The 57,671-nt window shown below is 49.4% G+C and carries 54 protein-coding genes and 1 other annotated feature (1 of these 55 running past the window's edge); of the genes, 33 read left to right on the top strand and 21 right to left on the bottom strand.

Annotation, left to right across the window (positions count from 1 at the left end; translation table 11 throughout):
- Positions 1 to 633, bottom strand: the 5' portion of a protein-coding gene (locus AC506A_RS30000; protein WP_495464677.1) for a GntR family transcriptional regulator. Its footprint begins 159 nt before the window's first position; only the first 633 of its 792 coding nucleotides appear in the window; it begins with the start codon at positions 631 to 633; its stop codon lies off the left edge, out of view.
- A gap of 87 nt (positions 634 to 720) precedes the next feature.
- On the opposite strand from AC506A_RS30000, the gene AC506A_RS29995 reads away from it, so the two are divergent.
- The 5 genes from AC506A_RS29995 (at position 721) to AC506A_RS29975 (ending at position 5,049) form a co-directional block, all read left to right on the top strand.
- Positions 721 to 1,362 (top strand): GntR family transcriptional regulator, encoded by a 642-nt coding sequence (locus AC506A_RS29995; protein WP_495464676.1) that lies wholly within the window; start codon positions 721 to 723, stop codon positions 1,360 to 1,362.
- An 89-nt stretch (positions 1,363 to 1,451) separates the two neighbouring features.
- A complete protein-coding gene (locus AC506A_RS29990) occupies positions 1,452 to 2,600 on the top strand; it encodes a mandelate racemase/muconate lactonizing enzyme family protein (protein ID WP_091225446.1) in 1,149 nt (382 codons plus the stop codon).
- Positions 2,601 to 2,690: 90 nt separating this feature from the next.
- Entirely contained in the window at positions 2,691 to 3,458 is a 768-nt protein-coding gene (locus AC506A_RS29985; RefSeq protein ID WP_495464675.1) for an SDR family NAD(P)-dependent oxidoreductase, read from the top strand.
- A 15-nt stretch (positions 3,459 to 3,473) separates the two neighbouring features.
- Positions 3,474 to 4,409 (top strand): SMP-30/gluconolactonase/LRE family protein, encoded by a 936-nt coding sequence (locus AC506A_RS29980; protein ID WP_495464674.1) that lies wholly within the window; start codon positions 3,474 to 3,476, stop codon positions 4,407 to 4,409.
- A 124-nt stretch (positions 4,410 to 4,533) separates the two neighbouring features.
- On the top strand, positions 4,534 to 5,049 hold the full coding sequence (locus tag AC506A_RS29975; RefSeq protein WP_495464673.1) for a hypothetical protein: 516 nt from the start codon (positions 4,534 to 4,536) through the stop codon (positions 5,047 to 5,049).
- A 144-nt stretch (positions 5,050 to 5,193) separates the two neighbouring features.
- Here the strand turns inward: AC506A_RS29975 and tyrS are convergent, their stop codons facing one another.
- Complete coding sequence (gene tyrS, locus AC506A_RS29970) at positions 5,194 to 6,480, bottom strand: tyrosine--tRNA ligase (protein WP_495464672.1); 1,287 nt, start codon at positions 6,478 to 6,480, stop codon at positions 5,194 to 5,196.
- 55 nt (positions 6,481 to 6,535) lie between these two features.
- Positions 6,536 to 6,758 (bottom strand) — a binding site (T-box leader).
- A gap of 135 nt (positions 6,759 to 6,893) precedes the next feature.
- Here tyrS and AC506A_RS29965 point away from each other — a divergent pair.
- The 3 genes from AC506A_RS29965 (at position 6,894) to AC506A_RS29955 (ending at position 13,009) form a co-directional block, all read left to right on the top strand.
- Entirely contained in the window at positions 6,894 to 7,421 is a 528-nt protein-coding gene (locus tag AC506A_RS29965) for a hypothetical protein (protein WP_495464671.1), read from the top strand.
- A gap of 324 nt (positions 7,422 to 7,745) precedes the next feature.
- Positions 7,746 to 8,510, top strand: coding sequence for a hypothetical protein (locus AC506A_RS29960; protein ID WP_495464670.1), 765 nt, complete (start codon positions 7,746 to 7,748; stop codon positions 8,508 to 8,510).
- A 44-nt stretch (positions 8,511 to 8,554) separates the two neighbouring features.
- A complete protein-coding gene (locus tag AC506A_RS29955) occupies positions 8,555 to 13,009 on the top strand; it encodes an S-layer homology domain-containing protein (protein WP_495464669.1) in 4,455 nt (1,484 codons plus the stop codon).
- A gap of 571 nt (positions 13,010 to 13,580) precedes the next feature.
- Here the strand turns inward: AC506A_RS29955 and AC506A_RS29950 are convergent.
- Positions 13,581 to 14,945, bottom strand: a complete 1,365-nt coding sequence (locus AC506A_RS29950) for a dicarboxylate/amino acid:cation symporter (RefSeq protein ID WP_495464668.1) — start codon at positions 14,943 to 14,945, stop codon at positions 13,581 to 13,583.
- A 252-nt stretch (positions 14,946 to 15,197) separates the two neighbouring features.
- Here AC506A_RS29950 and AC506A_RS29945 point away from each other — a divergent pair, with 252 nt between their 5' ends.
- The 6 genes from AC506A_RS29945 (at position 15,198) to AC506A_RS29920 (ending at position 21,103) form a co-directional block, all read left to right on the top strand.
- Complete coding sequence (locus tag AC506A_RS29945) at positions 15,198 to 15,893, top strand: class I SAM-dependent methyltransferase (RefSeq protein WP_495464667.1); 696 nt, start codon at positions 15,198 to 15,200, stop codon at positions 15,891 to 15,893.
- A gap of 146 nt (positions 15,894 to 16,039) precedes the next feature.
- Positions 16,040 to 16,300, top strand: coding sequence for a hypothetical protein (locus tag AC506A_RS29940; RefSeq protein ID WP_495464666.1), 261 nt, complete (start codon positions 16,040 to 16,042; stop codon positions 16,298 to 16,300).
- A 140-nt stretch (positions 16,301 to 16,440) separates the two neighbouring features.
- On the top strand, positions 16,441 to 17,544 hold the full coding sequence (locus tag AC506A_RS29935; RefSeq protein ID WP_495464665.1) for an N-acetylmuramoyl-L-alanine amidase family protein: 1,104 nt from the start codon (positions 16,441 to 16,443) through the stop codon (positions 17,542 to 17,544).
- A 207-nt stretch (positions 17,545 to 17,751) separates the two neighbouring features.
- On the top strand, positions 17,752 to 18,057 hold the full coding sequence (locus AC506A_RS29930) for a hypothetical protein (protein ID WP_495464664.1): 306 nt from the start codon (positions 17,752 to 17,754) through the stop codon (positions 18,055 to 18,057).
- Between the two features lie 15 nt (positions 18,058 to 18,072).
- On the top strand, positions 18,073 to 18,654 hold the full coding sequence (locus AC506A_RS29925) for an eCIS core domain-containing protein (protein ID WP_495464663.1): 582 nt from the start codon (positions 18,073 to 18,075) through the stop codon (positions 18,652 to 18,654).
- Between the two features lie 295 nt (positions 18,655 to 18,949).
- Entirely contained in the window at positions 18,950 to 21,103 is a 2,154-nt protein-coding gene (locus AC506A_RS29920) for an acyltransferase family protein (RefSeq protein ID WP_495464662.1), read from the top strand.
- 58 nt (positions 21,104 to 21,161) lie between these two features.
- On the opposite strand, the gene AC506A_RS29915 is transcribed toward AC506A_RS29920, so the two are convergent.
- From AC506A_RS29915 to AC506A_RS29905, 3 genes are read right to left on the bottom strand one after another with little or no spacing between them, the layout of a single operon-like run.
- Complete coding sequence (locus AC506A_RS29915) at positions 21,162 to 22,016, bottom strand: ABC transporter ATP-binding protein (protein ID WP_495464661.1); 855 nt, start codon at positions 22,014 to 22,016, stop codon at positions 21,162 to 21,164.
- A gap of 14 nt (positions 22,017 to 22,030) precedes the next feature.
- The gene (locus tag AC506A_RS29910) at positions 22,031 to 23,074 is read right to left on the bottom strand and encodes a FecCD family ABC transporter permease (protein ID WP_495464660.1); all 1,044 of its coding nucleotides are present in this window, start codon (positions 23,072 to 23,074) and stop codon (positions 22,031 to 22,033) included.
- Between the two features lies 1 nt (position 23,075).
- Positions 23,076 to 24,080 carry a FecCD family ABC transporter permease gene (locus tag AC506A_RS29905; protein WP_495464659.1) on the bottom strand — a complete coding sequence of 335 codons (1,005 nt, stop codon included), beginning with the start codon at positions 24,078 to 24,080 and terminating at the stop codon, positions 23,076 to 23,078.
- Between the two features lie 197 nt (positions 24,081 to 24,277).
- On the opposite strand from AC506A_RS29905, the gene AC506A_RS29900 reads away from it, so the two are divergent.
- On the top strand, positions 24,278 to 25,279 hold the full coding sequence (locus AC506A_RS29900; protein ID WP_495464658.1) for an ABC transporter substrate-binding protein: 1,002 nt from the start codon (positions 24,278 to 24,280) through the stop codon (positions 25,277 to 25,279).
- Between the two features lie 66 nt (positions 25,280 to 25,345).
- On the opposite strand, the gene AC506A_RS29895 is transcribed toward AC506A_RS29900, so the two are convergent.
- Positions 25,346 to 25,897 (bottom strand): DUF2812 domain-containing protein, encoded by a 552-nt coding sequence (locus AC506A_RS29895; RefSeq protein ID WP_495464657.1) that lies wholly within the window; start codon positions 25,895 to 25,897, stop codon positions 25,346 to 25,348.
- Between the two features lie 6 nt (positions 25,898 to 25,903).
- Positions 25,904 to 26,236, bottom strand: a complete 333-nt coding sequence (locus tag AC506A_RS29890; RefSeq protein WP_495464656.1) for a PadR family transcriptional regulator — start codon at positions 26,234 to 26,236, stop codon at positions 25,904 to 25,906.
- A gap of 284 nt (positions 26,237 to 26,520) precedes the next feature.
- Between AC506A_RS29890 and AC506A_RS29885 the strand changes: the two genes are divergently transcribed.
- Complete coding sequence (locus tag AC506A_RS29885; RefSeq protein WP_495464655.1) at positions 26,521 to 28,254, top strand: M28 family peptidase; 1,734 nt, start codon at positions 26,521 to 26,523, stop codon at positions 28,252 to 28,254.
- A 350-nt stretch (positions 28,255 to 28,604) separates the two neighbouring features.
- Here AC506A_RS29885 and AC506A_RS29880 read toward each other — a convergent pair whose 3' ends face one another.
- A complete protein-coding gene (locus AC506A_RS29880) occupies positions 28,605 to 28,997 on the bottom strand; it encodes a winged helix-turn-helix transcriptional regulator (RefSeq protein ID WP_495464654.1) in 393 nt (130 codons plus the stop codon).
- Between the two features lie 157 nt (positions 28,998 to 29,154).
- Here AC506A_RS29880 and AC506A_RS29875 point away from each other — a divergent pair, with 157 nt between their 5' ends.
- Together AC506A_RS29875 and AC506A_RS29870 are read left to right on the top strand one after the other, a co-directional pair.
- Positions 29,155 to 30,396 (top strand): MFS transporter, encoded by a 1,242-nt coding sequence (locus tag AC506A_RS29875; protein ID WP_495464653.1) that lies wholly within the window; start codon positions 29,155 to 29,157, stop codon positions 30,394 to 30,396.
- Between the two features lie 24 nt (positions 30,397 to 30,420).
- Positions 30,421 to 31,266 (top strand): aldo/keto reductase, encoded by an 846-nt coding sequence (locus AC506A_RS29870; protein WP_495464652.1) that lies wholly within the window; start codon positions 30,421 to 30,423, stop codon positions 31,264 to 31,266.
- A 124-nt stretch (positions 31,267 to 31,390) separates the two neighbouring features.
- On the opposite strand, the gene AC506A_RS29865 is transcribed toward AC506A_RS29870, so the two are convergent.
- The 9 genes from AC506A_RS29865 to AC506A_RS29825 all read right to left on the bottom strand — a co-directional run bounded on the left by AC506A_RS29865 (position 31,391) and on the right by AC506A_RS29825 (position 41,657).
- A complete protein-coding gene (locus AC506A_RS29865) occupies positions 31,391 to 32,206 on the bottom strand; it encodes a serine/threonine protein kinase (protein ID WP_495464651.1) in 816 nt (271 codons plus the stop codon).
- A gap of 21 nt (positions 32,207 to 32,227) precedes the next feature.
- Entirely contained in the window at positions 32,228 to 32,431 is a 204-nt protein-coding gene (locus AC506A_RS29860; RefSeq protein WP_495464650.1) for a hypothetical protein, read from the bottom strand.
- A gap of 119 nt (positions 32,432 to 32,550) precedes the next feature.
- Positions 32,551 to 33,396, bottom strand: a complete 846-nt coding sequence (locus tag AC506A_RS29855; RefSeq protein ID WP_495464649.1) for a carbohydrate ABC transporter permease — start codon at positions 33,394 to 33,396, stop codon at positions 32,551 to 32,553.
- Between the two features lie 13 nt (positions 33,397 to 33,409).
- Complete coding sequence (locus AC506A_RS29850; RefSeq protein WP_495464648.1) at positions 33,410 to 34,312, bottom strand: carbohydrate ABC transporter permease; 903 nt, start codon at positions 34,310 to 34,312, stop codon at positions 33,410 to 33,412.
- Positions 34,313 to 34,400: 88 nt separating this feature from the next.
- Entirely contained in the window at positions 34,401 to 35,783 is a 1,383-nt protein-coding gene (locus AC506A_RS29845; RefSeq protein WP_495464647.1) for an ABC transporter substrate-binding protein, read from the bottom strand.
- Between the two features lie 154 nt (positions 35,784 to 35,937).
- Complete coding sequence (locus AC506A_RS29840) at positions 35,938 to 37,215, bottom strand: extracellular solute-binding protein (RefSeq protein ID WP_495464646.1); 1,278 nt, start codon at positions 37,213 to 37,215, stop codon at positions 35,938 to 35,940.
- Positions 37,216 to 37,242: 27 nt separating this feature from the next.
- The gene (locus AC506A_RS29835; RefSeq protein ID WP_495464645.1) at positions 37,243 to 38,229 is read right to left on the bottom strand and encodes a substrate-binding domain-containing protein; all 987 of its coding nucleotides are present in this window, start codon (positions 38,227 to 38,229) and stop codon (positions 37,243 to 37,245) included.
- Between the two features lie 12 nt (positions 38,230 to 38,241).
- Entirely contained in the window at positions 38,242 to 40,029 is a 1,788-nt protein-coding gene (locus AC506A_RS29830) for a cache domain-containing sensor histidine kinase (RefSeq protein ID WP_495464644.1), read from the bottom strand.
- Between the two features lie 2 nt (positions 40,030 to 40,031).
- Positions 40,032 to 41,657 carry a response regulator transcription factor gene (locus AC506A_RS29825; RefSeq protein ID WP_495464643.1) on the bottom strand — a complete coding sequence of 542 codons (1,626 nt, stop codon included), beginning with the start codon at positions 41,655 to 41,657 and terminating at the stop codon, positions 40,032 to 40,034.
- 225 nt (positions 41,658 to 41,882) lie between these two features.
- Between AC506A_RS29825 and AC506A_RS29820 the strand changes: the two genes are divergently transcribed.
- The 3 genes from AC506A_RS29820 to AC506A_RS29810 are packed head-to-tail and all read left to right on the top strand — an operon-like array spanning position 41,883 to position 43,297.
- Positions 41,883 to 42,329: a hypothetical protein gene (locus AC506A_RS29820; RefSeq protein WP_495464642.1), complete on the top strand. Its 447-nt coding sequence runs from the start codon at positions 41,883 to 41,885 to the stop codon at positions 42,327 to 42,329.
- Positions 42,330 to 42,332: 3 nt separating this feature from the next.
- The gene (locus AC506A_RS29815) at positions 42,333 to 42,545 is read left to right on the top strand and encodes a helix-turn-helix transcriptional regulator (RefSeq protein WP_495464641.1); all 213 of its coding nucleotides are present in this window, start codon (positions 42,333 to 42,335) and stop codon (positions 42,543 to 42,545) included.
- Positions 42,546 to 42,562: 17 nt separating this feature from the next.
- Positions 42,563 to 43,297: a DUF4386 domain-containing protein gene (locus AC506A_RS29810; protein WP_495464640.1), complete on the top strand. Its 735-nt coding sequence runs from the start codon at positions 42,563 to 42,565 to the stop codon at positions 43,295 to 43,297.
- A gap of 86 nt (positions 43,298 to 43,383) precedes the next feature.
- Here AC506A_RS29810 and AC506A_RS29805 read toward each other — a convergent pair whose 3' ends face one another.
- A complete protein-coding gene (locus tag AC506A_RS29805; protein ID WP_495464681.1) occupies positions 43,384 to 43,590 on the bottom strand; it encodes a hypothetical protein in 207 nt (68 codons plus the stop codon).
- A gap of 258 nt (positions 43,591 to 43,848) precedes the next feature.
- Here AC506A_RS29805 and AC506A_RS29800 point away from each other — a divergent pair, with 258 nt between their 5' ends.
- The 3 genes from AC506A_RS29800 to AC506A_RS29790 all read left to right on the top strand — a co-directional run bounded on the left by AC506A_RS29800 (position 43,849) and on the right by AC506A_RS29790 (position 45,657).
- Positions 43,849 to 44,253, top strand: coding sequence for a CBS domain-containing protein (locus tag AC506A_RS29800; RefSeq protein ID WP_495464639.1), 405 nt, complete (start codon positions 43,849 to 43,851; stop codon positions 44,251 to 44,253).
- A 130-nt stretch (positions 44,254 to 44,383) separates the two neighbouring features.
- Entirely contained in the window at positions 44,384 to 45,106 is a 723-nt protein-coding gene (locus AC506A_RS29795; RefSeq protein WP_495464638.1) for a siderophore-interacting protein, read from the top strand.
- Between the two features lie 38 nt (positions 45,107 to 45,144).
- A complete protein-coding gene (locus AC506A_RS29790; RefSeq protein WP_495464637.1) occupies positions 45,145 to 45,657 on the top strand; it encodes a MarR family transcriptional regulator in 513 nt (170 codons plus the stop codon).
- Between the two features lie 37 nt (positions 45,658 to 45,694).
- On the opposite strand, the gene AC506A_RS29785 is transcribed toward AC506A_RS29790, so the two are convergent.
- Positions 45,695 to 46,957 (bottom strand): MFS transporter, encoded by a 1,263-nt coding sequence (locus tag AC506A_RS29785; protein WP_495464636.1) that lies wholly within the window; start codon positions 46,955 to 46,957, stop codon positions 45,695 to 45,697.
- Positions 46,958 to 47,457: 500 nt separating this feature from the next.
- On the opposite strand from AC506A_RS29785, the gene AC506A_RS29780 reads away from it, so the two are divergent.
- From AC506A_RS29780 to deoC, 6 genes are all read left to right on the top strand, one after another.
- Positions 47,458 to 48,576: a BMP family lipoprotein gene (locus tag AC506A_RS29780; protein ID WP_495464635.1), complete on the top strand. Its 1,119-nt coding sequence runs from the start codon at positions 47,458 to 47,460 to the stop codon at positions 48,574 to 48,576.
- Positions 48,577 to 48,693: 117 nt separating this feature from the next.
- Positions 48,694 to 50,217, top strand: a complete 1,524-nt coding sequence (locus tag AC506A_RS29775) for an ABC transporter ATP-binding protein (RefSeq protein ID WP_495464634.1) — start codon at positions 48,694 to 48,696, stop codon at positions 50,215 to 50,217.
- Entirely contained in the window at positions 50,214 to 51,290 is a 1,077-nt protein-coding gene (locus tag AC506A_RS29770; protein WP_495464633.1) for an ABC transporter permease, read from the top strand. Before AC506A_RS29775 ends, AC506A_RS29770 begins: the two co-directional genes overlap by 4 nt.
- A gap of 3 nt (positions 51,291 to 51,293) precedes the next feature.
- Positions 51,294 to 52,250 carry an ABC transporter permease gene (locus AC506A_RS29765; protein WP_495464632.1) on the top strand — a complete coding sequence of 319 codons (957 nt, stop codon included), beginning with the start codon at positions 51,294 to 51,296 and terminating at the stop codon, positions 52,248 to 52,250.
- A gap of 42 nt (positions 52,251 to 52,292) precedes the next feature.
- Entirely contained in the window at positions 52,293 to 53,249 is a 957-nt protein-coding gene (gene deoR, locus AC506A_RS29760) for a DNA-binding transcriptional repressor DeoR (protein WP_495464631.1), read from the top strand.
- 24 nt (positions 53,250 to 53,273) lie between these two features.
- Positions 53,274 to 53,957 carry a deoxyribose-phosphate aldolase gene (gene deoC, locus AC506A_RS29755; protein ID WP_495464630.1) on the top strand — a complete coding sequence of 228 codons (684 nt, stop codon included), beginning with the start codon at positions 53,274 to 53,276 and terminating at the stop codon, positions 53,955 to 53,957.
- Positions 53,958 to 54,016: 59 nt separating this feature from the next.
- Here deoC and AC506A_RS29750 read toward each other — a convergent pair whose 3' ends face one another.
- The gene (locus AC506A_RS29750) at positions 54,017 to 54,535 is read right to left on the bottom strand and encodes a DinB family protein (protein ID WP_495464629.1); all 519 of its coding nucleotides are present in this window, start codon (positions 54,533 to 54,535) and stop codon (positions 54,017 to 54,019) included.
- A 101-nt stretch (positions 54,536 to 54,636) separates the two neighbouring features.
- On the opposite strand from AC506A_RS29750, the gene queF reads away from it, so the two are divergent.
- The 3 genes from queF to AC506A_RS29735 form a co-directional block, all read left to right on the top strand.
- Positions 54,637 to 55,140, top strand: coding sequence for a preQ(1) synthase (queF, locus tag AC506A_RS29745; protein ID WP_495464628.1), 504 nt, complete (start codon positions 54,637 to 54,639; stop codon positions 55,138 to 55,140).
- Positions 55,141 to 55,161: 21 nt separating this feature from the next.
- Positions 55,162 to 56,367 (top strand): MFS transporter, encoded by a 1,206-nt coding sequence (locus tag AC506A_RS29740; protein WP_495464627.1) that lies wholly within the window; start codon positions 55,162 to 55,164, stop codon positions 56,365 to 56,367.
- 210 nt (positions 56,368 to 56,577) lie between these two features.
- Positions 56,578 to 57,671, top strand: a 1,094-nt coding sequence (locus tag AC506A_RS29735; RefSeq protein ID WP_495464626.1) for an Ig-like domain-containing protein, incomplete at its 3' end; no start/stop codon positions are given.

Below are 57,671 nucleotides of genomic sequence, written 5' to 3'. Positions count from 1 at the left end.
TCGGGATGCGCTGTTTGCTAACGTTTGCTGCATCTCCTGATTGTGGCTTAGCGCGATGACACGGCTCACGAAATCATATTCGAACTGGCATAACGCGAGCTCGCCGCCAGCGCTAGGAGAGGGCACGCCGTCAGTGCCAGGAGAGGGCTGATCGCCGCCGCCAGGAGAAGGCACGCCGCCAGCGCTAGGAGAGGGCACGCCGCCAGCGCCAGAAGCGGGCATGCCGTTAGTGCGAGGAGCGGGTATGCCGCCAGTTCCAGGAGCGGGCTCATCGTCAGCAGCTAGCAGTGATTCCAGCTCGCCAATCAGTTGCCGGGACAATTCGTCCAGTGCATTTCCGTCACGGAGGCGAACTGTCGTCACGGCATACAGCAGCAGCGCAGTTAGCAGTTCAAGAAGATCGCCGACTCGCTGGGCGGATGAATCGAGTACCAGCACGCCGTGTTTGGGAATGATCCGCAGGAAGCCTTCGTTCTCGAGCTGCTGCAGTGCGGCGCGGACCGGCGTGCGGCTCATATCGAGCTGACGGCTGAGCTGTACCTCGGAGGTGACGGTTCCTTTGGCAAGCTCACCGCCTATAATTTGTTCGTAGATGATGTGATAGGCTTCATTGCGCAGCGATTGGCGTGGCATGCTGAGGTCCCTCCTATAATTCGTACAACCGAAAGCTATTAAAAAGTAGTATAACATAAGAGAGAGGAAGCGAAGGAGGGACGGCCGTTGGAGAAGCAGCAGACCGCGATGACGCTTCGTGATCAGGCTTTCGAAGCGATTAAGAAACGGATTGTTGAAGGGGAATGGCCGGGCGGCATGTTTTTGTCCGAGAAGATGCTTAGTGAGCTGCTCGGCATGAGCAAAACACCGATTCGCTCCGCGCTAGACCGGCTGGAGATGATGGGGCTCGTAAAGCTGTCCCCGAAGCAGGGGGTCATCGTGCAAGAGGTTTCACTTAAGAAGATTCTGGAGATCTATGAGCTGCGGCTGTCGCTGGAAACTTATGCGGTTCGGCGACTGACGGGGATGATGGATACGGCATTCTTCGTGGGTTTAGATGCGAATTTGGCGCAGCAGGCAGAAGCGATTGCAGAGGAGGACATTATCCGGTACGTGGAGCTTGATCGGCAATTCCATGCGCTGATTATCGCAGGGCTCGATAATGAGGAGTATACAGAAGTGATGTCGCGCATCCAGGATAAGTTCCTGCTTGTCGTGCGGACGACCTTTAATCGCAATAAGAAGCGGCTCGCAGGCAGTATAGAAGAGCATTGGCAAATTCGCCATGCACTGGCAGCTACTGATCCTGAGCTGACCGTCCAGCTATCGCAGCGGCATATCGAATATGTGAAGAAGATTATGCTTTGATGTATACAAGTTAGACATCTTGTCGCTCCCCAAACCGCTATGCTACGCTGGGCTCAATCAAGGACAACGAATTGGGAGGCATAGCGGCAATGAAAATAACGAATATCCGCACTTATATTCTCGGAAACCCGTGGAAGAACTGGCTCTTCGTATTAGTGGACACAGATGAGGGCGTCACGGGGTTAGGCGAAGGGACGCTGAACGGTTTTGCCAAAACCGTAGAAGCTGCCATTCATGAGCTGAAGCATCTCGTCATTGGACGCGATCCGTTCGATGTGGAAACGATCAGCCTGAAGCTGTTCCGCGACGTCTATTCTGACGGCGGACAGATTCAAGGGTCTGCTTTGGCCGCAATTGAAACCGCTTGCTGGGACATCATGGGCAAGGTAACGAATCAGCCGCTCTATAAACTGCTTGGCGGCAGCTGCCACGATAAGCTGCGCTGCTACGCAAACGGCTGGTACCGCGGACCGAATACGCCGGAGAATTTCTTCGAGAAAGCGAAGATTGTAGTCGATAAAGGTTACACTGCTTTGAAGTTCGATCCGTTTGGCGCAGCTTGGCGGACAGTCAGCAGGCAGGATTTCTCCGCTGCGATTGAGAATATTGCGGCTGTTCGGGAAGCGGTCGGCAAAGATGTCGATATTCTCATTGAAGGACATAACCGCTTCAGCGTAAGTACGGCCCTGCAATTTGCGGACGCGATGCTGAAATATGAGCCGACCTGGTTCGAAGCGCCTGTTCCACCGCAGCTGATCTCCAGCATGGTCGAAGTGGCGCGCCGCAGTCCGGTGCCGGTTGCCTGCGGGGAGGACTACTACTCGCGCGAACAATTCGCCGAGCTTCTCCGCCATGATGCGGTGCATATTATTCAGCTGGAACCGCAGTATCTCGGTATCTCGGCATCGAAGCAAATTTGCGGCATGGTGCATGCCCATAACGGTGTGACGGCTCCGCACAGCGCGCAAGGTCCGGTATGCTCGGTCGTATGCAGCCACTTGAACATGGCGACGCCGAATTTCTTGATCCATGAAATTTTCGATGAATTCAATGAGCCGTGGGAAGAGCAAGTACTGCTTCCGCCTTTGAAAGTTCAGAATGGATACTTATTGCCTCCGGAGGGTCCGGGCCTTGGTGTAGAGCTGAATCTTGAAGAAATCGATAAGCATCCGTATCAGGTTGGCAATTGGCTGCCGCTCTTCAAACAAGGTTGGGAGAAGCGCGAAACCGTCAAGTAGCAGCAGCACAAAGCAAAGCAAGGCGAGGAGAGGCGTCCGTACGAAGGACGTCTCTTTCGATCATAGCGATAGTGTGAAGGTGGGCGACCGATGAGCTGGAACGGGAAAGTGGTTATCGTGACAGGTGGGGGAAGCGGGATTGGCAGGGCTGTCTGTCACCGTTTTGCAAGGGAAGGTGCAGCGGTTGTCGTGGTAAATCGCACCGCTTCGAAAGGCGAGGCGGTTGCAGATGAGATTACTGAAGCGGGATGGATTGCCACCGCGATGCAGGCAGATGTATCATCGGAGGCGGATGTGAAGCGGGTTGTAGAGGATACGCTCTCCAAGTATGGCCGAATCGATGTTATGGTGAACAATGCCGCGGTATGCCCGCAAATTCGCATCACGGAGATGAGCTTGCAGGGGTGGAACGAGGTCATCACGAATAATTTGACATCGGTCTTTTTATTCTGCCGCGAGGTGCTTCCTGCTATGGTCAGTAATGGCGGCGGTGCCATCGTAAACGTCAGCTCCGTACACGCACTTGCTACGCTGGATGGTTATTCTGCTTATGCGGCTTCCAAAGGTGGCATCGTTTCGCTGACGCGTGCGATTGCGCTTGATTTTGCTAAGCAGAATATTCGGGTAAACACAGTTCTGCCCGGAGCTGTACATACGCCAATGCTGGAGAGCAGCATTAAGAACCTCGACACGCCGCGCGAGGAAACGATGAAGCAGTGGAACGAAGCGCAGCCGATGGGCCGTGTTGGCACAGCAGATGAGATTGCAACGGTCGTCATGTTCGCGGCAAGTGCGGATAACTCGTTTATGACGGGGGCCGTGTTAGTGGCGGATGGCGGGATGACTATTGATTTGTAGGAGGACGAACGGTTGATGCAGCAATCTAATGCACAGCTGCGAGAGCAGCTTCATTCGCGAAAGGCAGAGCTGGTACTGGACGCCAAAGCGATACTCGCCGAAGGACCAAGCTGGAATGCGGAACAAGGGAAACTTTATTGGGTGGATATAACAGGCGGCTCATTCAGTCGGTTCGATCCGGCTACAGGGCTCAACGAGAAGTTCACGATTGGCAAGCCTGTCGGTGCTGTCGTATGTGATGCTTCGGATGGCGATGCCGTCATTTTGACGACGCGGGATGGATTCGAGCGTTACCACTGCGGGACCGGCGAACTCACGCCTATTGCCGACCCGGAGTCGCATTTGCCTGAGAACCGATTCAACGACGGAAAATGTGATTCTGCCGGCCGTTATTGGGCTGGGACGATGCAGGACGCCGAAGTAGAAGTTAAGGGGTCCTTCTATGTGTTGGATAACGACCTAAGCTGCCGCAAAATGGTGGATGACGTAGGCGTGTCCAACGGCATCGCTTGGAGTCTTGATGAGAAGCAGATGTACTATATTGATTCCATGAAGCAGACGGTGACAGGGTTCGACTATGATGTGAAGACTGGGATGATTAGTAATCCGCGCCTGGTGATTGATTTTCAGCCGGAAGAAGGGTTCCCGGATGGAATGACGATCGATAGCGAAGGCATGCTGTGGATCGCGCATTGGGATGGCTGGCAAGTGTCCAGATGGAATCCGCTGACCGGTCAAAAGCTGGAATCAATCTTCGTTCCGGTGGCAAAAGCGAGCTCGTGTATCTTCGGCGGCGAGCAATTGGATACGCTCTATATCACGACGGCGAGCATTGGTTTAACTTATGAGACGAATGGTGATCAGCCGCATGCAGGTGGACTATTCACATGCAAACCGGGCGTAGTCGGTACGCCGACATATGCTTTCCGAAGCGACAAAACATTTACGTAAATTTTAGCAAATTCGAGCTTGCGGAATCTATCAATTTTACCCAAAACGGGTATAGTAGAGATAGAGGCAAGCCTGACTCAAAGGGCAAGTCTCGCTAACGCTTGCGAGCGAGGAGATGGCAATTATGAACCGACATGCACTAGGCATCACGCTAACAATCATCGGATTGGTGGCTTGCATCTCAACAGCATCGGCAGTCGATAATAAGGGCTACGCGCCTGTAACCCAAACTCCGGAAATGATCACAGTTTACATCAACGGCATGGACAAGCAAGGCGGTAAGCTGCTTCTGCAGACAGACGAGATTCAGTGGTTCGAAGGTGAAGCGGCGGATGAGGCTTTCGTCAAGGAAGAGCCGGATTCCGGACTAGACGAAGCGCCAGACGGCTACTACATCGTCAATGATGATGAGACGCTGAAGAAGCTTGAGGTTGATCCTAACGCGACCGTCATCATGCAAATCTACGATCGCACCGGAAGCCTCGTGAATGCTTCCACCGAGTGGAACCAGACGATTTCGCTTGCGAAGTTCGATGGAATTTTCCACGCGGATGGCCTCATTACAGTCAGCGATTATCCGTATCATCTAACGATTAAGAACGGTAAAGTCACACGCATCGTACAGCAATTTATTCCTTAACCTATTGGCTATACGCCTTCGAAAGCCGCAATCCATGCGAACCATGGATTGCGGCTTATTTTATTTGCAGTATAAAAAGAGCGGCAGCCTGAAACTTTCAAGAAATGAAAGTTCCAAGCAGCCGCTCTGGTTACATACGGTATGCTATTCAAACCGCGCCAGGAAGTAGTTCTTCTTCCCGCGGCGAAGGACAATGTACTTGCCGTATAGCTTCTGATCTTGGCCAAGGACGGTTTCACCATCCGTTAGCTTCTGTCCATTGATGTAGACAGCGCCGCTCTCGATGTCCTGTTTAGCTTGTCGACGCGAAGGAGCCGCCCCGACTTCAATCATGAGGTTCATCAAGCTGCGATCTTCTTCGCCTGTACACACGGTAGTGGGCATATCTTGCAGCGCCTCTACAAGCTCGGTTTCGCTCAGTGACATGAACTCGCCGGAGAACAGCGCTTGCGTGATTTTCTCAGCTGTTACGACTGCTTCTTCGCCATGCACGATTTTCGTTACCTCGCGGGCAAGCTCGCGTTGTGCGACGCGGCGTTCAGGCTGCTGCTTCAGCTCGGACTCCAGCGCCTCGATTTCTGCTTGCGAGAGGAACGTGAAGTATTTCAAGAATTTCACCACATCGTTATCGTCTGTGTTGATCCAGAACTGATAGAACTGGTACACCGATGTTTTGTTCCGATCGAGCCAGATTGCACCGGTCTCGGATTTGCCGAACTTCTTGCCGTCGCTCTTCGTGACAAGCGGCATCGTCATGCCGTAAGCGTCGCTGCCGCCCATTTTGCCGATCAATTCAAGACCTGCCGTAATGTTGCCCCACTGGTCGCTTCCGCCCACTTGCAGGGAACAGTTATGTTCTTGGTTCAGCTTATAGAAATCGTAAGCTTGCAATATCATATAGCTGAATTCCGTAAACGAAATGCCGTTGGACAGCCGCGAATCTACGGAGTCTTTAGCCAGCATGTAATTAACTGTGAAGTTCTTGCCGATATCCCGCAGGAACGTAATGACATCAAGCGGAGCAATCCAGTTGTAATTGCTTACCAGCTTGGCAGGGTTGCCTTCTGAATTGAAATCGAGAAAGGCAGATAGCTGTGCTTTCAAGCTGTTCGTCCACGAAGCAACCGTGTCCGCAGTATTAAGCGAACGTTCGCTGGAGCGGCCGCTTGGATCGCCGATCAAGCCTGTGCCGCCGCCAACAAGTGCAAGCGGAATATGGCCTGCAAGCTGGAAGCGACGAAGGCATAGAATAGGTAGCAGGCTGCCAATATGAAGGCTGTCGGCCGTCGGATCGAAACCACAGTACAGCGTAACACGCTCACTTTCCAGCTTCTTTCGCAAATTCTCGGTATCGGTTAGCTGATGAATCAGACCACGGTACTCCAAATCATTAACCAGGTCTTTACTGTTTTGTACGCTTCCACTCAACATTAGAAATCCCTCCAGTAGTTAGTTGAAAACAAAAGAAAGACCCGCCCCTGTCATAGACAGGGACGAGTCATCGCGTTACCACCCTAATTGAAAACGCAGTGCGTTCTCCACTCATGTCATGTAACGGCTGACAACCGTCTGCTCCTTCTGCACGCTGCAGTTTCGGAGGCGAGAAGCTCGGGAAATGTAATTGACGTTCAATCTGTACCGGCTTGCACCAACCGCCGACTCTCTGGAAGCATGATTTGAACGCTGCTGTTTTCCTTCATGGCTTTATGCATTTTACTTATTGAAATAACTTTATACGATTGTGGCTCAGCATGTCAACTTTGAAGAGAGCTGAAGAAGAACTTGGCAGGTTTTTCGCCACGTTATAAGATAAGACCATACCAGCGAAAGGAGCTCGATCACGCATGTTTGATCCGACTGTATTTGATAACTTGAAGGTATCGATCGAGAACCAAGTCTATGATCTGGACAATATTTCCGGACAAATACTTATTACGCATCGGGTTGATCGGCTTGAAATGGCGGTTATGGCACGGGTATTCGCCCTGCAATTTACGCTAGCGAGCGGTGGCGGCATTACGGCAGAGATCAGGCTGGAAGCATCGCTGAAGGATCTCGCGGCAGAGCTGCTTGAGCAGAAAGGCGAGAACCCGGGATGTACGCTGCGGTTGCGCTTCTATATGCCGGTTCAAGATATTGAAGCGGAGTGCAAAGCGATTGAGCAGAAGCTGCTCGACTTGTGGCAGCCGGAGCTGCCGCCTACACAAACGCTGAGCTTCACGTATGGTGAACAAGCGGTCAGCTATTTTAATGAAATTGAATTACATTTCAACCGGAAAATCAACGAGGAGCAAATGGAGGATTTGCCGGATCTTATTGATCATGTGATACAAACGCTTGAGGCGCTGGATGGCCTAAGTACGGGGGATTGACGGGCTGTTTTCAGGTATGAATTTTAATTCCGACAAAAACGATAGGAAAAGTGTTGACAATGGATGCTGTTGCCAATAAGATAGAAACAAGTAAAGCAAACGACAGCAATTCATTTGTCGGATGACATAGGATGCAATCTACTGGACCACCAGAGATTCAATGAGAGAGCGTGATTGTACACGCCCTTATTGGGTCTTCTTTTTTTATCCGGAATCATCATTAAGGGGGAGGAACGACGAAGTAAGCTGTCGTTCTTTACAGGCAAGGCACATTTAGATCCCACTACACTATGCTCAGAGAGCGAAGAAGGAGATGTACTTTCTATGAAAAAACCAAAAGTTTCGAAACTTACTTATTCCCTGGTGATCGCAAGCGCTGTGTTTCTGGTGTTGACTTATACCGCTGTATTCGCCAATAAAGATTCGCAAGAGAGTACCAATCCAACAGCACCAAGTGCTGCTACTGTAGAACAAGCTGCAGCGCCAGCGGCTGCACCTGCTGAAACGAAAGAGGCAGCCCCTGCAGCAGTAGTAACTACAGAAGAAAAGCAACCAGAATCAACTGTCGCTCCTACTGAAGAAGCGCCGGCAGCTGAACCAGCTGTTGAAACTGCAGCTGCACCAGCTGAAGAGACACAAGCCGTGAACGTTGAAAATGAGGCTGCTTCTGCAAAAGAAACGAAAGCAGCACCAGCGGCATCGACTAAGCCTTCGGTGAAGCAAGTGAAAGCAGCAGCAACAACAACAAGCCCGAAAACGGCTTCCCCGGTAACGACTAGCTCTGCTGCACCTAAAGCAGCTGTCGCATCTGAGAAAAAAGAAGAACCAGCAGCTGTTGTAGCCTCACCTGTAGTTGAAGAACAACCGAGCACACCGGCTCCTGAAGCAGCTCCCGTTGACAAAGGACCAAAGAAGGTAGGCTCCCTGGTTGCTAAGAAAGAAACGCCACAACCAGCAGCTTCGACATCGTCTTCATCGTCATCCTCTTCATCATCGTCATCATCAAGCTCGAACTCTTCGTCCTCGGATTCTTCGAGCTCTTCAAACGGAGGAGACAGCGGCGCGGTGGAAGAAGAGGTTTGCCCATAACCGCAATGCCACACACTCATCCCACCAATTAGGAGCGTAACTATATGCGAAAACATCAGCCAATTGTCAGACTAGGGGCATTACTACTAGCCATCTTCCTAACGATCCCGTTCTTTCAAGCTCCAGCCGCTGCCGCGGAATCGGCAAGCCCAAGCTCAAGTGCTATCAGCCATTATGATTATTTTAGTGATGTATACCCGAATTTGAAGGATGCTCACCATGTGTTCAGAACGGCTACGTATGAGGATATCGCTCACGTATTCGAGAGTGAAGGTACATACGCTATTCTGTTCGGCGGCGCATCCGTTGCCAGCACACAGGCGAATATCGGCTTTATTAATCAGGTTGCCAAAGAATACAACATCTCGACGATCTACAACTTTGACACCAAGCTCGACGGTGTGAGCTTGGATCTAACTGACAGCAGCAATCCGTTTGCCGCTGTGTACACGGATCTGGTGAACAAGTATTTGACTAAGAAGGATGCGAGCGGCACAGCGATTGAAGCGAGTCCGGCTGCAGACGTCAAAGACCAAACGTTCCTCTTTATCTACAACAAGGACAATAAAGACGGCGCGAACAGCCAGCCAATCGTAGCTTCACTGAAAAGCAGCAACACCTCGGCCGATTTCTTGACAGACGGCGTGGAGGATGCGGCGAAAGTAACGGCGTACAAGGATCAAGTAAAAGCGGTCTTTGGCGCGGCACCATCGTACGACACGATCAATCCGAACGATTTCATTGAACTGGCTTTCAATAAGAACGTGAAATTCAACTCGACTAACGGTCGTGATATCTTCGACGGTACGGATGGCGACATCGTACTGGAGCATGTAACGTATCATCAGCTTATTAAACTGCTTGCTACGCAAGGCAACTACGCGATTCTCTTCGGCGGATCGTGGTGCCCGAATACGCAAGCGGCGATTAAGTTTATCAATGAATACGCGAAGAAATACAACGTCGATAAAGTGTACATGTGGGATCCAAGACTGGATGCGGGCGTTGATGTGACGCAGACGGATTCGGCTACGTTCGATTCCCACGATATCGATCGTCTGATGGTTCGCGACACGAAACACCCATATGCCAATCTGTATGTGGACCTGGTGAATACGTACCTGACGAACATTCTGACGCAATATGTGAAAGGGTCAAATGACGTCCGATATAAAGATGCGAATAACAATGATGTCATTGCAAACAAACTTCAAGTTCCTTACTTGTTCACGTACAACAAGGATAACAAGGATGCAGCCGGCAACAACGCTCCGATCCTTGGACATGTTGAGCTCATGTACTCGTGGACGAATATCCAACCGGATTACGTGCCGGTAGGCGTATCGCCGAACACGACCTACAAGGCTGCACTCGACAAACTGTTCTCGAGATTAGAGGCTGTACCGACAGGGCTTACGGGGGTTGCGCCAACTTCGGCAGCCGCAAGTGACGGTCGAATTACAGGCACGAAAGCAAGCTTGGAATACAAGCTGGCAAGCGCTGAAAGCTATACGGCTGTAACGGGTAATTCCATTACAGGCTTGGCGGCAGGCACTTACAATATCCGTTATGCAGCTAAACCGGGTTACAATGGTCCGGTCAGTAAACGAGTTGAAGGTGTAACGACACTGATTGCCCCAGCCGAAGTGCTGTACAGTGCAGGAGCGTCGGTGGATGTAGTCGTACCGGCTTCTTCAAACAGCGGAAGTAGTGCTATCAGCCATTATGATTATTTCAGCGATGTGTACCCTAATTTGAAGGATGCCCATCATGTGTTCAGAACGGCTACGTATGAGGATATCGCTCATGTATTCGAGAGTGAAGGAACATACGCGGTTCTGTTCGGCGGCGCATCTGTTGCCAGCACACAGGCGAATATCGGCTTCATTAATCAGGTTGCCAAAGAATACAACATCTCAACGATCTATAACTTTGACACGAAGCTGGACGGTATCAGCTTGGATCTTGCGGACAGCAGCAACCAGTTTGCCGGTGTGTACACAGATCTGGTAAACAAATATTTGACGAAGAAGGATGCAAGCGGCACAGCGATTGAAGCGAGCCCCGCTGCAGACGTCAAAGATCAAACGTTCCTCTTTATTTACAACAAGGATAATAAAGATGGCGCAAACAGCCAGCCTATCGTGGCTTCGCTGAAGAGCAGCAACAGCTCGGCTGATTTCCTGACAGACGGCGTGGAAGATGCGGCGAAGGTAACGGCTTATAAGGATCAAGTAAAAGCGGTCTTTGGCGCGGCACCATCGTACGACACCATCAATCCGAACGATTTTATCGAATTGGCTTTCAATAAAAACGTGAAATTCAATTCGACGAACGGACGGGATATCTTCGACGGTACGGACGGCAATGTCGTACTGGAGCATGTGACGTATCATGAGCTTGCGAAGTTGCTTGCTACGCAAGGCAACTACGCGATTCTCTTCGGCGGATCGTGGTGCCCGAATACGCAAGCGGCGATTAAGTTTATCAATGAATACGCGAAGAAATACAACGTCGATAAAGTGTACATGTGGGACCCTAGACTGGATGCGGGCGTTGATGTGACGCAGACGGATTCGCCTACGTTCGATTCCCACGATATCGATCGTCTGATGGTTCGCGACACGAAACATCCATATGCCAATCTGTATGTGGACCTGGTGAATACCTACTTGACTAACATTCAGACGCAATATGTGAAAGGGTCAAATGACGTCCGATATAAAGATGCGAATAACAATGATGTCATTGCAAACAAGCTTCAAGTTCCATACCTGTACGTCTACAACAAGGATAACAAGGATGCAGCCGGCAACAATGCTCCGATCCTTGGACATGTGGAGCTTATGTACTCGTGGACGAATATCCAGCCGGATTACATATCGACTGGCGTATTGCCGAACACGGTCTACAAGGCTGCACTCGACAAACTGTTCTCGAGATTAGAGGCTGTACCGACAGGGCTTGCGGGTGTTGGAACAACGACGGCAACTGCCAATGACGGTAAAATTACAGGCACGAAAGCGGGCTTGGAATACAAGCTGGCAGGAGCTGCAAGCTATACAGCTGTAACGGGCAATTCCATTACTGGCTTGGCGGCAGGCACTTACAATGTCCGTTATGCGGCTAAACCGGGCTACAATGGTCCAGTCAGCAAGCGAGTTGAAGGTGTAACGACGCTGATTGCGCCAACTGAAGTGCTGTACAGTGCAGGAGCATCGGTGGATGTAGTCGTTCCAGGTGACCAAATTAGCCCACCAACGCCACCTTATGTAGTAAGCACGCCTCCAACTGTGGAGGTAACGAATACAACTGCAGGTGATACAGCTACTTCAACGTTCACTGTACCATCCAAAACCGATGCGGCTACAGGTACAACATCAGCTGTCGTCACGAAGGAAGTGGTTACAGCTCTGGTAGCCGATGCGAAGAAAGCAGAGACGGCTGGAAAATCAGCTGTAATCGAGTTTAAGGTAGAAGCAAGCTCAGCTACTGAAACCGGCCAGCTAAGCATTCCGCGCAGTGCTTTCAACGAAGTTGCGGATGGTACTGGGGCGCAGGTTAAAGTGAACTACACCACAGTCGGCTCGATTGCGTTCGACACGAAGGCAGTAGAGAACATTCGTGCAGCCTCCGGTGACGGCGATATCACGATTGAAATTGCCAAGCGTGAGCTTACTGAAGAAGGCAAGCAAGTATTAGGTGACAGACCTGTATATGAGCTGACCGTGAAAGCGGGAGACCAAACGGTTTCAACTTTTGGCGGAGGCAGTGTCAAAGTAAGTGTGCCTTATACGCTGAAGACTGACGAAGATCCAAATGCAGTCATTGTCTACTATTTGACCGATGACGGGTACTTGGAAACGGTAAACGGAGTGTTCAATTCGGCAACAGGTACGGTGGACTTCGTGACGAACCACTTCTCGCAATATATCGTCGGTTACAACAAGGTTGCTTTCTCCGATGTTGCACCAGCTTCTTGGTACAGCAAAGCGGTAACCTTCTTAGCGGCAAGAGATATTGCTACGGGGACGGACGATACTCACTACAGCCCGCTCGCGAACGTGACGCGCGGCCAGTTCCTGGTGCTGCTATTGAAAGCTTATGGCATCGTGCCGAATGAGACTGAAGCGGATAATTTTGCGGATGCAGGCAATACCTATTACTCGATCTATCTAGGCGCAGCGAAACGTCTTGGCATCACGAACGGCCTTGGCGACAATCTGTTCGCACCTGATAAAGTCATTACAAGGCAGGATCTGTTTACACTTCTGTATCGCTCGCTTGACGCTCTTGGCAAGCTTCCGACGGCCAAGTCAGGCGCTACTGTAAGCAGCTTCGCTGACGCTGATCAAATTGCTGCTTATGCCCAAGAGGCGGCTGCAGCGCTTGTGGAAGGCGGAATCGTATCCGGCAATAACGGCAAGTTAAGCCCGCAAGGGGTTACGACAAGAGCTGAAGTTGCGCAGGTATTGTACAACTTGCTTTCGAGCAAATAGAAGATCCTCTCATAATGGGCAGCCAATTGGCTGCCCATTAGGCTGTCGATAAAGTCTCGACGGCCTTTTTTTTATGGATATAAATGAACACATCACAGCGTTCATATCGTAGAAATCTCATCTCGGACTCCTCTTCTTGCATGCGGTGAAAATCTAACGAATCGTAGGGGCGTTATTCCGCCGATTTTCGGGGCTTCGAGAATCTAACGAACCGTAGAGGCCTTATCTTGGGATAATCGGCTCCAAACTACTCCAAAACCGACAAATAGAGCTCCTACGGTTCGTTAGCATGCTTTCGGAGCCATTAATGGGCTAATAAGCCCCGTACGGTTCGTTAGAGCATTCCGCACTTCCAAATAACTTAAAAGCAGACCGCCCGAGGAAGTTTCGCGGATGCCATGGAGTCACACGGACTTCGCTATTGCCGGTTTCGCGGAAAGAAAAAGTGCTGGAGCAAGCACGGATGAGTGCTATCTGCCAGAACATAAATTGTGCAAAAACGAGCGGGTGCAAAAAAAGCCCTCCGTCGTCCATAGATGGACGGGAGGGCTGATCTTCGACGATTTCTACCTTAAGCAGTTTGCAGGGAGATTTCATCGTCTTTGTCATTGTTGAAGGCTTCGCGGTCAAACTCGCCTTCCGAATTCGCAACGAGCAGGGAAGTAACGGTTGTTCCTGTCGCGTTGACCGTTGTGCGGCCCATGTCGATCAGTGCCTCTACACCGGCAACAATTGCCATACCTTCAAGCGGGAGACCTAATGCAGTCAATACGACAGTTGTCGAGATGACGGCAGGTCCCGGAACACCGGCAACGCCGATCGATGAAACAATGCTGACGAGCACAAGCACGATATAATCGCTAAACGCCAGATCGATGTTATACACCTGAGCGGTAAAGACAACGACAATGGCCGGCCAAATCCCGCCGCATGCGTTGAAGTTAACGGATGCGCCAAGTGGTGCAACAAAGCTTGCGATACGTGGCGACACATGCAGACGCTTCGTAATGACATCCAGATTAACGGGAAGCGTAGCATAGCTGCTGCGAGTTGTAAACGCGACAGCGATCGTCGGATAGATTTTACGGAAGAATCGGATCGGATTGACCTTGGCAACGAAGAAGACCAGACCGCCGAATATGAGAACAAAGTGCACGATCAGTGCTACGTAAGAGGTAATGATTACACTTCCGAGCTCCTGCAGCGTTTCCCAGCCATAGTGGGATGTAACACCGGCGATAAGTGCGAATACGCCATAAGGCGTGAGTCGAATGATGAATTTCACGACCTGATGAAGCACTTGGGCGAGCGATTGAATCAGATCACGGACAGGTTTCACCGTTTCCGCGTTTCTGGATCCGAGCTTGATAATCGCTACGGCAAGGAAGATTGCGAAGATAAGCACAGGCACTACTTTGCCATTGGCTGCTTCGTTAATCGGGTTCGAAGGAACGAGGCTCAGAATAACTTCAGAGAAGGTCGGAATTTCACGGGCTTCAAAGTCTGCCGGCGCCGTTTGTTGAATACCGCTGCCCGGATTGATCGCAAGCGCGATCAGAAGACCGATTATAGAGCCGACTCCGGTGGTTCCTAGGAACCAAGCGAAGGTTTTGAGACCGATTTTGCGTAAATACTCCAGATTGGTTAAGGATGAAATACTGTTAAGTACAAGGATGAAGACCAGTGGTACTACGAGCATACGAATGAGGCTGATATAAATGCTGCCGAACGTTGTAATGCCCTTGGTGTCATAGTCCAAATTCTGAAACAAGATGCCGACTACAAGTCCGATGCCTAGGCCAATCAGGACCCGAGCGCCGAAGCTTACCCGCTTACGTGCAAGAAAAAATAAGACCCAAAATACAAAGATAGAAGTAACAAAGCTGTACCAGTTCGTTTCAATGGCTGACAAAAAGTTGTTGTCTATATGTCCCATCGTTTAAATCCCCCTTAATCCAAGTAGTTTTATCGGAAATATAGTTTCACTCTAATCGCCGAGGGGAATATTGTCAATAGGGAAGAAAGTACGGAGCGGATAAATATCGCGATTGTGATTTCTTCCAGGGAAGATGATTGTGATTTCTTCCATTTGAATATAGGTGAAAGTGATGGCGTTCATAGATTCTAAATATTTCACGGATTCGTTTCGCTCTATTATGATGGATGCAGTCCTTGGGAGGTGTTCGGAATGGAGAAACATCAACATGTTCGCAGTACGTTCGACGAAACAGCAGCCGTGTACGATCAGCAGCGGCAGAAATTAATTCCATGCTTTGACGACTTCTATGGCGTCGCGTCGGCGCTCGCTGAGGTCGAGACGGAAGCACCTTCAATCTTGGATCTTGGTGCTGGAACGGGGCTGCTCTCTTCCTTTCTCTTGGAGCGATATCCGAGGGCAAAGCTTACGCTCATCGATTTATCTGATAAGATGCTTGCCGTTGCAAAATCGAGGTTTAAGGAGCATCCCAGTGTCACGTATCGCTGTGAAGACTATACAACCTTTGTGCCGGGAGAATCGTTCGATATTATCGTATCCGGTCTGTCGATCCACCATCTGTCAGATGCAGACAAACTGACTTTGTATCGCAACAGCTTCGCCAATCTGAGAGCTGGCGGCGTCTTTATTAATGCGGATCAGGTGCTGGGGCATACGCCGTTTGTGGATACCCTCTATAAAGAGGTTTGGAAAGGGAAGGTTGAAGCAAGCGGATTATCACAACCCGAAATCGCAGCCGCTTACGAGCGGACGAAGCTCGATCGGATGACAGATTTGCAAACTCAGCTTGGCTGGTTAGCCGAGGCTGGTTTCACGGATGTCGACTGCGTGTACAAGTATTATAATTTTGTAGTCATGTTCGGGAGAAAAGCAGCAGTGGTCGATTAAAGAAGTCCGGCAGGTGGAGTGCGCATGAGGCGCCTTAGCTGCCGGACTTTATTGCTGTATGTACGATTTTGCCCGGTTATAAGCTATTGTGCTTATTTTACGGGTATAATGAGGACAACACCAAGATGTAGAAGGAGGACTATAGGATGAGTCAAATGCTGAACAAGCTATGCGTGAAAACGTTCAATAATACGAATGTCATTACCGAAATCGGCGTCGTGAAGAAGGTGAATAGCCGCACGATTCACGTGGATTGGGGCAAGAAAGTATGGGTGTACCAGAATCGCGAGTTTCGCTGGGTGCCGGTGACGGAGGAAGAGTTCCTTCAGAAGTACAGCAAGAATAAATTTTCCCCAGAGGCACTTGCCAGAGCGGAAGAACTCGGTCTGAATATCCAGAAGGGATAGGGACATAGGTTTAGTCTTTGGAATCGACTTTGTTCGACAACCTTCGCAGTACCTAATTTTTTGTTAAAATAGGGTGCCTTAATCTACGAACTGCTGATATAATAAGAGTCTACCTTTTTTATCCACTGGAAGGAGACTCTATGCGTAGATATATCAGCCTAATAATGATAATCACACTTCTTGTCGGAAGTCTTGGAATTTCAATGGTTTCGGCCACATCTGCATTCCCTTATCAAGCTAAAGTCAGCAGTACCGCAATGAATGTACGCAGTGAACCGTCTCTGCAATCCTCAGTAGTCGGCAAGCTGAATAAAGGCGATATCGTTACGGTTACCGATGAAGACAGCGACGGCTGGGTTCAGATTAAACACAACAAAGTGACAGGATACGCCGCTGGCTACCTGCTCAGCAAGCTGGATAGCTCAGGCAAGGAGTCCAGCCCTGCGGCGAGTGAGCCGCCTACGAGCGGAAAAGTGAACACAAGTCCCGGTTCTACGGCGACTGTGCTTGCGGATTCGCTTCGGATTCGTTCCGGACCGGGTGTAAGCTACAAGGTAGTCGGCTCATTGTCTCAAGGCGAGCAGATTACGATTACCGGCAGTCAGAGCGATTGGATCAAAATTCGTACCACAGGCAGTGCAACAGGCTGGGTGTCCAAGGCGTACGTCGGTAAAGGCGCTGTTCCGCCGAAGCATTCCGGCAAGGGACTCAGAGGCAAGGTCATCGTCGTTGACGCCGGACATGGCGGTGTTGATCCGGGCATGATCGGAACAACGTACGAGACGAAGGAGAAAGATCTTACACTTAGTACAGCCAGCTATCTCAAGCAGGAGCTGCAAAGCTTGGGCGCTACGGTTGTGATGACGCGGACGACAGACAAGAAACCGGAACTGTCGGAGCGTGTACGGATAAGCGAAAGAGCAGATGCGGATGCATTCGTCAGCATTCATTATAATTCCTCAGAGAAACAATCTTCCGGCATACTGACTTTCTTCTATTCGGAGAAGAAAGATAGGCCGCTCGCGCAAGAGGTTGAAGCTGAATTGGCTGAATTCGGAGGACTGCGCAGCCATGGCGTATCCTTCGGCGATCTGTATGTCCTGCGGGAGAACGATACGGTAGCGACGCTCGTTGAACTCGGATTTCTGTCGAACCGCAAGGATGAATCGATTGTTCGCGGAGCTTCCTATCAGAAGAAAGCTGCGGCGGCTATCGCAAGAGGATTGGCGAATTATTTCGGATAAGCGGCTGCTTGGCAGCGCAGGTGTGAAGGAGACTACCCTTATTAGGGGGAGTCTCCTTTTCTGTATGGAGTCGAACTTTAGCGTATTCTAGGAACCATTGTCCTGCGCTGAAAGAATTGGCAGTTTTGGCAAACTGGTAGTGTTAAATGCAGCAGAAATCCGCTAAAATAACGATGACACCCCAGATTTTGGACCCTGCTATTCCATGTGAAGAAAAGGGGAATCGCGTATGCCATAATCGGGGCATACAGCGATGCGGGAAGATCCTTTTACATCACATTTACACTCACAGTGGACTTTATTTATCCCATCGTATACAGCCTGTTCATCGCGTTGCTGACGACTGTCATTTACCGGCGTGCGTTCGCAGCGAAGTCATGGGCACAACAATTACCTCTTCTTATCTACATCACGCTCCTCCTGGATTACTTAGAGAATGCATGCATCGTGACGATGCTGACCAGCTATCCGGAGGTGATGTTGATCGTCAAGCGGCTGCGCAAAACCCATTAGAAAAGAGGAGTCTCTGTGTCGCACGAGCATCAGTCCCAATCCGCTAAGTCCAAACGTCCTTCCGCTTATCAAGCTGAGTCTCGGAGCAGTGAAAGGACTGGAGGTTCAGCTTCCGGCGGTGAGCGTATGCTCTCTCCACAACAGGTGCTGCAGCTGCAGAAAGCAGCAGGTAATCGAGCGGTTATTCAGATGATGCAGAGCAGCCGCTCGTCTGTCGTGCAGCGAAACGCTGAGGGAGAGGACGAGCAGCGTCAGAATGGACGACTTCCTTCGAACGTTCAGGAGAAGATGGAAGCCGCCCTTCAATCGAATATGTCGGATGTTCGCGTCCACGAGAACTCCTCGTCTGCAAGAGAAGTAGGCGCGCTTGCGTACACACAGGGCAGCGACGTTCATTTTGCACCGGGCCAGTATCAACCGGATACCCAAGAGGGGCAAGAGCTGATCGGCCATGAGCTGCAGCATGTCGTTCAGCAGCGGAAAGGACGAATCGAGCCGACCCTGTCAGTAGCCGGTATGCCGGTAAACGATGACCCTGCGCTGGAGCAAGAGGCCGACGACATGGGCAAGAAGGCCGCTTCGCAGAAGGTCGATTAATCGTGCTCTCCTCCCGCATGGGAGAGGGGCATTTTTTCTATCATGAATGGGGATAGGAGAAGATGAGCATGGGAGCTGAACAAGCTTTTCTGGCTGGAGCCATTAGATGGGATGCTTGGCTAGCGTGTGTAAAGGTTACAGGATGGAGCGGGTCGGTCACAATTGATACTGAAATGTAACTCTTCTGTAACGCAAAAGGGGCCATATCGTTTTATAATCAAACATGCAGCCTAGAGACAGGTTAGTCAGTCAGCAAGTAGGGGGAACGGTCCCCTGCCGGAAGGAGAATGTTACTATGCCAAAACCATTAGGAAACAGTGGTCGCTACATGCCCGGAATCGATGGTTTGCGTGCAATTGCCGTATTTGCGGTAATCGCGTATCATCTGAATCTATCGTGGGTACCGGGCGGATTGCTGGGTGTAGGCATTTTCTTCGTCCTCTCCGGATACTTGATCACCGATATATTGTTAAAACAACAGAGTCACACAAGGCGGCTGAACCTCGGCGATTTCTGGATCCGCCGGGCGAGAAGGCTGCTGCCGGCTATGTTTATCATGCTCCTGCTCGTTGCAGCTTGGCTGCTCTATATAGAACCGGCAAGGCTCTCTTCGTTAGAAGGGGAGATTGGCTCAGCACTGGTATACACGAGTAACTGGCGGTTGATTTTCCATCAAGTATCGTATTTCGAGTCATTCGGACCGCCTTCGCCGTTTGGCCATTTGTGGTCGCTCGCCGTGGAGGAGCAGTTCTATCTCGTATGGCCTTTGGTGCTTGTACTGTTAGTGCGCTGGGTCCCGCAGCGCGGTAAGCTTGCGCTTGTTATATTGGCAGGGGCGGCAGCATCCGCGGGGCTGATGGCTGCGCTCTACGTGCCGGGACTTGATCCAAGCCGTGTTTATTACGGAACGGATACACGGGCATTTGGTCTATTGATCGGGGCTGCTTTGGCTGTCATTTGGCCAAGCTGGAAGCTGTCCGAATACGCAAGAAGCAAAACGAAAATGGTGCTGGATATCGTCGGCTTCGGTGGATTAGCTGTTGTGCTGGCCATGATTGCGACTGTTGGCGAATATGACGAGATGCTGTATCGCGGCGGTATGGTGGTCTTGTCTGTTGCGACTGCGGCTGTTGTCGCTTCGCTGGCACATCCATCAAGCAGATTTGGTCGTATCATGGGGTGTAAGCCGCTTCGATGGTTAGGCGTGCGATCCTATGGCATTTATCTGTATCATTATCCGATTATTGCCATGACTACCCCTGCGGCGGAGGTAGATGAGTTTCATGCGATGCGAGCCTTGCTGCAAGTGACTGCAGCTATTGTGCTGGCCGAACTCTCTTGGCGCTTCGTCGAGGAGCCAATCCGGCGTGGAGCGCTAGGCAAACTCCGCAGCAAGTTATCGCAGTTGGTTACAAGGCAGCGGCAGCCGTTTCGCGCAAGTCGGATCGTACTGGTGATGTCACTTTGCATGCTGATGGCTGTCAGTGTATCATGCTCAACGCAATTGTACGCGATAGACGGTGGTTTATCGGTGGGCATTCCCATTCTGAAGCCGGGTATTTCGAATGAAAGGCCTGCTGACGATCAAACAGATCAGGCAGTATCGGAAGATGGTCAGGGAACAGAGGATCGTCCGGTTGTGATGACTCCTGATGATGCGGCTCCGAACGATGCGTTGCCGGGGGATTTGATCCCGAGTGAAGCGGACTCAGAGGTCACGGATTCGAGCGATACGAGCCTTGGCCACACGAACCCAAGTGATTCGGGCAACATGGATACCAAACCGCCGGAAGTGGATGGGACAAGCCCTGATCTGCCGGTGACAAGTAAACCGGGCGGAGCGGGTTCAGCAGAGGAGAAAACGGACAACGGAGCGAAGGGGCAGGGCAGCACGAATACGAATGACAACGGAGCCACCACGCCGCCAACTACTACTCCTCCTACAAAACCTTCAAAGCCACTTAAACCGATCGCACCTGCTGCAGGCAGTGTTACGGTGATCGGCGACTCGATCCTTCTGGATGCGAAGCCGTACCTCGAAGAGCTTGTGAAAGGAATTGTCGTGGACGGGAAAGTCGGACGGCAGATGGGTGAGGCTGACGAAGTGGTCTTGGAGCTGAAGGATATGAATAAGCTGGGACAAACCGTCATTATCGAGCTTGGCACGAACGGCTCATTCACAGAGAAGCAGCTGAAAACATTGCTATCGGCAATTGGCAGTGAACGCAAAGTCATTCTCGTCAACACGCGCGTTCCTCGCAAGTGGCAGGATGTCGTAAACGGCATGCTGGCAGAAACGGTCACAAAGACGCCGGGAATTTTGCTCATTGACTGGTATTCCGCAAGCAAAGGTCAAGACGATTTCTTTAGCAATGATGGCGTTCATCTGAAGAAGAACGGCGCGCAGTTTTTTGCTCAATTACTTGTCGACGCATTGGCCAAATCATAAACAAGAAGCCCCCGCGGGTCTGTGTGAACACAGTCCTGCGGGGGCTTCTTCTGCTCTATTAGCGCAGCGCCAAGAGCGCCTCGTTCTCAATCGCAATCGAAGTATGCTGTTCCTGTTCCCCGAGAAGCCTCCGACCCTTGCCGTATGGAATACACAGCGGTGTTCCGAAGATTGGGTCCTGTACGACTTGGCAGTCCATATTAAAGACCTCGTGAATAAACGACTCATTCACAATGTGCTCCGGCTGCCCCTGCGCAAAGATACGTCCTTCCTTAACCGCCACAATATGATGTGCGTAGCGGCAAGCAAGATTGATATCATGGAGCACCATCACGATGGTCCGGTTTTCTTGCGCATTCAGGTCAAATAGGAGATCCAAAATTTCGATTTGATGGGTCATATCGAGATAAGTGGTAGGCTCATCGAGCAATATCGTTTGCGTGTTCTGCGCTAACGTCATCGCAATCCAAGCGCGCTGCCGTTGTCCACCTGAGAGCGAGTCTACCGTACGACCGGACAGCTCCTCCATATGCGTCGCTTGCAGCGCCTTCTTCACCATTTTCTCATCCTCTGCGGACCACTGTTGAAGAAAGCTCTGATACGGATAGCGACCCTGTTTCACGAGCTGCTGCACGGTCAGTCCTTCCGGAGCTGTCGGCCCTTGCGGCAGAATGGCTAGACGCCTTGCTATTTCTTTGCTGGATAGCTTGGCAATGTCGGAACCGTCGAGCAGGATGGAGCCTTCTTGCGGCTTCAATAAGCGTGCGAGAGAGCGCAGCAGGGTGGATTTGCCGCAGCCGTTGCTCCCGATAAACACCGTAATTTGGCCTTTAGGAATCTCTAGTTCAAGATTTGAGAAAATGGGTTTCTTTCCATACGATAACGTGAGGTTATTAGCTGCAATAACGGACACAAGATTCACTCCTTTTACGAGTTGCGATGGCGATACAGCAAGAAGATAAAGAATGGCGCTCCGATTGCGGCTGTAAATACGCCTGCAGGAATATCGAGCGGAATAAAGGCGACTCTGGCGACCAGATCAGAGAGCAGCAGCACCAGTGAGCCAATTAGAGCGGACACCGGGATGACACCGCCATATGAGGGTCCTACAAGCTTGCGTGCAATATGCGGAGCCATGAGTCCGATGAAATTGATGGCACCGCCAATGGCGACGGCTGTGCCTGCGAGTGCGACACTGATAATTAGCAAAATCGTTCTTTTGGCATTAACGGAACTGCCTACGCCTGTAGCTACTTCATCACCGAGCTCTTGTACGTTTAGATGCCGGGCGTATAGGAGTGCAATTGGCATCAATACGAGCATCCACGGCAGCAATGTCAGCACATCACGTTTCCAGGACACCCCGTAGATGCTCCCTGTCATGAACGTAAAAGCTTTTACAGCTACGGCAGTTGGCGTAAACGATGCGGTTAGAATGAGCATGTATGTGGCTGCCGTTAATGCGGTTGCCATGCCAATCCCGATAAGCACCAGCCGAAGCGGGGTAATGCCGCGACGGTAGGCAAAGAGATAGATCAGGAATGCCGCAGCGAATGCGCCTGCAATCGAACTGAGCGGCATGAAGCGTATGCTGATATGAGAGAAATAAATAATGAAGAACACAGTGCCAAGCGAGGCGCCGCCCGATATGCCGATTACGTCAGGTGAAGTAAGCGGATTGCGCACGATACCTTGCAGCAGAGCGCCGGAGACAGCCAGCATCGAGCCCACCATAATGGCAATGACGACACGTGGCATTCTCAGTTTGAAAATAATCATGGAGTCCGCTTGGTCACCTATGCCAAGCAACGTGCGAATCACCGCTATCGGACTTATAACCGTGCTGCCAAGACCTACACAGACAATGACGCCAACCAAGTTGGCAGCGATTAATAGGAGAATAACAGACAAGGTTCTGCGTTCGATTAGAAACGAGAGACGACTGTTTCGCAGTGTCAGAGACTTGCTCATGTTAACGCTCCCCCCTTCTGGCGATGTAGACGAAGAACGGAACGCCAATAATTGCGGTCATGATGCCGACAGGCACTTCTCCGGGATAGGCAATAAAACGTGAACCCACATCAGCGACTAGCAGCAATATAGCACCGAGGAAGGCACAATAAGGGAGAACCCAGCGGAAATCAATGCCTACCACGTAACGTGTAATATGTGGAATAATAATCCCGACGAATGCGATCGGACCCGCAATGGAGACTGATCCGCCGGCCAGCAATACAATAATGACGGCAGCTGCGAGTTTCACGTAGACCGTCGTTTGCCCAAGCCCTGTAGCGACATCTTCCCCTAATACGAGCAGATTCATATGACGGGAGAGGACCAAAGTGCCTAGAAGCGCAATGCCCATATATGGGGCTGCGGTCGTGAAGATGTGCATGTCTCGCCCGGCCACCGAGCCTACGAACCAATATAAAACTTGATCAAAGGTTTGGCCGCCTGTAAGCAGCACGCCCATCGAAAGGGAAGAGAAGAAAGCTGTCATTGCAGCTCCTGCGAGTGTCACCTTCAGCGGGGTCAGCCCATCGCTGCCGATCGAGCCTAGGACATAGACAAGCATGGCCGTAAATGCAGCGCCAACGAATGCCAGTGTCGCGAATGTTCCCAGACTGCTTGCTCCGAAGAATGCGGAGCTTACGACAATGAAGAAAGCCGCCCCGGCGTTGATGCCAAAGAGACTTGGCGATGCAAGCGAGTTGCGGGTAATGCCCTGCATTAATGCGCCGGCTACGGCAAGACTGGCACCGGCGAATGCTGCGATTAAAGCTCTTGGCATCCTTGCTGTCTGGATGATGAGATGCTCTTGCGATCCATTATAAGAGGTGTAAGATTCCAGAATGGTATGCAGGCTAATATTCGCTGTTCCAAAGACGATGCTGCCTATCATCCCCATGACGAGAAGGACCAGACAAGCCATTAGGCCTAGTACCTTCTGAAAACGCGTTGTAAGTAAGGTATTCATAATTGCCCCATTCCTAGCTTAAGAGAATTAATGTATAGAAGAGAATAATTGCACTTCGTCATTCTAGGCGATGAGGACTTCGATGTCAATGAGAGTGATTCTCAAGATCATTGACATCCGAATTTATCCCTGTTATAGTTGCTATCTGTAAACGGCAATGATAATCATTTTCAAACACGAAAGGAAGTTTTCACGTAATGGTATCCGCTTTGAAGAAGAAGTACATGTGGTCTGTCTCTGTTCTGTTGCTTACATTCGCACTCATCTTGTCCGCTTGCGGGCAATCCAATTCTAGCAATAACGCTAGCAATACCGAGGGTAATACATCGGATACGCCGACAGCGAATTCCGAAGAGCATAAGGTCACTCATGCCATGGGAGAGACCACGATCAAAGGAACTCCACAGCGCATAGTCGTATTGACGAACGAAGGAACAGAAGCTTTGCTCGCACTTGGCGTGAAGCCGGTAGGCGCTGTTAAATCATGGACAGGCGATCCGTGGTATGAGCATATCAAAGCAGACATGGAAGGCGTAACGGTAGTTGGCGAAGAAAGTCAGCCGAACGTGGAGCTTATTGCCAGCCTCAAGCCCGATCTCATCATCGGGAACAAGCTGCGCCAAGAGAAAGTGTATGATCAACTGAATGCGATCGCGCCGACGATCTTCTCGGAAACCCTTCGCGGAGCATGGCAGTCGAACTTCATGCTGTATGCGGACGCACTGGGCAAAACTGCCGATGGTGAGAAAATCATCAAAGCTTACGATGACCGCGCTGCTGACTTCAAAACGAAGGCAGGAGACAAGCTGAACGAGAAAGTATCGGTTGTTCGGTTCATGGCAGGTAAAACACGTATTTACCTAGATGATACGTTCACGGGGCTCGCGTTCTCCAAGCTGGGCATTACTCGTCCTGATAATCAGAAGAATTATAAAGATACATTCGTTGAGGAAATTACGAAGGAACGTCTTCCGGAAGTGGATGCGGATCGGTTGTTCTACTTTACTTACGAGACCGGTGACGGTAAGGGCACGGAGATGGAAGAGGAAATGCTGAAGGATCCGCTGTGGCAGAGCCTTAATGTTGTGAAGAACAATAAGGCGACTCGAGTGAGCGATGCGATCTGGAATACAGCCGGCGGCGTAAAGGCAGCGAACTTGATGCTCGATGAACTGTTCAAAATCTACGAAATCAACTAATATGCGTCACAAAAGAGGCTGAGACGTCCTAAGTACAGGGCGTTATCAGCCTCTTCTTTTCGTTGTCTATTTCGTAAGCTTGTTGATCTTGCTTCCCATCTTTACGTACCCATATAGCAGTAAGGCGAAGAGGAAGATATAGATGGCTGCCAATGGAAATAAGAGGCCCCAGAATTGATGGCCGCGAGGCAGCAGATTCGCCATATTAATCGTACATAGCGCGATGTTCAAGAGCAGCACCACACCCATCATGCGTTGAATTTTCTTATAATGAGCGGTAAGCGAATCGCGGTCGGAATATAGGCGAGGCACCTCTCCGGGCTGCCACTCTCTGCGAAAGTAGTGCCAAATCCCTCCGTAAGAGACGACATACTCCCATCCCGCATCACGGTACAGCTCGATATACTCCTGCAGTTTGCCGTTCTTCTTCGTCAGACCCGGTTGATAGTCCAGGCTATAGGTATAGCGCACGGCTTCATCACGCGTGAAGGTGCCGCTTAAGAACCCGGATTGCTGAAGGTGCAGCCCGCGAGCGGAAAGCTCGTTCATCCATCTTTCCTCATTCTCGTAATCCCAGCTCAAGTTCAGCCGATATTTTTTCTCCGTGTTTGGTTTCATCTCGGATCACTCCTTATATGAAATTAGAGCCAGCTGTCCAGCTTTCAGAAGCTCCTCAAGCCGAATCATTTCGGCGGCTACGACCGTCTTGCCATCCTCTGTGATGGCATACATCTTTCGTCTGGGATCGAGGCCATCCGGTGCGGGGAATGGCTGAATGAGCCCTTTATTCAGCAAGGTGTTCAGAGCCGTATAGAGCGTACCCGCCCCGATCTTCACGCGGCCGCTGCTCATCTTCTCGACGTCTTGCATAATCCCGTATCCGTGAGAGGGCGCTACGTGCAGTGCTACAAGAATGTAATAAAATGCCTCTGTAAGGGGCAAGGATTCTTTGACCATAGGGTTCACTCCTTTCGCTCTTTATGTATCGTTAGTCGATATATCTTATAACGATATAATACTCCCTGTTATATCGGGTGTCAATATAGTTGGATTGAAAAAGTTGGAAAATAGGCGGGGCAGTCGTAAATAGTTAAAAATTTTACCGAAATTTAACCAAGCCTGAGCTATCATAGGTATAGTTGATCATGCCAAGGTGATGGAACTGAACTTCCGTTCTATTGCGTGGACAAATTGCTCTCTAGGGAACTGAGGGCAGTGCCTAGGAGGCACAAGGGGGAAGTATGAATAGAAAGCTATCCATGATACTTATGCTTATCGTAGTTACCGCGGGGCTTTGGATAGGGTTTCTGCAAATGCGGCCGCCATCACCGCCAACGGAGTCCGACGTTGATTATCCCGCCTTTCAACGGATGCTAGCCAATTTAAAGGCAATGACGGTCGCGCCGCATCCATCCGGTTCCAAGGAGCTGGAAGCGGTACGGACCCATCTACTGGCACAAATTCGAGACATGGGGCTGGAACCGACCGTTGATCATGAACGATACACGGCAGCCGATTTGGAGGCTGATCATCTTGCCCAAGATGGCCCGCCGAGGGAAGTTAGAATGGAAAAGAAGAAGCCTGCCTCCGGAGACAAGAAGCCTGCTGCAGGAAACGAAACGATTGAAATTATTCATCGAGAAGGCCCGCCTTTGAAAGATCTGGCCTTGAGCAATATATGGGTTAAACTAGACGCACCTGAAACGGATCGCGGCATCCTCATGCTGGCCCATTATGACAGCGAGGATAACGCCCTTGGTGCGGCTGATGATATGGTTTCCGTAAGTTCGTTGTTAGAAGCCATGCGCGAACAAGCGAGTCATCCTGAGTTGTTGAAGAATGATCTCTACTTCTTGTTTACGGATGGGGAGGAGGAAAGTGCGTTAGGCGCAAAAGCCTTCGTGAAGTCGCATCCGGAGCTTACGAGTAAGATGGATCTCGCGATTAACTTCGATGCACGCGGGGATCGGGGCGGTCTGCTAATGTTCGAAACGTCTACGCCGAATTATGATCTCTTGCAGCATTTTCAATCGGCAAGCACGCGCCCTATCGCATTCTCGTTCACAACCGGGCTTTACCGCAAAATGCCCAATGGTACGGATCTGACCTTCTTTATGAATGCGGGCTATCCAGGGCTTAATTTCGCAGTGGCAGAGGGTGTGGAGCACTATCACCGGATGACAGATAACGTTGAAAATTTGGATCGTGGTACTGCTTATAACTTTCTGCAGACTGCGATGGAAATGGCTGACTACGCAGGGAGGGAGCAAATAGGCGGGGGCAGCCGTTCAAATCGGGACAGTGTCTTCTTCACTTTGTTACCCGGCCATCTAGTAGTCATGAGTGATCTAGTTGCCTATTTGCTTGCTGCTTTAGCTGTGTTGGCTTCTATGGTCTGGTTGATTATGCAGCTTTGGCAGGGCAATGTTAGGCTTCGCCAAATCATTAGCGGCACGGGTTGGTTGGCGGGTGCGATTGGGGCGATGGGCTTACTGAGCTGGGGCATCGTTTTGTTGATAACGCAGATGATGGGGCTTGGCAGATCTACGAACAATGACCCTGTATTTCTCTGCTTATTCTTTGTGCTTAGCTTGATTATTCTTGCTGTCTTGTACTTCCGGATGCGCAAAGTGTCACTTGCCGAAGCACTGGCAGGCTTGCTGCCCATTCAATTGCTGCTCACGATCGGAACAACGTTCTGGTTCGTGGAGCTCAGTTACTTATTCGCATTATCGACGCTGGGAATGCTGATAGTCGCCATTATGGATTGGCATCGCATTGGACGGATGATTGCTTCGTCTGTGCTTGGAATCGGCATATTGCTGCTTTATGTACCGGTAGGCTGGCTGATCTTTGTCATGTTTATGATGCCCATATCGCCGGTTGTTATCGCTTTGAGTATTCTGCCATTTTCGATTCTTACCGCATTTTTTGCAACGACCTATAAGCTGGACGCCAAAGTTGCTGAGCAGTAATAATAGCAAAGCCCCCTCTATACGAGGGGGCTTTGCTGGTCTGTCGAGAAACCCGTGTTTATACAACGTCGGTTTTTTAGCTTGCGGTACGGTGGTTCTATGTACCTCCGTGATGAGTGCATACTTTGTCGTCGCATTCCAACGCTAACGGTTGCCAGCGAGCTTATTTAATCGTTTTCCCCTTGGAATCGACCCATTTGTTGCAAATAACGACTGTGGCAACCGTTAGATTTTCAAAAAGGCTTATTTGTATGAAATAGCCACGCTGGCAACCGTTAAAATTGTATTCGTGATGCATAGACAACAAAGCGGCTGCCCGAGACTTTCTCGGGCAGCCTGCAAAGCCCCCTCTATATGAGGGGGCTTTCTATTTGATTGTCCTTATTATTCAAAATGCTATCCTCCAGCACAGCGGATCGATCACCATATTCTTTAATAATATGTGTGTCACCCCAATTGCACAGCGCATTTAATATGGCTTCTAAGCTCCGTCCATAGTCGCTGAGCTCATACTCCACCTTAGGCGGAACCTGATTGTAGCTAATCCGATTCACGATGCCATCATGCTCTAATTCTCTTAGCTGCTGCGTTAACATTTTCTGCGTAATGCCCGGCATGAGGCGTCTGAAATCACTTGTTCGCTTCTTCCCATGTGTCAGATGGCAAAGGATGACGCATTTCCATTTTCCCCCGATCACCTCAAGGGTTGCTTCCACCGAGATGTTGTATTTCTTCTTAAGCAAAGACCATTCCTCCCCGAAACTCCAATAGGCACTTTTTAGTGCGTATAGCACTTAGAAGTGCCTATATCACTAAAAAGTACGTACTGTTCATACAAGCTTATTTCACCTATAGTAGCACTTACCGGCCGGTAATACCAAACGAAAGAAGGCATCTCACATGCCACTCGATAAAAAGAGAAGTACATTAGCCCTGCTTGCGCTAGCCATAAGCGCCTTCGCAATCGGGACAACGGAGTTTATTAGCGTGGGACTGCTGCCTCTAGTCTCGCAAGACTTGAATATATCTGTGACAACTTCCGCTTTAACGGTAACTATATACGCGCTGGGAGTAACGCTCGGAGCCCCAATACTGACTACCTTAACGACTAGTGTCCCGCGCAAAACATTGCTGCTATGGATCATGCTTGTTTTTATAGTGGGGAATAGCCTTGCGGCAGGGGCTGGCGGTATTGGCATTCTGCTTGCGGCTCGCGTGATCTCTGCGTTCGCACACGGCATCTTCATGTCGATTGGCTCAACGATTGCGGCAGATCTCGTACCCGAGAACCGTAGAGCGAGCGCTATTGCGATTATGTTTTCCGGACTTACAGTGGCCACCGTTACAGGTGTGCCTCTGGGGACGTTAATCGGTCAAGAATGGGGTTGGCGGGCTGCCTTTATCGGTATCGTTGTGATCGGCATTATTGCCTTGATCGCCAACTTGATCTTGATTCCTGCGAATATGCGCAAAGGAAGTCGGACGCCGCTTCGCGAGCAGCTGAAGCTTGTTACGAATGGACGGCTGCTGCTTGCATTCTCCATTACGGCTGTTGGATACGGGGGGACTTTTGTCGTCTTCACTTATTTATCCCCGTTGCTTCACAATATAACCGGATTTAAGGATGCAACGATCGCGGTCATTCTTCTTGTATATGGTGTGGCTATTGCAATCGGTAATGTCATTGGAGGTAAAGCGGCCAACCGCAAGCCGGTTTCTGCATTGTTCTATATGTTTCTTTTACAATCCATCGTGCTGCTCGTCTTAACGTTTACCGTCCCGTACAAAATTGCGGCTTTGATTACGATTTTCTTCATGGGACTGCTGGCTTTCATGAATGTGCCTGGCTTACAAGTGTATGTCGTGCTTCTGGCTGAACGTTATGCGCCTAAAGCGGTTGATGTCGCTTCTGCTGTCAACATTGCCGCGTTTAATGCTGGAATCGCAATTGGTGCCTTTATGGGCGGCGTGGTGACAGACTCTATCGGACTTATTCATACCGCATGGGTTGGAGCATTGATGGTCTTCGGGGCGGTTATCTTAACGGGGAGAGCACGCGTCTTGGAGCGGCGAGCTGAAGCAAGCGGCTCAGCAAAATCCACAGTTACAGTTACATCCACATCCACATCTACAGCAAACTAAACATAAACACAGGAGGTTTTTCACATGATTTCGAAACATATTCAAGATACAACCACATTACACAACGGTGTTACAATGCCTTGGCTCGGGCTGGGTGTATTTCAAGTGGCAGAAGGCGATGAGCTTGTCCATGCTGTCAAAACGGCCATTAAACAAGGCTATCGCAGTGTAGATACAGCAGCAATTTATGGTAATGAACAGAGTGTAGGGCGGGGGATTCGCGAAGCCATTTCGGAGTCTGCGATCACAAGAGAAGAACTGTTCGTGACGTCGAAAGTGTGGAATGCCGATTTGGGTTACGAAGCTACGCTGGCAGCTTATGAGACAAGCTTAGCTAAACTAGGCCTGGACTATCTCGACCTCTATCTCATTCATTGGCCAGTGCAAGGTAAATACAAAGAGGCTTGGCGGGCGCTCGAAACGCTCTATAAAGAAGGCCGCGTACGAGCGATCGGTGTGAGCAATTTCCAAATCCATCATCTTGAAGATGTAATGAAGGATGCCACCGTTAAACCTATGGTGAACCAGGTGGAGCTCCACCCTCAATTATCGCAGCAGGAGCTAAGACGATTCTGCGCGGAGCACGGCATTCAAATCGAAGCGTGGTCCCCGTTAATGCAGGGTCAATTGCTGGATCATCCCGTGTTAAAAGAAATCGCAGAGGCACATAGCAAATCGATTGCCCAAGTCATCCTGCGTTGGGATCTGCAGCATGGCATTGTGACGATTCCGAAGTCGACGAAAGAACATCGCATCATCGAGAATGCATCGCTGTTTGATTTTGAACTCTCGGGTGATGAGGTAGCTCGCATCGATCAGCTGAATCAGAACCTTCGCGTTGGCCCGGATCCGGACAACTTCGATTTCTAAGTTAGGTCTGCCTGTTGGAGATATCCGATAAAAGAAATGTTGCCAATAGGGCAACATTTCTTTTCGTTTGGAGCACATTGGCGGGAAAGTAGCCGCAAGTGAGGTACCCGTTACCGCGTGTTCGTTAAGCGTTCTCCCAAGCCTCGTAATAGTCTTCAATGGTTGCAAATCGATCGTCTTTATCAGGACTAACCGCTCTTAGAGCGGTGGAATACTGCTTCTCGGAAGCTTGCCATTTATCGATTGAGCGGTCCATTCCGCCCCCCATCAGCTGAAATGCGGTAGCTCCCATTACGAAAACATTGGATCGTTCATCAATCTCTGCGCCTAGCTGAAATTCTTCCGGTGACATGAACCGACTTGAACCCCACATGCGACCCATTGTATTGAATACAGGTCGTTTGCTATACAATTCAATGTCGCAAATCATAGTCCGCTGCGTACTAAAGTCATACATGATACTGCCGTCGTAGAAATCAATCGCGATATAACCACATTGGATGGTATGGATGTGAAAGAATAAGAGGTTCTTGTAGATGGCGAGCTTCTCATCGAGCGATAAAGCGATGAATTTATGATAAGACTGATATTGTTTGCCCATACATTCGCCCTCGAACCACTCATAGACAGTCAGATATCCACCGGGGATCACCTTATATTCAATCATATCGATGAGCACGGGATGACGTAGATCCTCATAAATACCTACGGTGGATTGAAGTCGAGTTATGGCCTCATCCGGACTAACATGGCTCTCAGTAGTGGCTGCGCCGGCCATCTTCAAGAACAGCTTTCTGTTCCCAGACTGAACGCCAAAGCATAGATACCCGGAATCCTGCTTATCGAAAACTGCAAAGACTTTGCCATATTCGGATAGAAAATCAAAGTCGAAATCTTCTTTCAATCCAAAGGAAACGCCATCGATTATACGTGTTATCATTTCTTCCTCCTTGATTAGGTGCTAGCTGTGCAAGAAGTATTCGTAGTAAGCCCCTTGAAACAATAAAACAATCTCGCCCAAAATACCGATTAACAAAAACAAGAAATAGTAAGTAGCCTTGGATACTTCCTTGTTAAATAGCTCTTTAAACGCTTGAATAAACAAGCGCTCAAATTTAAACCAGCTTAGAATCCAACCGATGATGAGAAAGGTAAGGATCGCCATGTCGCAAATTCCACCTCCACAATCCATTTATTTCAAGTATAACGGATTCTAGCCATCGAAAGTAAGAAAAGGGCTATCCCATATGTCATCCAAGATGACGATGGGCAGCCCTATTAATCTTATTTAACGGCGCCAGCGGTTATGCCGCTCGCGATTCGACGCTGAAAGATAATATACATGAAGAGAACAGGGATGATCGTAATGAGCAAAGCAGCGAATAGGGGACCCCACTCGGTACGATACTGCATCTCCGCTCGCATGACGCCAATCTCGACAGGGAGTGTGTATTGCATGGGATCATTAACAAGAATCGTACCTACGATATACTCGTTCCATATGTTTAAGACATTAATGATAGCGATGGTGATGAGCCCCGGCTGCGATAACGGCAGCATGACCCGGAAGAACGTCCCGAAATAAGAAGTACCATCGACGATAGCGGCTTCTTCCAGTTCCTTCGGAAGCGATTTGAAAAATCCTACGAGCACGAAGATCCCGAAAGCCAGCAAGCTTGAGGCATACACGACGATCAATCCGAGCTTCGTATTAATCAAGTTCATCGAGTTCATTAAGAAGAACAAGGGAATAAGAGCAAGCACGAAAGGGATCATCATGGAAGAGATGTAGAGCAGATACAGCATGTTGCTGCCCTTGAATTTGTATCTTGCCAGCACATAAGCCGTCATAGCGGATAAGATAAGGCCAAGCCCCGTGGAACCCGCCGTGACGACCAGCGAGTTAAAGAAATAGGTGCCGAAATTGTACGTGCTCCATACATAGGAGAAATTGGACCATAGCAGCGGGAATTCCGGCAAGGACCATGGCGCGTTGCGGAAGAACTGTTCGTTATTTTTCAAAGCGTCTAGGAGTGTCCAAAGCAAGGGGTATAAGACGGATATGCCCCATACGGTAAGGATTCCATAGAAGAATAATTTAGCGACCGGATTTTTTAAGCCTACAATCATCTCGAAGTCCTCCTTAACTCATCTCGACGGTTTCGTGACGCATTAACCGCTGAAGTACGATTGTCGTAATTAACGACAAGATCAAGATGATAAATCCTATCGAAGCACCGTAGCCGAAATGATATTGGCGGAATGCCATTTGGTATAAATAAGAGCCCATTACCTGCGTACTGTTATCCGGTCCGCCCTCGGTCATAATCCACACAATAACGAACGAGCCGTTAAGTGTCGTCATCATGATATTGAGCGTCGAAACCTTAATTTGCTCCCAGACGAGCGGAAGGGTAATGTTGCGAAACTGCCCCCATTGTCCCGCACCTTCTATATTGGCAGCTTCATAATAGGAGGCCGGAATGCTCTGGATCGCGGCGATGAGGAGAATCATATAGAATCCGATACCGGCCCAAATCGCCGGAGGCAGCAGCATCCAAATCGTGTGATTCGTAAATCCAAGCCATGTGATCGTGACCTGTTCTTTCGTGAATAACGACAGAAACGCATTCAAGAAACCGATTTGCGGATTATATATGAAGTTCCACAATACGCCGATGACGACGACGGAAATAACATTCGGAATGAAGAAAATCGAACGGAAAAACCCAGACAGCCTAAAGCCAAACCGGGTGAGCGCTACAGCAAAGAAGGTAGCGATCGTCATAATGCCGATAACCTTGCCCACTACCAGAAAATAATCGTTGCCAATCGCTCTCCAAACAATGGGATCATGAAATAATTCCTTGAAATTATCGAGCCCGATAAAGGTTTTATGCTGCGACATACCGGACCAGTCGAAGAAAGAGAAATATAAACCCTGCGCAACCGGATAAATTGTAAATACCCCAAAGAACAAGAGAGTAGGGATAATGAAGGTTGCGATAAATACATTACGCTGCCACTTAGCCGTTCTATGAGTCATAGTGCCTGCCATCCCTCCGAGTAAATTCGCAGAGAATGATCGAGGCGGCTGCCCCGATCACCCTTCGCGTTAAGCCTCTGAAGGCCTATTATTTACTTACCTTTTTAACTGCGTCGGTTACACGTTTGACCCACTCTTCAGGGGTGATTTTGCTGATTGTAAGGGCATCCGTTGCATCCATCATCGCCTTATCAACGTCTGCGTTATAAGTGATTGTCGGGATAACAACCGTGTTTGGATCCGTTAGGTATTTCGCTGCGTCTTTAACGAAGTTCGGCGCGTTGGAGCTGCTGATATCGCCTTTGATGTTGGAAGGCGCACCGCTAAGCTCTGCCCACTGGGAAGCTTGCGCTTTAGAGAAGATGAATTGCAGGAATGCTTTCGCTGCATCTTTGTTCTTCGCGTCCTTAGCGATCGCTACCGTCGCTGTCGACGTATTCGCTACGACTTTGCCGCCGGCATCTTGCGTGACGGAAGGGATGAATCCGAAGTCGAAGCCATCCGGAATGTCTTTGGACATTTCGTTAGGCAGCCAGAGGCCATTCGGGATAAAGGCATCCTTGTTTTGCAAGAAGAGCATTTGCGAATCGGTGTGGTTGATTTGAATCGACGCCGGATCGATGAAACCTTTGTCGCGCAGCGCTACGATTTTGTTCAATGCCGTAAGTACGGCAGGGCTTTCGTAAGCTTCTACTTTGTTAGCTGCCATGTCTTGCAGGATCGTGAAGTCATTGTTGTTAGCCGATACGATCGCCGGATACAGAATCGATCCGTTGATGTAGTACGGATATTTACCTGTGTGAATAAATGGCGTCATACCGGAAGCTTTGATTTTGTCGCTTGTGTCTAGGAAAGATTGGAAATCTGTAGGTTCAGCCCAACCTTTTTCTTTGAACAAGGCTTTATTCCAGAACACGCCCCATGAGTTCAGAACGAGCGGGATGTTGAATACTTTACTGTCGAACTGCTGTGCAGGCTGTGCCAAAATGTCAGTGATCAGATCGCCGTCAATGTTCTTGGCATCTTTCAGCCAGTCGGTCAAATCTTCAAGTTGGCCATCTTCAACCATTTGGCGGTCATTCAAGCCAGCGCCGTCGATGTATACGAAATCAGGCGGGTTGCCTCCGATCCAGCGCGGTTTCATTTGCTCGTTAATTTGCGGGCCGCCGGATTGTTTGATTTTCAGATCCGGGTTAGCGGCTTGGAAATCACTGATAACTTGTTTCCACCATTTGTCGCCGTATCCGCCAACGAAGTATTGAATCTCGAAGTCGCCGGTTAATTTTGCAGTTGTATCCGTGGATGTGTTAGTGGTATTGGTTGCTGTTTCGTTCTCTGTGGTTACGGCCGGGGTATTCTCGGAAGTCGAGCCTGCAGCCTCGTTGTTATTCTTGGAACCGCATCCTGTTAGTGATACGGCAGCCAGAATGCCGGCAAGACCGATTGCAGCGATTTTTTTGTTCATAGTCATTAAAGAAAACCCTCCCAGTTATGATGATTTACGCTTCCTTTGGTCGTTCACAAGTGAACGCCTGCGCTTGTTCTCATCATAAGTTGGGAGGGCTTAAGTCTCTATCGAATATCTTCCACGAATTCTTGATTTTCTTCTTTTCTTAACTTGTGTTTTATCGACCGCTCTTCGTTTCGGCGAATTGCTGCAGCTTGTCCAATGCATCCTTCGGAGTGAGGTGTTCGTAGAGCACGGCATCTCCCATCTTGCGGGCATAGTCCAGGACAGCTTGCCAAGAGGGTTCTTTCACCGGATAAAACATCGCTTTGCTGAGCGCATCGAGATTGCCTTTCATGACATTGTCTTGAATAGACAATTGGTTGCCTACCGTGCTTGTGACAGGAAGCAGGCCTTCGCGCTTGATCATATCGCCATAAGCCGAATCGTCGTATAGAAAATCCAGAAACTTGGACAACGCATCTTTATTCGTATGATCGGTCTTAAACGAGATAAGCACGTCCTGCACGGCAAAAGTGATCGGAGGCTGCCCGTCTTTCACGGGGATCGGGCCTTTGTCCCACTTCAGAGCGGGAAATTCTTTCGGCACGACAGAGGTGAAGTAGTTGCCCGAGATGAGCATGGCAAGTCCGCCCCCGCCTAGAATTCGCTGCTTCTCGTCGCGAGTCGTAACGGTCGGCTCCGGGTCGGTTAACCCTTTGTCGAACATCTCTTTCAGGAACGTCAATCCCGCGACATTCGCAGGGGAGTTGATCGTCCATTTCCCATCCTTGGTCCATGAGCCGCCGGCTCCGTAGAAGAAATAGGATAGATACGCTTGCGTCTCATTGTCGGTCAAGTCAACGCCGAAACCATCTGCTGCACCGGTTGCTTTGATTTGATGCGCCGCTTTCTCGAGTTCAGACCAAGTGGTAGGCGGAGCCTTAATACCGGCCTTCTCGAGCAATTCCTTGTTGTAGTAGAGATTCCGTGTCGAGGCCACATACGGCAAGGCGAATTGCACGCCATTCATCTGATCCATCGCTACTAAATTCGGGTAGAGCCTATCAGTAAGCTCCTTCGAAATAATCGTACCCAAATCATTGAGCATGCCATCCTGGGCGAAATGAGCGTATACATTCGTATTTAGAAGATCGGGCGGTTGGTTTTTGCTGATCATCGTCGTATAGATGGCATCTAGATTGTCCCAGTTCGCGACTTGAAGCTCGACGTCGATCAGAGGGTTCTTGATTTCGAAATCTTTCACGAGCTTCTCTAGGAATGGCTTCGTCTCGGTACTGTATTCCGCGGCAACAAACCGAATAAGCGCTCGTTCCTCCTTGGGAGGAGGGGAGGTTTCTTCGTTTGATGACATGCAGGAAGACAGGATAACGGATAGGAAGATTATTGAATAGGTTGCCTTCCAATGCTGGGCTGGACGGAAGAAGACGGTCATATGCGGCTCACACCCTTCTCCTAGGTTCTATTTGTTCTCTATAAATGGAAACAGAAGCTTCTGATTCTCCGGCAAATACATATTGTTGCGATTGATCACATTCGATTCGATGTACGTAATGGGAGCCGTATTCGTGCCTTCGATTAGACTTAATGCCTTTTTCACGCCGAGATACCCCATATTAAACGGTTTCTGTACGATGACCGCGTTCAGGACGCCTTCCTCCAGCAGCTGGATTTCGTAGAAGGAGCTGTCGAAGCCGATAAGTTTGATCGCACCCGCTTTGTTCTGTTCCTTCAACAATTTGGCTGCGCCAATGGTCGCGGATTCGTTCATCGTAATGAACGTATTAAACGATGGATCTTCGGCCAGCAGCTTCTTCGCAATTTCATAGGCTTTATCTTCGGACTGTTCACCGTAATAAACCCCAATAATGCTGTTCTTAAAGAGCTTAAGGGCATGCCTCACACCCTCCAGCCTCTCCTTAGAAATGGTGTCATCGGCATGATCGCCTATGATCGCAACGACAGGTTTCCTCTTCGTCTCGTTCACGGCCGTTTCACCCGCTAAACGCCCAGCTTCTACATGATTGTTCGATACGACAACGGGGGCTGATTTCATCTCAAGCGGCGTATCGATCACGACTAATCGAATGCCCTCGTCACGGATTTGTTCGAATAAGGCAGGCATGCGATCATCCACATAAGGAGCCACCACGATCGCTTGCGGCTTTTCCTTGATGGCCTCTTCCAGAACATGAATTTGCTCATCAACATCGCCTTCTTGAAGCGGGCCTTGGACGTTAAGCGCGAGACCGTTCTCTTTAGCGGCTGCTTCCGCTCCTGCGCTGACCGCCTGCCAGAAATCCGAACGAACATTTAAGGACTTCAGTACGACCGTAATGCTCTTCTCGTGATGGGTCGTTACACTAATCAGCTTGTAGTAGAAAATAGAATATACGGCTGCAATGAAAAGTACGAGTGCCAGTCCTATCGTAATTCGCTGCCTAAACATAGCATTCTCCCTTTAACCGAGTTTCGGGATCGAAATCGACACGCAGGTGCCGACTTCAATTTCACTGCGAATTTGGATTCCGTAGTCAAAGCCAAAATACAGCTTGATTCGCTCGTTGACGTTTCTTATCCCAATCCCTTGATTGCGGGTTTCCCCCTCTATGGGGATTAGAAGACGCTCGGCTTGTTCCGGCGTCATTCCGAAGCCGTTATCCTCGACCTCGAACACGATTTTATCATCCGTCTGCCATCCGCGAATGGTAATGATTCCGTCATTAATGCCGTATTTACTGCGAATGCCGTGATAAATCGCATTCTCGATTAATGGCTGAAGCAAGATCTTCAAGGTTTTGTAGCCTAGGATGGAGTCATCCATGTGGATGACATATTCGAGCTCTTCGTAGCGCATCTTCTGGATGAGCAGATAGTTCGTAATATGTTCGATCTCCACGCGAATCGGCACAAGCTCCTGATCCTTCGTGATGCTCGCTCGGAACAGCTTTGCTAATGCCGAGGTCATCAGAACGACCTCTTCATGCTGTTTCTGCTCCGCCATCCATACAATGGAATCCAGCGTATTGTATAAGAAATGGGGATTAATCTGCGATTGCAGCAGCAGCAGCTCGCTCTTCCTCTTGCTCTCTTGATTAAGGATCGTCTCTTCCATGAGAGACTTGGTTCGACTGACCATCATGTTAAACGATCGTCCGAGCTGCCCGATCTCGTTCATTTGGCCGATTTCCGTTTGAATATCGAAATTCCCTTTCTCTACTTGTTTCATATCGGATTGCAAGACTTTGATCGGCTTCGATAAACGGTGTGAGAGCCAAACCGATATGAGCAGGGAGATAGCTAGTCCGCATAAGGAGTAGAGGAGGATCGAGTTTCTTAAATCGTCCTTGCTCGCAATGAGATCGTCCGTGTATGCGACGCCGGCGATTTTCCATCCGAAATTCGTATCCTGCACGGAATAAATCCGTTTGCCTTCTCCGTCGTTCACGACGAACGAGCTGCCGCTTGATGCCTTGATGACATCGGCGATTCTCTCAGACCGCAGTTTACTATCAATCAGCTGCTGCTGCGGGTGATAGACGATGTTCCCGTTATTGTCCACGATGAAGAGGTAACCCTTCTTGCCTAAGTCGATATTTTTGCAAATATCGTTAATGATGCTCAAATTAAGATCGACCAGGAAGACGCCTTCCGCCGTAATGCCATCCGTGCTTTTCAGCTCCCGGCTCAAGGAAACGACCCAGCGGTATTCGTTCTGAATAATGTTCTGCACATGCGGAGAGGAGATGACGGATTTGCCGCCCTCGCTCTTGGCCATCTGGAACCAGCTCTGATCCACCAGCTTCATATTCGGATTCAAGTTCGTAATTCGTCTATCGGATACGAATCGGCCATTGTAGCCAAAAACCATGATCGAAGCGATGTCTTGGCGGGTGTACAAGATGGCTTGGAAGAGGTCGGATATACGCTTCTCGTAGATCCGGCGATCCTCAGCGCTAATGTACGTATTGTCGGATATGTAATATTTCACGTCCTTGTTCGTCAAGGCGAGCAGGGAAATGTTCTCCATGTTATCCACGTAGGACTGAATATTCATGTTCACTTGTTTAATGATTTCTTCAATATATCCCTTGGAGTTTCGTTCAACGGCATTGACTGACAACTGGTAGCTGACTAAGCTCGTCAGCACGATAGCTGCGAGAATGAGCAGAGAGAAAGCCAAGGAGATATTCGATTGAATGCTCTTTAACGGGAACAGGGGTATTCTTCGTGCGCGTTCACTTGGCATCGTTAGTTTCCGCTCTCCTTAAGCTGCTTCTCTCTGAAGTCCTTCGGGGTGATACCCGTATGTTTCTTGAATAAAATGCTGAAATAATTCGGGTCCTTATAACCGACCTGTTCGGCAATTTCATAGAACTTCATCGTCGTAGTATGAAGAAGCTCCTTCGCCCGGGCAATGCGTACCCCGGTCAAAAATTCAATGTACGTTTCGCCTGTATGCTGCTTGAAGACAAGACTGAAATAGCTTGTACTCATCAAGACGTGGCGGCAAATGTCTTGCAGCGACATTTTATCGTTGGCGTAGTTCGTCTCGATATACTCCACTGCCTGGTGAATCTGCATGTTCGTCAAGTGGCTGCGGTTATCGGCGATCGTAGACATCACTGTACGTACGACATCCTTTAACCAGATTTCAACCTCATCTAATGTCTTCAGTCCATAGACGTCCATGAGTCTCATCTGCCGGTCGAAGGATGCTTCCGGATCATGAGCGACGAGCTCCTGAATTGAGTTCATCAAGGACAGAACAACCTTCTGCATTTGCAGAAAACAGGCTTCGATCGGAGCGAGCGATGACTTTAACTCGGCTACACCGTTCTCAATAAGTTGAAAAGCTTCCAAGGCAGCGCCCCTCTTGACGGCTGAGGCCAGCTTGCGGTCCCAATCGAGATGAGGCGGCAATGGAATGGAAGGTTTGCCTTCCATATCCAGAATGCTAAGCACCCGGTTCTTACCGAGCAAGAAGCGATAATCCAGAACAGAAAGGGCGCTCTTGTAGGATTCCGGCAGTTGTTCGAGATGTGCGCAGGCACGTCCGATGCCGATGGTTACGGTGAATTTCAAATACTTCTCAATATGGTGCCTGACTTGCTCCGCTAGGGAATAGACCTGCTCGTAGAGCAGGCTTTCGTCCTCTTGACCGGATACGATGGCAACCATTCGTTCCTCCCTCGTACGGAAGAGCATGACGCCTTCGCGTTCGAGCGTTTCTTTGAATATATCAAAAGCGGCAAATCGCAGAAACTCTACATCATGCTCATACGAGTGAAGCTCTCGGTCGCCAAAATCATCAATATCGACGATCAGAACAACATGAAGGGGAGGTGGCGCAGGAATACCGAAATAGGAGAAACGTTCGGCGATTTCCGCATGATTGAGCCCTACGGCAACCAGGCGTTCGAGGAAACGCTCTCGTAACAGCGGAAGGCTCTGGTTCAACTGACTTTGCAGTCGTCCGAGATCTTCGCGATGTTTCGTCTCCTCGTCCATCTCCTTCTTGACGCGATCGAGCAAGGAGCGAATTTCATTGGCCGTAATCGGCTTCAGAATGAAATCGGAAACCTTCAGTCTGATCGCTTGCTGGGCATATTCGAATTCATCGAAGCCCGTTAATATAATCATTTTAATATAAGGAAATTGAGTAGATATTAATCCAGCCAACTCAAGGCCATCCATGAAAGGCATGCTGATGTCCGAGATGACCAAGTCCGGTTTATGCAGTTCGACGGCTTCCCAAGCTTCGCGGCCGTTGGCATAGTCACCTATCAATTCGAAGCCATGCTCATTCCAGTTAATCGTATTCTTCAATCCGACCCGGACAACTGCTTCATCATCTACGATAATTACTTTGTACATCGGCGTTCCCCCAGCCCACTGCGGTAAGTATAAGCGCTATAATCATTTCAATTATGCCTTATTCATAGACCGCACACAAAGACTTATTATTTGAAGATAGGTTATGAAGCTTCTGAGGTAGTCTCATAAATGTATAATAAACTTGACATTATGAATGGTTTTTATTACATTATGTATATAATAACTTACATGATGTGGTGAAGATCATACACAGGAGGCAAATCCATGACTTATCAAGAGAAGAAGAGCATCGTATCTTTGATCAGCACCATCGTCATTTTCGGATCCTATTGCTTGTACATGTTTTGGCGGTACCCCGAAGGAGGATTGGAAGCTGAGGATACCTTTCATTATTGGGGCTCCTTCGTCCTCATCTTGATGGTAGTTTCAATTGTCGCGCATATCCTGGTTAGCATAATTTTTAACATCGTCTTTAGAATCACGACCAGAGAAAAGGAGCCGACATTCGCCGATGAGCTCGACAAGCTTATTGATTTGAAAGCAAACCGGATTTCATTCTTTGTTTTTATCCTCGGTTTTCTTCTTGCCATGGGATCATTGGTCCTGGACCAGCCGTCACAGGTAATGTTTGTGATCCTGATCGCCGGCGGATTCGTCTCCGATGTGACCGGCTCCGTTACGAAACTTTATCATTATCGGAGAGGAGTTTAAGGGATGGGTAAACATCTTGTCGGCAATCACATCCGCAAATTGCGATTCAAGCACGATGAAATGACACAGCAGCAGTTGGCTGACAAGGTGGGCGTAACAAGGCAAACTATAGTGGCTCTGGAGAAGGGTAATTACTCTCCGTCTTTGGAACTTGCTTTTCGCATCGCACACGCCTTCAACTTGCCTTTGGAAGAGGTGTTTTTTTACGGGGAATAGCAAAGGAGATGGGAAACATGATTTCACCCAAAATAGCTGCCAAGATTGTGGGAGTACTGTTTATCCTTGCAGCGGTTACGTCGATAATCGCTGCTTTTATTTTGTATAAACCGATTCTAAATAATCCTGATTACCTGGTTCAAGGTTCTAAGCACGCTAACCAGGTGATATTGGGAACGCTGATGGAGTTAATACTTGTTGTTTCCGCGATTGGTACTGCAACTACAATGTTTCCGATTATAAGAAAATATAATGAGACGATCGCTCTGTGGCATGTTTGCTTTCGGTTTCTTGAAGCGATTATGATCACGATTGGTGTCATCAGCGTATTGTCCCTGGTGACGTTAAGCCGGGAATTTGTTACAGCAGGAGCGACGGATACGGCTGCATTTCAAGTTTCAGGCACTCTATTAGCAGCCATACATGACTGGACCTTTCTGCTTGGGCCACTTTTCATGCTGGGTATTAACACAATGATGTACAGTTATATTTTTTATAAGTCGAGGCTCGTACCGAGATTTATACCTCTCTTAGGCATGACAGGGGCAATTCTAGTTTTTACTTGTGCCTTGCTGGTCATGTTCGGTGTCATTGAACAAGTTTCGTTCTGGGGTGGTATTCTGGCGCTGCCGATAGCAGCTAATGAAATGATCCTCGCGGTGTGGCTCCTCGTTAAAGGTTTCAATGACGATGCACTTGCTTCCCTGTCTGCAAACAACAAGAGAGTGACAACGATTCCTGCACAGATGTAACTGAAAAGGTCAAACAGAGACATAGCAAATGGTTGTTGCGAAGTTACTCCTCGAACTGCACAATAACCATTTGCCAACCTCTTCCTCTACCTACAAGCCGGATACGGCAAAATATCGTTGATCTGATTAAACGGATAATGGAATGTAGCGAACTGAGTAGCGTACAAATATTGCATGACATACACTTCTCCGCCTTGAATGCCGCAGATGACACCGGATACGCCTTGACCGTTTCGCAGGGAGATTCCGACTGGACGCCCAGTAAGATACATTGCTTTCTGCTGGATCGACATGTTAATCTGTGCCTGACCGGGAGTTTGCATCTGGCCCGGGCTTTGCATGAACATAAGGAATCACTCCTTCATATATTGGCAAGCTTGAGCATGCGGAAACGTTTATCGCATTTAGTTTATGCCCGGCCATGGCAGATGCCCTCCGCCGCTGCCCAGCACACGGTTAATGCAAATATTGGTTTGCGAATAGTTGATTCAAACGCGCGGATTCACGGTTAAAACACTCTAGTACCCGCAACCAGAGGAGGAGCGAATGTAATGGAAATTGGATTCTTTCTGCTGCCGAAAGAAAAAGTGTCTTACCTGACGACATCAGCCACCATGAAAGATGCCATTGAGAAGCTGGAAGCCTGCCATTATTCAGCAATTCCAATTATTGATGAGGAAGGCAAATATATCGGCACTCTATCTGAAGGGGACATCCTGTGGAAGCTAAAGGCAACGGCGGGATTAACCTTTGACAATATGCACGAAATTCCGGTGATCAGCATCAAGAAAAGAATTTATAACGAGTGCGTCGCCATTGGAGCACTCATGGATGATATGCTAACCCTCGCAGCTGATCAGAATTTTGTACCGGTAGTAGATGATGATCGCATCTTCCTCGGCATCATAAGGCGTAAAGATATTATTGAGTATTACACGCGCAATATTACGGACTAAGAATGAAAAGAACCTATCCGAGCTAATCGGGTAGGTTCTTTTTTGCATTCATCCTCGAGACGGATTACAGGCGCAGCGGAGTCATGTTACATTGTTTCCTAGGAAACAAATATAGGGGAGCTGTGAAGTCATGGGGTTGGTAGAAAGTCTGGTTAAGAAAATGTCGCGTAAGGCGGTCGTTGTGAGTAAACAACAAATTGCCGATCATACGTTTCGCATTTCAATGGAGCTGCAGGATTCAGAAAACATGCCCTATACACCGGGGGAATTTCTGCGAATATTCGTAGGGGAAGGTCAACCGCTCAAATTATCGGAGATGATCAGGACCTATTCCGTCTGGAATTATGATGCTCACAACCGGTTGGTAGACATCGCTGTATGTACGTTCTCATCAGGTGCAGGTGCACGTTGGGCCAAGCGGGTAAAGGTCGGCGATCCGGTTCATTTTGCAGGGCCAAAGGGGGAATTTGTGTCGGATGATTCCGGGAATTATTACATCCTGATTGGCGATATATCGGCACTGGCCCATCTATATGAGCTTAACCGACATATCCCTGCATCTAAGAAAGTGTTCAGTATCGTGTACGCCGAGAATGAACAATCGTTCTTCCCAGACCTGGATGGCGTATCGAAACTTTCCTTCCATACCTTGCCTCCAAATCCTGTACAAGCGTTGATCGAACAAATCGAACACATCACGCGGCAGCAGCGAGGAAGAGGAATGGTGTATGTAGGCGGTGATGGCCGAGTATGCGCAGAGCTTCACAATTATTTCAAGAAAACGTTACAATGGGATCGTGGGCAAATTAAAGTAAAGCCATTTTGGATGCCCGGCAAAACCGGACTCGAATAATCGCTGTGGCGTGACATCATTGGAGGCCGTCCATTTCTATGAACGATCAGGTGAAGAAGCTATTATTTAGCAAGGTGCAGCAGTTGTTTCATCAGTATGAAGCGTTTGAGAAGAAGGAGAAAAGGCTGGTTCTGCCTTTTGCCAAGCAATGGGGGATTTCCAACGTTACACGTGATCTGACATTGTCAGAAGTTCATCTGGTTGAGCAAATTGGTCTTCATGAATCCATGAATGTTACCGGGCTTGCGGATAAGATGGGCATGACTAAAGGGGCTATTACCAAGATCAGCGTCAAATTGCAGACCAGAGGCTGGATCGAGAAAGTTACTGCTAGTGGGAATCTGAAAGAAGTGTTTTATCAATTGACGGCTGAAGGAAAGAAAGTATTTCTCGCGCATAATCACTATCATGAGATCGTCGAACGGCAATTTAACCAATTTGTTCAGAAATATTCCGAACAGGAATTGCAATTTCTCGGCGTCTTGCTCGCTGACTTATCGCTGGAAATGGATAAAGCCGTGGTACAAATGGATAAAATGATAACGAAATAGCAGACTGCTCTGACCAGGCATTGTAAGAAAAAAGAACCTATCCGACTGCTCGGATAGGTTCTTTCGCGTTCTCGCGGACATTGAGATACAGGAAGGCTGAGGCAATCAGCACGCCGCCTGCCACGCACCAGGTGATGGAAATCGAGGCGTATTGCGCGATGAAACCGTGGATGAAGGAGCCGATCATGCCGCCCAATTGCAGAAATAGCGAATTGAGCGACTGCATCGTGGAACGGTTGTTTTCGTTTAGCTGCTGATTAAACAAAGCGGTATCCGGTGAGCTTGCGATGCCATTGCTCATGAACAAAATAAAGTAGAAGACAGTGAAGCCTGCTACGCCATGCTGCGCTGCAAGGATGAGGAACAGGATGCCGAGCGCTGAGCGTGATCCGAATAGCAGTACCGTTACAGGTACTCGCAGCAGCTTGGACAGCGGCGTGAAGAGCAGGCTGCCTGCGGATGCAGATAGGAAATAGCCGGCAGTCAGCAGCCCGAACTGCCAATTGGCGGAGTCAGGGCCGAGCATATTCTTCACTTGAGGCTGCCAGTAGGTTTCGAGGCCGGAGAATGCGAAACCCCAAGCGAATGATGTTAATAATAGAAGAAGTACGGCAATCTGCTTGAATCCGTATTGCACAGAATCAGAGAGCAGCTGAGGCAGCTGGCGGAAACCACTCATCATATTCGCAGATCTGCTCTCATGAACCTTCTCCACCACTAGCTTGGAAGTGAGGAGGAACTGAAGCAAGATCATGACGGCCATGGCAATGAAATTAATCGAGTAGATGCCTGCGCCGAAATCCGAAGTAAGGGGACCGAGCAGATCAGGCAGCCAGCCCCCGGCAAGAGCGCTGATTCCCATTGCCAGCGGGATGAAGATGCCTGCTTTCGCGAGTTTGCTGCTTAAATCGCCTTCGGGCTCAAGCCGGTTGTGTTCATCGACGAACCAGGCATCGATGGAGCCTGAGGAGAGTGCTCTTGCTGCACCGAACAACACGTAGCCAAGCATGAGCGTAATGAGGTTCCATGAAACCATGACGAGGACCACTGCACCTAACATGAAGAGCAAGGAGATGAGGTACACACGTTTGCGGCCCAGTGCATCCGATAATCCGCCGGTTGGCAATTCGAGCAGCAGCACTGCCGCCGAAGACACTGCGAAGATGAGTCCGATCTCCTGCAGATTTAGTCCCTTATCTAACATGAACAAGCTGGAGACCGGCAGAATCAAGCCGATAATAAACCAATGCAGCGATTGATTCAAAATGTAAACGAACAATAAGGATTTTGCAGATCTCATGCGGGTAGAACCTCCTGAGGATGATAGGTTAAAGTGTAACGGTAAATGAATAAACGAACAAGATAATGTTACATGGACAACGTCACATAAACGCGTTAAACTAATAAAGAAAAAGTGGTATTTTCTTCTAATTTGTCGAAACGAAGGCGAAGATATCGGCTAATCATGGTTTCTCTCCCTGTCATTTGCGACTGAACGAGTATGAAAATAGGATCTCCTTACAGATCCTGGTGGAAAATCGCTTTTCGAGTTAAATATTATGGAAGAATTTAATGGTTTTGGGAATGCTATACGTGAATAGAATGAGATGTGACTTAAGTGTGAGAAAACATCACACAACAAGGTAGAAACAAAGGATTTAATCCGCAAAACTAGTTTACAAAAAGCCCAAATCACCGTATATTTGATACAGGTCAAACAAATGCTAAAATAGGTTTTTTACAAATGTTCAGACTGGGGTTAGCAGTAAACTAAATAATGGAAATGAGGAGTAGAATACCATGAAGAAAAGTTTAGTAACAATCGTGATTTGTATGCTGGCATTTGCAATGGTCGTAGGTTGCGGAAGCAAGAACAACAACACCAACAATGCAGGTGAGAATGCAGGTACAAACGAAGGCACCAAAGCTTCCTTTAAAGCGGGTATGGTTACGGACTCCGGTACGATTGATGACAAATCGTTTAACCAAGGCACTTGGGAAGGCTTGCAGCGCGCAACGAAAGATCTTGGCGTAGAAACGAAATACCTTAAACCTGCTGGTACAACAGAAGCTGACTACCTGAAGGAAATCGGCAACCTATATGACGCCGGCTTCAAAGTTATCGTTGCACCGGGTTTTAAATTCGAAACAGCGATCTTTGCGGCACAAGATAAATATAAAGACGCAAAATTCGTTCTGATTGACGGCGCTCCTCATACAGCTGAAGACTTCACACCAGTTGTGAAAGAAAACACTGTATCGATCTTCTTCGCAGAGCATGAGTCCGGCTTCATCGCTGGCGTAGCAACTGCGGTTCAATTGAAAGAAGGCGAAGCAGGCTTCATCGGCGGCATGGAAATTCCGGCTGTTCAGAAGTTCAACTGGGGCTTCCAGCAAGGCGTGAAATACGCAAATGACAACCTGGGTACTAAAATTTCGCTTAAAGCGGAAAACGTAGTTTACCAAGGCAGCTTCGACAACGTAGCGGCAGGCGGCCAATTGGCAGCTCAAATGTACGATCGCGGCGTTAAAGTAATCTTCACTGCAGCAGGCGGCGTAGGCGTTGGTGCAATCAACGAAGCTAAGACTCGCGCTAAAGCAGGTAAAGAAGTATGGATCGTTGGCGTAGACGGCGACCAATTCAAAGACGGCGTGTACGATGGCGACAAATCCATCATCATCACTTCCGCTATGAAGAAAGTGGACTCCGCATCCTTTGACATGATGAAAGCTGAGCAAGAGGGTACATTCCCAGGCGGCAAAACGTTGACGTTCGACATCAAGAACGATGGCGTAGGCTTGCCTGCAGAGAACCCGAACCTTAGCGAAGATACATTGACGAAAGTCGCTGACGTTACAGCTAAGCTGAAAAGCGGCGATATCAAAGTTGCAGCTGAAAAAGGCGACCTTATTAAGTAAGAGCCTTTCGCAATACACTTTAATTACGAGAAGAGACGGGACGCTCCGTCTCTTTTTACCATTAATAGAAATAATCAGCTTTACCCTTACGATCAATTAGGTAAAGGAGCCTATCGTATGGAATTTGTAGTGGAAATGTTAAACATTCGCAAGGAGTTTCCGGGAGTCGTAGCTAACGACGATATTACGCTCCAGCTGCGCAAGGGCGAGATTCACGCTTTGCTCGGAGAGAACGGGGCAGGGAAGTCGACGCTTATGAGCATCCTGTTCGGGATGTATCAGCCGGACCGCGGCAGCATCAAGATCAATGGCGAACAGGTCAAGATCGCAAATCCGAATGTAGCAAACAAGCTTGGCATCGGCATGGTTCATCAGCATTTTAAGCTGGTCAGCAATTTTACCGTTACCGAAAATATCATTCTTGGCAATGAACTTAAAAAAGGTCTCGTGCTAAATATCAATGGAGCAGCCCGCCGTATTGAGGAGCTCTCGAAGCGTTATGGCTTAAATGTAGATCCTCATGCGAAGATTGAGGATATTTCTGTTGGCATGCAGCAGCGTGTGGAAATATTGAAGATGCTGTACCGGGATGCGGAAGTGCTTATTCTTGATGAGCCGTCAGCTGTACTGACGCCGCAGGAAATTGAAGAATTGGGCAAAATCATGCTGAGCTTGATCGCTGAGGGCAAGTCGATCATTCTGATCACGCATAAGCTGAAGGAAATTAAAGCGGTAGCTAATCGGTGTACGGTCATCCGCCGCGGCAAAACAATCGGTACGGTTGACGTCGCGACGACAAGCGAGCTCAAGATGGCTGAAATGATGGTTGGACGCAATGTTTCGTTTAAAGTTGAAAAAGAAGGTAGTCGGCCAGGCGAAGTGATCCTGAAGCTGGATGGGCTCACCGTGAATAATAATAAAAACGTACCCGGGCTCAAAAACTTCTCGCTGGATGTTCGGGCAGGCGAAATCGTCGGTATTGCCGGCGTAGAGGGCAACGGACAAACGGAGCTAGTGGAAGCGATTACAGGTCTGCGCAAAGTCGAAAGCGGACGTATCGAGCTGGACGGTCACGACATTACACGCGAATCGATCCGAGGCCGGATACATAAGGGCATCGCGCATATCCCGGAAGACCGTCAGAAACGGGGGCTGGTGCTGGACTACACGCTTGAAGAGAATATGATTTTGCAGATTTACAACCGCAAACCGTTCTCCAAGCGGGGCATCCTGAACAAGGCTGCGATTCGCAAATATGCAAGCGGCATTCTGGAGAGCTTCGATGTGCGTTCAGGCAGAGGTCCGCTTTCCATGTCGCGTTCGTTATCCGGAGGCAACCAACAAAAGGCGATCATCGGGCGTGAGATTGAACTCGATCCGGGTCTGTTGATTGCGGTTCAGCCTACACGCGGCCTTGATGTGGGTTCAATCGAATATATTCACAAGCGACTGATCGAGCATCGGAACAGAGGTAAGGCCGTGCTGCTCATCTCGCTGGAGCTTGACGAGGTGCTTAACGTGTCAGACCGCATCGCGGTACTCAATAACGGAGAATTGATCGGCGTCGTCAATGCGTCCGAAACAAATGAGAACGATATCGGCCTTATGATGGCCGGAGTCGGAAATGGGGGAGACCAATGAGGAATGTCATTATATCCCTATGTGCTGTACTGTTCGGCTTAATCGGGGGTGCAATATTGATGGCCGCAACAGGTCATCAGCCTATCGAGGGCTACAGATACCTCTTTGAGGGCGGCCTCAAAAATACGTCGCGCTTCGGCGATACGCTGGCAACCGGGACGCCGCTCATCTTCACAGGATTATCGGTCGCTTTCGCGTTCCGTACGGGCTTATTTAATATCGGTGCAGCGGGGCAAATGTTGTTCGGCGGCTTCTGCGCATCGGTGGTCGGCCTCAACATCGATACGTCTAGACCGCTGCTGCTGCTGCTTATGATGATTGCAGCTATAGCGGGAGGCGCGGTTTGGGCCTTCATTCCCGGTCTGCTCAAAGCGCGATTCAATGTGCATGAGGTCGTATCGACCATCATGATGAACTGGGTTGCTTATTGGACGATCTACTACGCGGTACCTGCTTATTTGAAGGCAGAGCAAATCGAAACGGAATCTAGAACGTTAGCCGCTAAAGCTACGCTCCGAGCGCCGTTCCTCACGGATATGTTCGACGGCTCTTATGTGAATCTCGGTCTGTTTCTGGCCGTAATTGTCGTGATTATTATCGCGTTCATCATTAACAAAACAACGCTCGGCTACGAGCTCAAAGCGGTTGGCTACAACCGGCATTCCGCTGAATATGCGGGTATCGGCGTGAATCGCAGCATCATCACCTCCATGCTGATTTCCGGCGCACTCGCAGGTCTCGGCGGTTTGGCGCAATATGCAGGTAACGGTAATAACATTCAGATCGGCGTATTGCCGACACAGGGCTATGATGGAATCGCGGTCGCCCTGCTTGGTGCCAACTCTCCGATCGGCGTATTGTTATCCGCGCTATTCTTCGGCCTGCTGTACTCCGGCCGCGGCTTCATGAATGCGATGACGGAAATCCCGCCGGAAATTGCGGATTCAATTATCGCGATCATTATCTACTTCGCTGCAACGAGCGTACTGATGGACAAGTTGATTACGCGGTTTATGTCCAAGCGTAAAGAGGCAGCTGCAAACGCAGCGGTTAGCGGAAAGGAGAAGGTGTAGCGTATGTGGATCACGATTCAACAAATATTCCCGTATGCGATCATGTTTACGATTCCGCTGCTCATTACCGCGCTTGGCGGATTGTTCAGCGAACGAAGCGGCGTCGTGAATATCGGCTTGGAAGGGCTCATGGTGATCGGCTCCTTCGCAGCGGCCTTCACGATGTATAAGCTGCAGACGGCTTGGCCAGGTCATGAGATTGCATCCATCTGGGTCGGACTTCTGGTGGCGATCGTTGCAGGGACGCTCTTCTCGCTGCTGCATGCTTTCGCGAGTATACATCTAAGCGCGAATCAGGTTATCAGCGGTACGGCGATTAACATGATTGCCGGAGCGCTTACGGTGTTCCTCTCCCGTAACATCACAGGCAGCGGAAATATCCGTCTTGCCGGAGGTTTCCCGCCTTTCAATGTAGGGTGGCTATCCGATATTCCGGTCCTTGGACCGCTGTTATTCACGAAGACCTATTGGACAACATGGATTATCCTGCTTGTTGTCATTCTCAGCTCGTTAATTCTGAAGAAAACGGCGTTTGGCTTGCGACTGCGCTCTTGCGGCGAATATCCGCAGGCAGCAGAGGCAGCCGGCGTCAATGTAAGAAAGATGCGCTATATCGGCGTTCTAATCTCCGGTGCTTTCGCAGGTTTAGGTGGCGCAATCCATCTGGTTACGATCGCCGGTGAATTTACGGGGACGGTTTCCGGTCTCGGTTTCTTGGCACTCGCGGCCTTGATCTTCGGACAATGGCGTCCGCTTGGCATTCTGGCTGCAACGCTGTTCTTCGGCTTTGCGAGCACAGTGGCTAACGTATCGCAGGTTATTCCGGCATTTGCTTCATTTCCGCCGATCATTCTTAAGGTGTTCCCATATGTCGTGACATTGATCGCGCTGGTTCTGTTCTCCAAAACATCACAAGCACCTAAGGCTGCTGGGGAGGTATTCGATTCGGGCAAACGTTGATGAATAGAGTGTGAGCTATTGACAGGGGAGTGTTGAGAGCCAGTGCATGAAGAGCGTTCAGATGATAAAAGGGGAAAAATGCTGGATGCAGTCCGGATGTACTATCAACTGGACTACAGCCAGCAGGAAATTGCCAAGCAGCTCGGCGTATCCAGACCGACTGTAAGTCGCTTCATTCAACAAGCTAAAGAAGAAGGCTATGTGATTATCAGCATCGTCGATCCGCTGGAGAACAACGACCTTCTCGCATGTCAAATCGAGCGAAAGTTCGGGCTCAAGAAAGTTATCATCGTTAATGTGCCGCATTATGAGGATGCCGTGGTCAAGAAGTATTTAGGCCCGGCAGCGGCAAAGTACGTGGACAAAATCATCAAGGATGGCGATATCGTAGGCATCACTTGGGGAACGACCCTCTATGATGTTGCGCTTAACCTGCAGGATAAGCATGTCAAAGACGTAAAGGTTGTGCAGCTTAACGGAGGCGTCAGTCATTCCGAGACGAACACCTATGCGTATGAGATTGTGAATTTGTTCGGTAAAGCGCTCCATACGAACCCGTACTTCATCCCTCTGCCTGCGATCGTCGATCACCCTGTCGTGAAGAAGACGATTGAAACGGATCGCCACATACAGAATATATTGGAGCTGGGCAAGAAGGCCAACATCGCGATCGTGACGGTGGGTGCGCCAACGGAAGATTCCGTTTTGATTAAAGCGAATTATTTTAACGAGAACGAACTTCGGATGATCTTCGAGAAAGGAGCGGGCGATATTTGCTCGCGTTACTTCAACCTCGACGGTGTGATCTGCTCTCAAGAGCTGAATCAGCGCACGATTGGGATTGATCTCGAGGATCTGAAGAAGAAAGAAAAGTCCATTCTGGTAGCAGGTGGAATCCGCAAGGTCGACGGCATCTACGGCGCGCTGCGCGGGAGATATACGAATGTGCTCATAACGGATCAATTCACCGCCAAGTACCTGCTGGAACGGACTAACTAAAATAGACAGAGAGTAGGAAATAGGATGGGTAACGAATTACAAGGAGCAGCATTAGCAGCCTATTTTGACCATACGTTGTTGAAGCCGGAAGCGACATCATCGCAAATTGCCAAGCTTTGTGAAGAGGCGAAGCAGTATAAGTTCGCAACCGTTTGCGTGAATCCATATTGGGTATCGGAAGCAGCGAAACAGCTTGCAGGTTCAGGGGTCGGCATCACGACAGTAGTTGGCTTCCCACTGGGTGCATCAAGCTCGCTCGTCAAAATAGCAGAAACGAAAGACGCCATCGAGAACGGTGCAACGGAAATCGACATGGTGCTTAACGTAGGCGCACTGAAATCCGGACGCCTCGAAGAAGTGGAACGCGATGTGCGTGGCGTAGTCGAAGCTTGCGAAGGACGCGCTGCAAGCAAAGTCATTCTCGAAGTGGGTTTGCTCACGGATGAAGAGAAGGTCACGGCTTCTGAGATTTGCAAACGTGCCGGAGCGGGGTTCGTGAAAACCTCAACTGGTTTCGGTCCAGGCGGAGCGACTGTCCAGGATATCGCACTCATGCGTAAAACAGTAGGACCGGAGATGGGCGTTAAAGCTTCAGGCGGCGTGCGTGATCTGGCAGCCGTTCGCAGTCTCATTGAAGCAGGTGCGACACGGATTGGCGCGAGTGCGAGCGTGACGATCGTCAGCGGCGGAACGAACGAAGGCTACTAATTCCATGTGGAAGTACAAAGCGAGAGAGGTGCATATTATGCACCTCTCTCGGTTATTTTCTAGCTATTCAAATATCGTTCTCGAATCACATTCAGATGGTGCAGCTCATGGCCGACGATGACGTACGCAAGTGCTCTGGCGGATATTTCGGTATTGCTTGCAATGCCCTTTCGCAGGAAGGACGACGGCGTTAGGCTGCGAAGCAGTGAAGCGGTCGCGGCGCGAACGGCTGCATAATCTGCGAGAAGATCGGCGATCGTGCTGTTGTCAAACGATGCGCCTTGCACAAATTCATGCTCATCAAAGCCCGGAAGCGGCGTGCGGTCCCCGCGTGCGATCCGAAGCAGCCGGTAACTCATGATGCGCTCCGTATCTGCGATGTGGCCGAGTACTTCTTTAACGCTCCACTTGCCAGGCGCGTATCGATACGCCGCTTGGTCCTCGGTTAGCGAGGAGAACAGTGTTGTCGTTTGGCTGAGGTTGCTCTCAAGGTGCTGCAGCAAATCTCCGTCCGGAGTCACTGCGATATACGTGCCGAAGTGTGATCCGTATTCATCTGCTGAAGGTCTGGTTAACAAGAGCATCATCCCCTTAGGTTGAATTGAGCCTGCGATAAGGTGTAAGCTACTAGAACAAGAGTAACCCCCGAACCAAGTAAATACAAGGAGTGTATGTAAAAATGTCAGGAAGATCGAAAGACGAGCTGCAAAGCGGCGGCATTACCCAGCTGGGCAATCAAGGAACGTCCTATCTGTTCAACTACAGCCCAGAGGTGCTGGAATCGTTCGATAACAAACATATCGGACGCGATTATTTCGTGAAATTCAATTGTCCGGAGTTTACAAGTCTGTGCCCGATTACGGGACAACCCGATTTTGCCACCATCTATATCTCGTATATTCCCGATGTGAAAATGGTGGAGAGCAAGTCGCTCAAGCTGTACTTGTTCAGCTTCCGCAACCATGGCGATTTCCATGAGGATTGCATGAACATCATCATGAATGATCTCATCGCGCTCATGGAGCCGCGTTACATCGAGGTGTGGGGCAAGTTCACGCCGCGCGGCGGCATCTCGATCGATCCTTACTGCAACTGGGGTCGTCCCGGTACTAAATTTGAAGAAATGGCACAATACCGTCTGATGAATCACGATCTGTATCCGGAGAAAGTCGATAACAGATAAAAAGTCAGGAAGTGGCTGCAAATGAATTTTTCTTGGGAACGGAACTTAGTTGTCCTGTGGATCGGGGTTTTCTTCTGCAGCATGGCCTACTCCATCTCGATTCCTTTTCTGCCGATCTTCTTAAATACCGAGCTTGGTGTAGAGCATCATCTAGAGGTATGGTCCGGCGTTGCCTTTGGCATTACCTTTCTGGCGAGCGCGCTGATATCGCCGTTCTGGGGCTCACTCGCCGATAAATATGGGCGTAAGCCGATGTTGATTCGGTCAGGTTTCAGTCTCGCCGCACTTTATCTATTGAACTATTTTGTCCATGATCCGTATTGGTTTCTCGTTATCCGCATCTTTCAAGGACTGCTTGCCGGCTTCGTACCTGCGTCCATTGCTCTTGTTGCAACGAATACGCCGGAAGAGAAGACAGGCTATGCGCTTGGCATTATGTCGACAGCCGGAGCGACGGGGAGCATTCTCGGACCGCTCGCCGGCGGTTTGGTCAGCCATTATATCGGCAACCGCGAGGCTTTCCTGTTCTCCAGTGCTATCGTGCTTATTTCCGCCCTTGTGGCAACCTTCTTCGCGAAGGAGAAGAATTTCAACCGCAAGGCAGCCAGGTCGCATGTGCTGGACGATTTAAAGCATGCGCTTGCTAACCGGCCGTTTACGATGATGCTTACGCTTGTTGCGATCAGTACGTTCTCAGTAATGATTTTGGAACCGTTAATTACACTGTACGTGTTGAAAATGGGGATTTCGAGCGATAGAGCTTCACTCAGCTCCGGCATTATTTTCTCTGCAGTCGGCATCGCGACCGTCATTATGGCGCCAAGGTGGGGCAAATGGGGGCGAAAGATTGGGTATGAGAAGGTGCTGCTGATCGGGCTTATCGGCGGTGGCATCGGCAATCTGCTGCAAATTTTCGTTACCGGTTATATTGGGTTTGGCGTACTGCGGTTCGGTTACGGTCTGTTCTTCGCTGCCGTTAATCCTTCGATTAACGCGATGATCGTACAGAATACGGAATCGGATTTCCGCGGCCGAGCGTTCAGCCTGAACCAATCCGCTTCGCAGCTGGCAACGATGGCCGGACCGATTATCGGAGGCTTGCTTGGCGGGATGATGCCGATTCATTACATCTTCATCATTAACGGCTGTTTGCTGCTGGTATCCGCCATGTTGTTTAAGTTGAAAGTCAAACCGAAACCTGCTGCCGTGACCAGCCACCAAACCTGATTCACCGAATAGCTGGAAGTGAAAACCGCTTTGCGAGGCGAAAGTCCTCGTGAGCGGTTTTTTCGTCATAAAATGACAAAATTTTGGCACTTTCGCATTCTCTATCGAATGCTCACGTGGTATAGTAGCAGTAGTATAAATGGTATAGAATGCCTATTGCGATGATAGATTCAACTCTTCATATATGCCAGGGGAAGGATTTGTTCGTTCATGACTAAGAAACAGAGAAAGCAGCGGCTGAAGTCCGTGAAGAATGCAGCTAAGATGTTCGGTACAGCAGCAGCGCTAGCCGTTCCGGTTGCCCTTGCGGTTCCCGGATTGGCAAGTGCACAGACGGATGTTATTCCGGTTCCGGTCGATTACCCGGTCGTCATCAAGAGCATCAACAGCGCGCTCGTCAACGAGTATGCTTCTAAGTTGACGGCGGGAAGCAACTTCCAACTGGATCTGCGTACGATTTTTGAAGAGGCCGATACACTGAACTATGTGGTCGTTATCCAGAATAGCAGCGTAGCTGATGTGAAGGTAACAGGCACCAGCAGCTTGAACATCAACCTCAAGAAAACCGGCACAACGATGGTTGATCTTATCGTAAGCAAGTCGGACCAGACGAAGGTCATTCATGAACGCTTCCTATTGAAGGTAGGCTCAAACGCAGCGCTCGATCCCGATCAAGACGGGGCGGGGATTGCGGATATCATCAAGTATTACAATAGCCATGCCGGTGATTTCCATTCTACCGAGGATTTCCGCACACTGCTGCAAGCTGCAGTTTCAAGTACAGTATCGACGCCTAATCATGCGCCGTTTGTCTCCCCGGAAACAACATCGATCGAAATGACAGCAGGGACATTCACCGAAATTCAGTTAAACGATTTGTTCAGTGACGAGGATGGCGATGAACTTTCCTTCGAGCTTGTTAACCCACCTACTAGCGGTTCCTTTGTAAATGCACACCTTGATAGCGAGACAAGCACGCTGGCTCTATATGCAACGAATCCAAGCTCGCAGTCTCTCATCGTCACCGTGGATGGCAGCGATGGTGAAGAGAGTGCAACGAAGCTGTTTAGTGTGGCGGTTAATGCTGCGCCGGTGGAGAATCATGCGCCGGTGGCGAATGAACTCAGTGTGGTGGAGCTAAATGAAGATACTACGACATCCATTCAGCTCGGCGGGACAGATGCAGACGACGGTGAGTTGACGGCTATTATTGTAGAAGGCAAGGGTCCGGCGCATGGTGAATTAATCGCAAGTTCGTCGGAGCAGAACAAGTTCACGTACATGCCGGATGAGAACTACAATGG

The organism is Paenibacillus sp. N22P23, assembly GCF_059383735.1.
Note: the sequence above shows the minus strand (reverse complement) of the source record. Positions and strands in the feature narration are given on the sequence as shown.

Excerpts from the sequence above, each read along its gene's own strand:
- AC506A_RS29990 (WP_091225446.1), top strand. The coding sequence starts at position 1,452 with ATGAAAATAACGAATATCCGCACTTATATTCTCGGAAACCCGTGGAAG.
- AC506A_RS29985 (WP_495464675.1), top strand. The coding sequence starts at position 2,691 with ATGAGCTGGAACGGGAAAGTGGTTATCGTGACAGGTGGGGGAAGCGGG.
- AC506A_RS29980 (WP_495464674.1), top strand. The coding sequence starts at position 3,474 with ATGCAGCAATCTAATGCACAGCTGCGAGAGCAGCTTCATTCGCGAAAG.
- AC506A_RS29975 (WP_495464673.1), top strand. The coding sequence starts at position 4,534 with ATGAACCGACATGCACTAGGCATCACGCTAACAATCATCGGATTGGTG.
- tyrS (WP_495464672.1), bottom strand. The coding sequence starts at position 6,480 with ATGTTGAGTGGAAGCGTACAAAACAGTAAAGACCTGGTTAATGATTTG.
- AC506A_RS29965 (WP_495464671.1), top strand. The coding sequence starts at position 6,894 with ATGTTTGATCCGACTGTATTTGATAACTTGAAGGTATCGATCGAGAAC.
- AC506A_RS29960 (WP_495464670.1), top strand. The coding sequence starts at position 7,746 with ATGAAAAAACCAAAAGTTTCGAAACTTACTTATTCCCTGGTGATCGCA.
- AC506A_RS29955 (WP_495464669.1), top strand. The coding sequence starts at position 8,555 with ATGCGAAAACATCAGCCAATTGTCAGACTAGGGGCATTACTACTAGCC.
- AC506A_RS29950 (WP_495464668.1), bottom strand. The coding sequence starts at position 14,945 with ATGGGACATATAGACAACAACTTTTTGTCAGCCATTGAAACGAACTGG.
- AC506A_RS29945 (WP_495464667.1), top strand. The coding sequence starts at position 15,198 with ATGGAGAAACATCAACATGTTCGCAGTACGTTCGACGAAACAGCAGCC.
- AC506A_RS29940 (WP_495464666.1), top strand. The coding sequence starts at position 16,040 with ATGAGTCAAATGCTGAACAAGCTATGCGTGAAAACGTTCAATAATACG.
- AC506A_RS29935 (WP_495464665.1), top strand. The coding sequence starts at position 16,441 with ATGCGTAGATATATCAGCCTAATAATGATAATCACACTTCTTGTCGGA.
- AC506A_RS29920 (WP_495464662.1), top strand. The coding sequence starts at position 18,950 with ATGCCAAAACCATTAGGAAACAGTGGTCGCTACATGCCCGGAATCGAT.
- AC506A_RS29910 (WP_495464660.1), bottom strand. The coding sequence starts at position 23,074 with ATGAGCAAGTCTCTGACACTGCGAAACAGTCGTCTCTCGTTTCTAATC.
- AC506A_RS29905 (WP_495464659.1), bottom strand. The coding sequence starts at position 24,080 with ATGAATACCTTACTTACAACGCGTTTTCAGAAGGTACTAGGCCTAATG.
- AC506A_RS29900 (WP_495464658.1), top strand. The coding sequence starts at position 24,278 with ATGGTATCCGCTTTGAAGAAGAAGTACATGTGGTCTGTCTCTGTTCTG.
- AC506A_RS29895 (WP_495464657.1), bottom strand. The coding sequence starts at position 25,897 with ATGAAACCAAACACGGAGAAAAAATATCGGCTGAACTTGAGCTGGGAT.
- AC506A_RS29890 (WP_495464656.1), bottom strand. The coding sequence starts at position 26,236 with ATGGTCAAAGAATCCTTGCCCCTTACAGAGGCATTTTATTACATTCTT.
- AC506A_RS29885 (WP_495464655.1), top strand. The coding sequence starts at position 26,521 with ATGAATAGAAAGCTATCCATGATACTTATGCTTATCGTAGTTACCGCG.
- AC506A_RS29875 (WP_495464653.1), top strand. The coding sequence starts at position 29,155 with ATGCCACTCGATAAAAAGAGAAGTACATTAGCCCTGCTTGCGCTAGCC.
- AC506A_RS29870 (WP_495464652.1), top strand. The coding sequence starts at position 30,421 with ATGATTTCGAAACATATTCAAGATACAACCACATTACACAACGGTGTT.
- AC506A_RS29865 (WP_495464651.1), bottom strand. The coding sequence starts at position 32,206 with ATGATAACACGTATAATCGATGGCGTTTCCTTTGGATTGAAAGAAGAT.
- AC506A_RS29860 (WP_495464650.1), bottom strand. The coding sequence starts at position 32,431 with ATGGCGATCCTTACCTTTCTCATCATCGGTTGGATTCTAAGCTGGTTT.
- AC506A_RS29855 (WP_495464649.1), bottom strand. The coding sequence starts at position 33,396 with ATGATTGTAGGCTTAAAAAATCCGGTCGCTAAATTATTCTTCTATGGA.
- AC506A_RS29850 (WP_495464648.1), bottom strand. The coding sequence starts at position 34,312 with ATGACTCATAGAACGGCTAAGTGGCAGCGTAATGTATTTATCGCAACC.
- AC506A_RS29845 (WP_495464647.1), bottom strand. The coding sequence starts at position 35,783 with ATGACTATGAACAAAAAAATCGCTGCAATCGGTCTTGCCGGCATTCTG.
- AC506A_RS29840 (WP_495464646.1), bottom strand. The coding sequence starts at position 37,215 with ATGACCGTCTTCTTCCGTCCAGCCCAGCATTGGAAGGCAACCTATTCA.
- AC506A_RS29835 (WP_495464645.1), bottom strand. The coding sequence starts at position 38,229 with ATGTTTAGGCAGCGAATTACGATAGGACTGGCACTCGTACTTTTCATT.
- AC506A_RS29830 (WP_495464644.1), bottom strand. The coding sequence starts at position 40,029 with ATGCCAAGTGAACGCGCACGAAGAATACCCCTGTTCCCGTTAAAGAGC.
- AC506A_RS29825 (WP_495464643.1), bottom strand. The coding sequence starts at position 41,657 with ATGTACAAAGTAATTATCGTAGATGATGAAGCAGTTGTCCGGGTCGGA.
- AC506A_RS29820 (WP_495464642.1), top strand. The coding sequence starts at position 41,883 with ATGACTTATCAAGAGAAGAAGAGCATCGTATCTTTGATCAGCACCATC.
- AC506A_RS29815 (WP_495464641.1), top strand. The coding sequence starts at position 42,333 with ATGGGTAAACATCTTGTCGGCAATCACATCCGCAAATTGCGATTCAAG.
- AC506A_RS29810 (WP_495464640.1), top strand. The coding sequence starts at position 42,563 with ATGATTTCACCCAAAATAGCTGCCAAGATTGTGGGAGTACTGTTTATC.
- AC506A_RS29805 (WP_495464681.1), bottom strand. The coding sequence starts at position 43,590 with ATGTCGATCCAGCAGAAAGCAATGTATCTTACTGGGCGTCCAGTCGGA.
- AC506A_RS29800 (WP_495464639.1), top strand. The coding sequence starts at position 43,849 with ATGGAAATTGGATTCTTTCTGCTGCCGAAAGAAAAAGTGTCTTACCTG.
- AC506A_RS29795 (WP_495464638.1), top strand. The coding sequence starts at position 44,384 with ATGGGGTTGGTAGAAAGTCTGGTTAAGAAAATGTCGCGTAAGGCGGTC.
- AC506A_RS29790 (WP_495464637.1), top strand. The coding sequence starts at position 45,145 with ATGAACGATCAGGTGAAGAAGCTATTATTTAGCAAGGTGCAGCAGTTG.
- AC506A_RS29785 (WP_495464636.1), bottom strand. The coding sequence starts at position 46,957 with ATGAGATCTGCAAAATCCTTATTGTTCGTTTACATTTTGAATCAATCG.
- AC506A_RS29780 (WP_495464635.1), top strand. The coding sequence starts at position 47,458 with ATGAAGAAAAGTTTAGTAACAATCGTGATTTGTATGCTGGCATTTGCA.
- AC506A_RS29775 (WP_495464634.1), top strand. The coding sequence starts at position 48,694 with ATGGAATTTGTAGTGGAAATGTTAAACATTCGCAAGGAGTTTCCGGGA.
- AC506A_RS29770 (WP_495464633.1), top strand. The coding sequence starts at position 50,214 with ATGAGGAATGTCATTATATCCCTATGTGCTGTACTGTTCGGCTTAATC.
- AC506A_RS29765 (WP_495464632.1), top strand. The coding sequence starts at position 51,294 with ATGTGGATCACGATTCAACAAATATTCCCGTATGCGATCATGTTTACG.
- deoC (WP_495464630.1), top strand. The coding sequence starts at position 53,274 with ATGGGTAACGAATTACAAGGAGCAGCATTAGCAGCCTATTTTGACCAT.
- queF (WP_495464628.1), top strand. The coding sequence starts at position 54,637 with ATGTCAGGAAGATCGAAAGACGAGCTGCAAAGCGGCGGCATTACCCAG.
- AC506A_RS29740 (WP_495464627.1), top strand. The coding sequence starts at position 55,162 with ATGAATTTTTCTTGGGAACGGAACTTAGTTGTCCTGTGGATCGGGGTT.